Origin of the sequence: Enterococcus sp. NBRC 3427 (assembly GCF_007996925.1) — a bacterium.
GTDB classification, from domain to species: domain Bacteria; phylum Bacillota; class Bacilli; order Lactobacillales; family Enterococcaceae; genus Enterococcus_B; species Enterococcus_B lactis.
Window position 1 is genome coordinate 1 of the sequence record NZ_BJLL01000010.1, and the last position, 57,671, is coordinate 57,671.

The 57,671-nt window shown below is 37.5% G+C and carries 55 protein-coding genes, 1 tRNA gene and 3 pseudogenes; 44 read left to right on the top strand and 15 right to left on the bottom strand.

The window, feature by feature from the left end; translation table 11 throughout:
- Window positions 1–64: 64 nt before the first annotated feature.
- On the top strand, window positions 65–496 hold the full coding sequence (locus ESP02_RS03680; RefSeq protein WP_002308843.1) for a DUF4231 domain-containing protein: 432 nt from the start codon (window positions 65–67) through the stop codon (window positions 494–496).
- A 231-nt stretch (window positions 497–727) separates the two neighbouring features.
- On the opposite strand, the gene ESP02_RS03685 is transcribed toward ESP02_RS03680, so the two are convergent.
- On the bottom strand, window positions 728–985 hold the full coding sequence (locus ESP02_RS03685; protein WP_002295273.1) for a hypothetical protein: 258 nt from the start codon (window positions 983–985) through the stop codon (window positions 728–730).
- Between the two features lie 162 nt (window positions 986–1,147).
- On the opposite strand from ESP02_RS03685, the gene bsh reads away from it, so the two are divergent.
- On the top strand, window positions 1,148–2,122 hold the full coding sequence (bsh, locus tag ESP02_RS03690; protein WP_002287105.1) for a choloylglycine hydrolase: 975 nt from the start codon (window positions 1,148–1,150) through the stop codon (window positions 2,120–2,122).
- 537 nt (window positions 2,123–2,659) lie between these two features.
- Here bsh and ESP02_RS03695 read toward each other — a convergent pair.
- Entirely contained in the window at window positions 2,660–2,962 is a 303-nt protein-coding gene (locus ESP02_RS03695; RefSeq protein ID WP_038398716.1) for a DUF5960 family protein, read from the bottom strand.
- Between the two features lie 265 nt (window positions 2,963–3,227).
- Here ESP02_RS03695 and ESP02_RS03700 point away from each other — a divergent pair, with 265 nt between their 5' ends.
- Window positions 3,228–4,268 (top strand): Abi family protein, encoded by a 1,041-nt coding sequence (locus ESP02_RS03700; RefSeq protein WP_010728290.1) that lies wholly within the window; start codon window positions 3,228–3,230, stop codon window positions 4,266–4,268.
- A gap of 338 nt (window positions 4,269–4,606) precedes the next feature.
- Window positions 4,607–4,924, top strand: coding sequence for an SdpI family protein (locus ESP02_RS03705; RefSeq protein ID WP_002340789.1), 318 nt, complete (start codon window positions 4,607–4,609; stop codon window positions 4,922–4,924).
- A 521-nt stretch (window positions 4,925–5,445) separates the two neighbouring features.
- Here ESP02_RS03705 and ESP02_RS03710 read toward each other — a convergent pair.
- Window positions 5,446–5,832, bottom strand: a complete 387-nt coding sequence (locus ESP02_RS03710; RefSeq protein ID WP_038398718.1) for a YxeA family protein — start codon at window positions 5,830–5,832, stop codon at window positions 5,446–5,448.
- 270 nt (window positions 5,833–6,102) lie between these two features.
- Complete coding sequence (locus ESP02_RS13265) at window positions 6,103–6,252, bottom strand: hypothetical protein (RefSeq protein ID WP_002293931.1); 150 nt, start codon at window positions 6,250–6,252, stop codon at window positions 6,103–6,105.
- 457 nt (window positions 6,253–6,709) lie between these two features.
- Here ESP02_RS13265 and ESP02_RS03715 point away from each other — a divergent pair, with 457 nt between their 5' ends.
- Window positions 6,710–6,922, top strand: a complete 213-nt coding sequence (locus ESP02_RS03715) for a hypothetical protein (protein WP_038398720.1) — start codon at window positions 6,710–6,712, stop codon at window positions 6,920–6,922.
- Window positions 6,923–7,199: 277 nt separating this feature from the next.
- Here the strand turns inward: ESP02_RS03715 and ESP02_RS03720 are convergent, their stop codons facing one another.
- Together ESP02_RS03720 and ESP02_RS03725 are read right to left on the bottom strand one after the other, a co-directional pair.
- Window positions 7,200–8,999 (bottom strand): glycerophosphoryl diester phosphodiesterase membrane domain-containing protein, encoded by a 1,800-nt coding sequence (locus ESP02_RS03720; protein WP_038398723.1) that lies wholly within the window; start codon window positions 8,997–8,999, stop codon window positions 7,200–7,202.
- A 126-nt stretch (window positions 9,000–9,125) separates the two neighbouring features.
- A complete protein-coding gene (locus ESP02_RS03725; protein WP_002329369.1) occupies window positions 9,126–9,722 on the bottom strand; it encodes a TVP38/TMEM64 family protein in 597 nt (198 codons plus the stop codon).
- 370 nt (window positions 9,723–10,092) lie between these two features.
- On the opposite strand from ESP02_RS03725, the gene ESP02_RS03730 reads away from it, so the two are divergent.
- Both ESP02_RS03730 and ESP02_RS03735 read left to right on the top strand, forming a co-directional pair.
- Entirely contained in the window at window positions 10,093–10,437 is a 345-nt protein-coding gene (locus tag ESP02_RS03730) for a carboxymuconolactone decarboxylase family protein (RefSeq protein ID WP_010732334.1), read from the top strand.
- Window positions 10,438–10,857 carry a cupin domain-containing protein gene (locus ESP02_RS03735; protein ID WP_010732335.1) on the top strand — a complete coding sequence of 140 codons (420 nt, stop codon included), beginning with the start codon at window positions 10,438–10,440 and terminating at the stop codon, window positions 10,855–10,857. It begins immediately after the preceding gene.
- Between the two features lie 89 nt (window positions 10,858–10,946).
- On the opposite strand, the gene ESP02_RS03740 is transcribed toward ESP02_RS03735, so the two are convergent.
- Entirely contained in the window at window positions 10,947–11,300 is a 354-nt protein-coding gene (locus tag ESP02_RS03740) for a hypothetical protein (protein WP_002338851.1), read from the bottom strand.
- Window positions 11,266–12,597, bottom strand: coding sequence for a DUF1576 domain-containing protein (locus ESP02_RS03745; protein WP_002338850.1), 1,332 nt, complete (start codon window positions 12,595–12,597; stop codon window positions 11,266–11,268). The genes ESP02_RS03740 and ESP02_RS03745 overlap by 35 nt, the downstream gene beginning before the upstream one ends.
- Before the next feature lie 255 nt (window positions 12,598–12,852).
- Between ESP02_RS03745 and ESP02_RS03750 the strand changes: the two genes are divergently transcribed.
- From ESP02_RS03750 to asnB, 4 genes and pseudogenes are all read left to right on the top strand, one after another.
- Window positions 12,853–13,419 carry a TetR/AcrR family transcriptional regulator gene (locus tag ESP02_RS03750; RefSeq protein WP_002308856.1) on the top strand — a complete coding sequence of 189 codons (567 nt, stop codon included), beginning with the start codon at window positions 12,853–12,855 and terminating at the stop codon, window positions 13,417–13,419.
- A 143-nt stretch (window positions 13,420–13,562) separates the two neighbouring features.
- Window positions 13,563–13,650, top strand: a tRNA-Ser gene (locus tag ESP02_RS03755).
- A gap of 194 nt (window positions 13,651–13,844) precedes the next feature.
- Window positions 13,845–13,958, top strand: a pseudogene (locus ESP02_RS03760) (linear amide C-N hydrolase); the annotation flags it as partial.
- 343 nt (window positions 13,959–14,301) lie between these two features.
- Window positions 14,302–16,197, top strand: coding sequence for an asparagine synthase (glutamine-hydrolyzing) (gene asnB, locus ESP02_RS03765; RefSeq protein WP_002335776.1), 1,896 nt, complete (start codon window positions 14,302–14,304; stop codon window positions 16,195–16,197).
- 80 nt (window positions 16,198–16,277) lie between these two features.
- Here the strand turns inward: asnB and ESP02_RS03770 are convergent, their stop codons facing one another.
- Window positions 16,278–16,724, bottom strand: a complete 447-nt coding sequence (locus tag ESP02_RS03770; protein WP_002338848.1) for a DUF2188 domain-containing protein — start codon at window positions 16,722–16,724, stop codon at window positions 16,278–16,280.
- A 212-nt stretch (window positions 16,725–16,936) separates the two neighbouring features.
- Here ESP02_RS03770 and rpmG point away from each other — a divergent pair, with 212 nt between their 5' ends.
- Window positions 16,937–17,101, top strand: a complete 165-nt coding sequence (rpmG, locus tag ESP02_RS03775; RefSeq protein WP_002320810.1) for a 50S ribosomal protein L33 — start codon at window positions 16,937–16,939, stop codon at window positions 17,099–17,101.
- Between the two features lie 87 nt (window positions 17,102–17,188).
- Complete coding sequence (locus tag ESP02_RS03780; protein WP_038398727.1) at window positions 17,189–17,707, top strand: dihydrofolate reductase; 519 nt, start codon at window positions 17,189–17,191, stop codon at window positions 17,705–17,707.
- A 73-nt stretch (window positions 17,708–17,780) separates the two neighbouring features.
- Here the strand turns inward: ESP02_RS03780 and ESP02_RS03785 are convergent, their stop codons facing one another.
- Window positions 17,781–18,737 (bottom strand): ABC transporter substrate-binding protein, encoded by a 957-nt coding sequence (locus ESP02_RS03785; protein ID WP_010732392.1) that lies wholly within the window; start codon window positions 18,735–18,737, stop codon window positions 17,781–17,783.
- Window positions 18,738–18,902: 165 nt separating this feature from the next.
- Here ESP02_RS03785 and ESP02_RS03790 point away from each other — a divergent pair.
- The 10 genes and pseudogenes from ESP02_RS03790 (at window position 18,903) to ESP02_RS03835 (ending at window position 27,028) form a co-directional block, all read left to right on the top strand.
- Window positions 18,903–19,708, top strand: a pseudogene (locus tag ESP02_RS03790) (ABC transporter ATP-binding protein).
- A complete protein-coding gene (locus tag ESP02_RS03795) occupies window positions 19,705–20,694 on the top strand; it encodes an iron ABC transporter permease (RefSeq protein ID WP_002400389.1) in 990 nt (329 codons plus the stop codon). The pseudogene ESP02_RS03790 and the gene ESP02_RS03795 overlap by 4 nt, the downstream one beginning before the upstream one ends.
- Entirely contained in the window at window positions 20,691–21,695 is a 1,005-nt protein-coding gene (locus ESP02_RS03800) for an iron ABC transporter permease (protein ID WP_025478340.1), read from the top strand. Before ESP02_RS03795 ends, ESP02_RS03800 begins: the two co-directional genes overlap by 4 nt.
- Window positions 21,696–21,837: 142 nt before the next feature.
- Window positions 21,838–22,371 carry a 5-formyltetrahydrofolate cyclo-ligase gene (locus ESP02_RS03805; protein ID WP_002400387.1) on the top strand — a complete coding sequence of 178 codons (534 nt, stop codon included), beginning with the start codon at window positions 21,838–21,840 and terminating at the stop codon, window positions 22,369–22,371.
- A 19-nt stretch (window positions 22,372–22,390) separates the two neighbouring features.
- Window positions 22,391–23,089, top strand: coding sequence for a rhomboid family intramembrane serine protease (locus tag ESP02_RS03810; RefSeq protein ID WP_025478337.1), 699 nt, complete (start codon window positions 22,391–22,393; stop codon window positions 23,087–23,089).
- 20 nt (window positions 23,090–23,109) lie between these two features.
- Complete coding sequence (locus tag ESP02_RS03815) at window positions 23,110–23,322, top strand: YqgQ family protein (RefSeq protein ID WP_002293902.1); 213 nt, start codon at window positions 23,110–23,112, stop codon at window positions 23,320–23,322.
- Window positions 23,322–24,284: an ROK family glucokinase gene (locus ESP02_RS03820; RefSeq protein ID WP_002400383.1), complete on the top strand. Its 963-nt coding sequence runs from the start codon at window positions 23,322–23,324 to the stop codon at window positions 24,282–24,284. The genes ESP02_RS03815 and ESP02_RS03820 overlap by 1 nt, the downstream gene beginning before the upstream one ends.
- Before the next feature lie 17 nt (window positions 24,285–24,301).
- Window positions 24,302–24,697 carry a rhodanese-like domain-containing protein gene (locus ESP02_RS03825; RefSeq protein WP_002400381.1) on the top strand — a complete coding sequence of 132 codons (396 nt, stop codon included), beginning with the start codon at window positions 24,302–24,304 and terminating at the stop codon, window positions 24,695–24,697.
- Between the two features lie 157 nt (window positions 24,698–24,854).
- Window positions 24,855–25,220 carry a DUF488 domain-containing protein gene (locus tag ESP02_RS03830; protein ID WP_002400379.1) on the top strand — a complete coding sequence of 122 codons (366 nt, stop codon included), beginning with the start codon at window positions 24,855–24,857 and terminating at the stop codon, window positions 25,218–25,220.
- On the top strand, window positions 25,217–27,028 hold the full coding sequence (locus ESP02_RS03835) for an FAD/NAD(P)-binding domain-containing protein (RefSeq protein WP_002400377.1): 1,812 nt from the start codon (window positions 25,217–25,219) through the stop codon (window positions 27,026–27,028). The genes ESP02_RS03830 and ESP02_RS03835 overlap by 4 nt, the downstream gene beginning before the upstream one ends.
- A gap of 62 nt (window positions 27,029–27,090) precedes the next feature.
- Here the strand turns inward: ESP02_RS03835 and ESP02_RS03840 are convergent, their stop codons facing one another.
- Window positions 27,091–27,258, bottom strand: coding sequence for a DUF3042 family protein (locus tag ESP02_RS03840; RefSeq protein ID WP_002400375.1), 168 nt, complete (start codon window positions 27,256–27,258; stop codon window positions 27,091–27,093).
- A 247-nt stretch (window positions 27,259–27,505) separates the two neighbouring features.
- Here ESP02_RS03840 and galE point away from each other — a divergent pair, with 247 nt between their 5' ends.
- The 8 genes from galE to ESP02_RS03880 all read left to right on the top strand — a co-directional run bounded on the left by galE (window position 27,506) and on the right by ESP02_RS03880 (window position 34,989).
- Entirely contained in the window at window positions 27,506–28,495 is a 990-nt protein-coding gene (galE, locus tag ESP02_RS03845) for a UDP-glucose 4-epimerase GalE (protein ID WP_038398731.1), read from the top strand.
- A gap of 11 nt (window positions 28,496–28,506) precedes the next feature.
- Window positions 28,507–29,991: a UDP-glucose--hexose-1-phosphate uridylyltransferase gene (galT, locus tag ESP02_RS03850; RefSeq protein ID WP_002400371.1), complete on the top strand. Its 1,485-nt coding sequence runs from the start codon at window positions 28,507–28,509 to the stop codon at window positions 29,989–29,991.
- A 24-nt stretch (window positions 29,992–30,015) separates the two neighbouring features.
- Complete coding sequence (locus ESP02_RS03855; protein ID WP_002400368.1) at window positions 30,016–30,996, top strand: LacI family DNA-binding transcriptional regulator; 981 nt, start codon at window positions 30,016–30,018, stop codon at window positions 30,994–30,996.
- 193 nt (window positions 30,997–31,189) lie between these two features.
- Entirely contained in the window at window positions 31,190–31,912 is a 723-nt protein-coding gene (gene tsaB / locus ESP02_RS03860; RefSeq protein WP_033795683.1) for a tRNA (adenosine(37)-N6)-threonylcarbamoyltransferase complex dimerization subunit type 1 TsaB, read from the top strand.
- Window positions 31,896–32,438: a ribosomal protein S18-alanine N-acetyltransferase gene (rimI, locus tag ESP02_RS03865; protein ID WP_002400363.1), complete on the top strand. Its 543-nt coding sequence runs from the start codon at window positions 31,896–31,898 to the stop codon at window positions 32,436–32,438. Before tsaB ends, rimI (ESP02_RS03865) begins: the two co-directional genes overlap by 17 nt.
- Before the next feature lie 6 nt (window positions 32,439–32,444).
- Complete coding sequence (rimI, locus tag ESP02_RS03870; RefSeq protein WP_002400360.1) at window positions 32,445–32,909, top strand: ribosomal protein S18-alanine N-acetyltransferase; 465 nt, start codon at window positions 32,445–32,447, stop codon at window positions 32,907–32,909.
- Entirely contained in the window at window positions 32,906–33,922 is a 1,017-nt protein-coding gene (gene tsaD / locus ESP02_RS03875) for a tRNA (adenosine(37)-N6)-threonylcarbamoyltransferase complex transferase subunit TsaD (RefSeq protein WP_002400358.1), read from the top strand. The genes rimI (ESP02_RS03870) and tsaD overlap by 4 nt, the downstream gene beginning before the upstream one ends.
- Window positions 33,923–34,299: 377 nt before the next feature.
- Window positions 34,300–34,989 carry a CpsD/CapB family tyrosine-protein kinase gene (locus tag ESP02_RS03880; protein ID WP_025478335.1) on the top strand — a complete coding sequence of 230 codons (690 nt, stop codon included), beginning with the start codon at window positions 34,300–34,302 and terminating at the stop codon, window positions 34,987–34,989.
- 61 nt (window positions 34,990–35,050) lie between these two features.
- Here ESP02_RS03880 and ESP02_RS03885 read toward each other — a convergent pair whose 3' ends face one another.
- On the bottom strand, window positions 35,051–35,752 hold the full coding sequence (locus ESP02_RS03885; RefSeq protein ID WP_002400355.1) for a Crp/Fnr family transcriptional regulator: 702 nt from the start codon (window positions 35,750–35,752) through the stop codon (window positions 35,051–35,053).
- Window positions 35,753–36,212: 460 nt separating this feature from the next.
- On the opposite strand from ESP02_RS03885, the gene arcA reads away from it, so the two are divergent.
- The 4 genes from arcA (at window position 36,213) to argS (ending at window position 41,727) form a co-directional block, all read left to right on the top strand.
- Window positions 36,213–37,442 carry an arginine deiminase gene (arcA, locus tag ESP02_RS03890; protein WP_002400354.1) on the top strand — a complete coding sequence of 410 codons (1,230 nt, stop codon included), beginning with the start codon at window positions 36,213–36,215 and terminating at the stop codon, window positions 37,440–37,442.
- A gap of 90 nt (window positions 37,443–37,532) precedes the next feature.
- Window positions 37,533–38,552 (top strand): ornithine carbamoyltransferase, encoded by a 1,020-nt coding sequence (gene argF / locus ESP02_RS03895; RefSeq protein ID WP_002288437.1) that lies wholly within the window; start codon window positions 37,533–37,535, stop codon window positions 38,550–38,552.
- Window positions 38,553–38,666: 114 nt separating this feature from the next.
- Window positions 38,667–39,614, top strand: coding sequence for a carbamate kinase (arcC, locus tag ESP02_RS03900; protein WP_002313642.1), 948 nt, complete (start codon window positions 38,667–38,669; stop codon window positions 39,612–39,614).
- Window positions 39,615–40,035: 421 nt separating this feature from the next.
- Window positions 40,036–41,727, top strand: coding sequence for an arginine--tRNA ligase (gene argS / locus ESP02_RS03905; RefSeq protein ID WP_146925990.1), 1,692 nt, complete (start codon window positions 40,036–40,038; stop codon window positions 41,725–41,727).
- A 180-nt stretch (window positions 41,728–41,907) separates the two neighbouring features.
- Here the strand turns inward: argS and phnX are convergent, their stop codons facing one another.
- From phnX to ESP02_RS03925, 3 genes and pseudogenes are all read right to left on the bottom strand, one after another.
- Window positions 41,908–42,693, bottom strand: a complete 786-nt coding sequence (gene phnX, locus ESP02_RS03915; protein WP_002400352.1) for a phosphonoacetaldehyde hydrolase — start codon at window positions 42,691–42,693, stop codon at window positions 41,908–41,910.
- Window positions 42,686–43,777 (bottom strand): annotated as a pseudogene (gene phnW, locus ESP02_RS03920) (2-aminoethylphosphonate--pyruvate transaminase). The gene phnX and the pseudogene phnW overlap by 8 nt, the downstream one beginning before the upstream one ends.
- Window positions 43,778–43,996: 219 nt before the next feature.
- Window positions 43,997–44,476 carry an arginine repressor gene (locus ESP02_RS03925; protein ID WP_002400349.1) on the bottom strand — a complete coding sequence of 160 codons (480 nt, stop codon included), beginning with the start codon at window positions 44,474–44,476 and terminating at the stop codon, window positions 43,997–43,999.
- A 358-nt stretch (window positions 44,477–44,834) separates the two neighbouring features.
- Here ESP02_RS03925 and rpsB point away from each other — a divergent pair, with 358 nt between their 5' ends.
- The 9 genes from rpsB to ESP02_RS03970 all read left to right on the top strand — a co-directional run bounded on the left by rpsB (window position 44,835) and on the right by ESP02_RS03970 (window position 57,587).
- The gene (gene rpsB / locus ESP02_RS03930; protein ID WP_002293880.1) at window positions 44,835–45,617 is read left to right on the top strand and encodes a 30S ribosomal protein S2; all 783 of its coding nucleotides are present in this window, start codon (window positions 44,835–44,837) and stop codon (window positions 45,615–45,617) included.
- Window positions 45,618–45,712: 95 nt separating this feature from the next.
- Window positions 45,713–46,594: a translation elongation factor Ts gene (gene tsf / locus ESP02_RS03935; RefSeq protein ID WP_002293878.1), complete on the top strand. Its 882-nt coding sequence runs from the start codon at window positions 45,713–45,715 to the stop codon at window positions 46,592–46,594.
- A 136-nt stretch (window positions 46,595–46,730) separates the two neighbouring features.
- Complete coding sequence (gene pyrH, locus ESP02_RS03940) at window positions 46,731–47,453, top strand: UMP kinase (protein WP_002293877.1); 723 nt, start codon at window positions 46,731–46,733, stop codon at window positions 47,451–47,453.
- Between the two features lie 2 nt (window positions 47,454–47,455).
- Complete coding sequence (gene frr / locus ESP02_RS03945; protein ID WP_002293875.1) at window positions 47,456–48,013, top strand: ribosome recycling factor; 558 nt, start codon at window positions 47,456–47,458, stop codon at window positions 48,011–48,013.
- A 194-nt stretch (window positions 48,014–48,207) separates the two neighbouring features.
- Complete coding sequence (locus ESP02_RS03950) at window positions 48,208–49,020, top strand: isoprenyl transferase (RefSeq protein ID WP_002400345.1); 813 nt, start codon at window positions 48,208–48,210, stop codon at window positions 49,018–49,020.
- Entirely contained in the window at window positions 49,017–49,817 is an 801-nt protein-coding gene (locus tag ESP02_RS03955; RefSeq protein WP_002400343.1) for a phosphatidate cytidylyltransferase, read from the top strand. Before ESP02_RS03950 ends, ESP02_RS03955 begins: the two co-directional genes overlap by 4 nt.
- Window positions 49,818–49,977: 160 nt before the next feature.
- On the top strand, window positions 49,978–51,246 hold the full coding sequence (gene rseP, locus ESP02_RS03960; RefSeq protein WP_002338823.1) for an RIP metalloprotease RseP: 1,269 nt from the start codon (window positions 49,978–49,980) through the stop codon (window positions 51,244–51,246).
- Window positions 51,247–51,313: 67 nt separating this feature from the next.
- The gene (locus ESP02_RS03965; RefSeq protein ID WP_002314809.1) at window positions 51,314–53,023 is read left to right on the top strand and encodes a proline--tRNA ligase; all 1,710 of its coding nucleotides are present in this window, start codon (window positions 51,314–51,316) and stop codon (window positions 53,021–53,023) included.
- Window positions 53,024–53,234: 211 nt separating this feature from the next.
- Complete coding sequence (locus ESP02_RS03970; protein WP_038398735.1) at window positions 53,235–57,587, top strand: PolC-type DNA polymerase III; 4,353 nt, start codon at window positions 53,235–53,237, stop codon at window positions 57,585–57,587.
- Window positions 57,588–57,671 lie beyond the last annotated feature (84 nt).

Below are 57,671 nucleotides of genomic sequence, written 5' to 3' on the forward strand. Positions count from 1 at the left end.
ATGTGTGATTAGTTAGAACTTACTTAAATCCTATTATAATATTTTTGTTAATGATTTTAATAAAATGATTGGAGAGAAAATGATGGATCAAAAAGCGTTTATCGAATCTATTGATTCTACAATCGATAGATTAAAAAAAGAAATTCGATTTTATAATAGAGTAATTGGTATCGGAAATATTATAAAAATAGTCTTATCAGCTAGTATCCCAATATTAATTGATCAGGCTTCCGAACACAGGTCTTTACTATTGATTGTTTCAATTGCTTCAGCAATAATTACAATTATACAAAGTGGGATGTCTGCATTTAATTATCAAGATAAAGTACAGACTTCGACAGAGTTATTAATGAAAATTGAAAAAGAAAAGTTGTTATATATAACGAAAACATCCCCATATAATAAAACAGATGAAGAAAATTTCCATTTAATCGTTACAACCCTTCAAACTGAATTAATTGATATTATCTCTGATTTTAATCAAGTTAATAACTAAAAATTTATTTAATTAGAAAGTAGTGCAGATAATACTAATTGTACAATTAAGAAAAGAGATAAGACTTTACATTCCTAAAAAAATGTAAAGTCTTATCTCTTTTCTTAATGCTATAAATTCATAATAACATTATGGACAATAAATTTAAAATTTATTCAGACTGTAGACAAACTCCTAAATTTAGAGTGTTGTTTGCAGTCTGACGACTCAAAAATGAGTCGTATAAATCAATTATAGTAATAAGTCATTGATTTCTTTAAATTCTTTATCAAGTTCTTTTTCATCATATTTTTCATATTTATCAGCTTCATGAAGAACTTTTTTAATTTCATGAATAGCCTTTCGTTCAACTAACCATTTTTTTAGGTTATGTTTTTTTTCTGGATTTTCAGATAACGTATCAAGTTCGTCTAACTCTTTATCCAGTTTATTGACAACAGAAACAATTTTGTTTACAACTTTTTCTTCTTTGTTTTCTAAATTTGACATTTATCTTCACGTCCTTTTTATTTGATAATTTAAGTATAGAACTTTGATATAGTTTATACAAATAGAAACGCTTCTTCGTGTATTCTGTGATTTTCTTTTGAAATGAGGAAAACTTTGGAGTAAAATGAACGTGAACAGAACAATATTTAGGAGGAATAAACTATGTGTACGTCTATTACTTATGTAACAAGTGATCATTATTTTGGAAGGAATTTTGATTATGAAATATCTTACAATGAAGTAGTCACTGTTACTCCAAGAAATTATAAGTTGAATTTTCGAAAGGTAAATGATTTGGATACTCATTATGCAATGATTGGTATTGCCGCTGGTATAGCTGACTACCCTCTTTATTACGATGCGACAAATGAAAAAGGATTGAGTATGGCTGGGCTAAATTTTTCTGGGTATGCTGATTATAAAGAAATACAAGAAGGGAAAGACAATGTATCTCCTTTTGAATTTATTCCTTGGATTTTAGGACAATGCTCAACAGTAGGAGAAGCTAAAAAATTGTTAAAAAATATCAATTTAGCAAATATAAATTATAGTGACGAACTTCCTTTATCCCCTTTACATTGGCTATTAGCTGATAAAGAAAAATCAATTGTCATTGAAAGTATGAAAGATGGACTTCATATATATGATAACCCTGTGGGCGTTCTTACCAATAATCCTTCATTTGACTATCAATTATTTAATTTAAACAATTATCGTGTCTTATCGAGTGAAACTCCTAAAAATAATTTTTCAAATCAAATAAGTTTGAATGCCTATAGCCGCGGTATGGGAGGGATAGGCTTGCCTGGAGATTTATCCTCAGTATCTCGTTTTGTTAAAGCGACTTTTACGAAGCTGAATTCTGTATCTGGAGATTCAGAGTCAGAAAGTATTAGTCAATTTTTCCATATCTTAGGTTCAGTAGAACAACAAAAAGGTTTGTGTGATGTTGGTGATGGAAAATATGAATATACAATTTATTCTTCTTGTTGCAATGTTGATAAAGGAATCTATTATTATCGAACATATGAAGACAGTCAAATTACTGCAATTGATATGAATAAAGAAGACTTAGATAGTCATAAGTTAATTAGTTATCCAATTATAGAAAAACAACAAATTAAATATATAAATTAGTTAGTGTGTTGTGATTGATTATTTAATATAGATATAATACAAAAAGGCAAAGATATTTTCAAAACATTTTTTCTTGATGTGATATCCTTGTCTTTTTTGTAATGTTTTTAACTTATTGCTTTTGCAAAATTTATTTACCTGTTTTCTGGATCAACGATAGTGTATATTATGCTATCCTTGTTTGGATTTTAGGACGTTTAAAGAGGCACTTTTTTACATAACTTAATCCATAGACCTTTTAAGCCTGCTGTGAGATAATAATAAAGAAGAGTTTAAAGCGCACCCCAAACCACTTCCCCATAAGTGTATTACGCTTTAAACTCTTTTATATTTGAATTCACTAAGAAGCATACCATATATTTGAAAAAAAGTGAGAAAAAAGGCTTATAATTAGGATTTAGAGTAATTAATTAGATGTTTATTTTATAGGACTGATACTATAGATTACAAATAGTATCGTATTTCGCAATCTTAAATTATCTTCTTACTATAAATAAGATAATAAAATTTGTATTTGTCCTTTTTAGGTAACTTATTTTAATCTATATACCTTTCTGGATCAACGAAAGTATACTTTATATAGTCATAACGCCGATGATCGCTCCGTGCGTCTGGCACATCAGTCACGATATCAAACAAAAAATATACGTCTTTCTTCATTCTAGTTTTCGCAGCAGGGATTTTAAAGTAGTTCTTATTAGAATAGTAGAGATTGATTAATAAGCTATCTTCGATTGCTAAAAAGAAAACCTCTGAATCCCACACCTTATAAAAATCTTTGACAAATCTATTCGAAGGATCAAATTTAAACCATAATTGTGTTTTTCCTTCCATTAACATATAAAGTTCACCTCAAAAAGAGTATACGAACAAGAGTTCCTTTTGTAAACCTTGAACTAGATTTTCCTGAATATATATTGACGGTTCCGGAACGATAAAAAATAGCCTCTCTTTGAGGGGCTATACATAACATTTTATATAAATAATTATTAGTTATAAAAATAATTTTGCTTGCAGTTAGTTTCTCTTGTTATTGTAAGAACCATTAGAGTAGTGGTATAATTTTTTGTAATGACATGTACGAAGTAAAGGTGGGAATTAACACTTGAAAAAATATGGTTCTAAACAAGAATATGTGAAGAGACCAAAAAGTATCATTAATAACAGATTTCCTAGTAAATTAAAGAAAAAAATTCGCCCAAATCAATATTTTTACAGTAGAGTCAGGTGTCAAATTATTCCAAAGGTACAAGCTAAACAAAAGCTTACTATTGAAGAACAAATAGATTATATGAAATATAAAGGCATTACATTTAATATCATAAAAGAATCTGAAGCCAAAAAAATATTATCTGAGACAAATTATTATTATAAAATTTCTGTTGTTAGAAAACTATTTAAAAAAAATTATAGTAACAAATACATGTTTTTAGATTTTTCTCATCTAGTCGATTTATCTTCTATTGATATGGGAGTTAGATATTTTTTGCTACAAATGGTCTTAGATGTAGAGCATTCAATTAAAGTTCAAATAATTAATGATCTTACTAATAATCCTAATGTGGATCCATATCTTATTGTTAGGCAATTCAAAAATAAAAATAGTTTTTTCTATAAAAATACAATTGAACGATTTGAAAGGACTGCATATCGGAAAGATATGTATTCAAAACGAGGTAAGAACATACCCTTTTGGGTATTGTTAGAAATAATGGATATGGGAGGGCTAATTACTTTTTTAAAATTTTATGGAGGAAAATTCAAAGTTACTTCTGATTTAAATACGACATCTGATGTTGCTATGTATGCGAAGAATATTAGAAATTGTTGTGCTCATAGTGGATCATTTATTTATAATATTTATGATCCATCGACTCGTATTCCATCAAATCCAAGAATAATTACTTATGGAACAATAATGGGAATTGAAAGTAATGATGTACGTTTTAGAAAGGTAAACGATTTAGTTTCTTTGTTTTATCTGCATAAAATTTTTTGTACAAACAAATTAAATGAAAGACGATTTGATGAAGGAAAAAAATTGCTAGAAAGATGCGAAAAAAATAAAATATATTACCTTTCAAATGAACAATTAAAAAAAGAAAGAAAAACTTTTATCAAATTACTTGATTATTTGAAGAAATAAATGTATGATTTAGACAAGATGAAACAACAGGTAATGCTGTTGGCTTACTGACCAGTGCTACTGATCAGGAGTTACTAGTGTGATACTCTTAATATTTTTATATTTCGGGTAGCCTTTTTCCCTATATGGGAAAAAGGTTTTTTTGTTAATCTTTATATTTTTCTGGATAGACAAAAGTATATTTTACATAGTCATAACGCCGATGGTAACTATGCACTGTAACGATAATGCTTCTAAAATATATTTTTACGAAAAACATCACAAGGAAAAACTTAACTATGGTATTATCTAAACATAATTTTTTCGGTATTTAATTCTTTTAATTAAGAGGGAAGTCTTTGCTTTTTTATAGTAATTTTATCTTAATAGTAGCGATATTATTACTTCTGAATATATGGATTTTTGATAGAAGTAGAAATGCAGGTATAGGTTTTAGAACTAAACGAAGTCTGTCTTCTAAAAAAAATTGGGTATACTCACAAACTATTTTTTATGGAGGGATTGTTTTAATTAGTTTAATTTCTTCAACACTTTATTCTTTGAATGTTATAGATGTTTCCGCTTCAAATTCAATATCTATTATTGGAATCATTATTGCTGCAATTATTACACAACTGTTTCTAGTGTTTGGAGAGAAGAAAAGAAGTAAAAAATAGAAAAACTAGTGATAGTTTTGGTGATAGTGATATTAAAAATGAGAAAAAATAGAAAAAGCAGAAGATAGATAAAATGCTGATATTTCGGCGTTTTTTAACGGTATAAAAGAGAAAAAAAGTAATAAATGTATACATGATACAAGAAAAACATGTTCGCACTTCTAGGCAAACCAGGCTTTGAAGACCTTGCGAAAGAATTGAACGAACGCCTTTAAAATAAGGGGTTTTCGCTAGATTTAAAAAATCAGTGATAGAAACATGTTCGCTTCAAAATGAAAACTGGTACCCATTTAGGTACTTAACACATATTAGCACCGTTTATTCGGAAAAAAGGGGGCTGTGACAAGAATTTTGTCACAGCCCCTTGTTTGTATGGGAATCGATTCATTGCCTTGTTCTTTGGTTAAGGACTGGAAGAACAGGAAAGTGACTTCGAAGACCAATTCTATTTTTTTGTTTTCTAAAATCGACAAACAAAAAAGCACTTAAATCGAGTGCTTTTTTACGATAGTTTCTTAATCTTAAGATAGCCCTAATTTGTCTTTTACAGATGAAGGTACTTTATCGCTAGTGATTACTTTTTTCTCTATAATTCGCTTTTCGCTTGCTTTCAACTGCAAAATCGTTCCTTCAGGATAAGCAGAACCATTAGCAGAGTCGCCAGAAGTAATGACATCAAAATCCAATTGTCTTTTTTCACCGTTTTCAGCATACGCATCTACGTTATATTTAAACCCTTTTCCAATTACTTCTCCATTATCTGCTTTAATATCAGTTTCTGCAGGCATTGGTGCTTTGATTACTGCATAATAATCTTTTCCTACATAAGTAGACTGATAGTAGTCCCAGCCTTTCCAGCCTACAAAAGCGATTAATACGATAACGATCAACCCTAAAATTTTTTTCATGAAAATTCTCCTTTTTTATTTTTATTCTATAGAATATTATACAGAGCATAACAAAATATCATCATCGAAACAGCTAACAATATTGTCATAAAAAGCGACGATAATTGATATTAAAACTTATATTTTTATTTAGGTCAAGAGGCAAGGACAGATATAATGACCAAATGTATGTAAAAAATACAAAAAGACGTCTGTCGCGGATCACCGTTACAAACGTCTTTTATTGATTTTCCGAGATCTCATCAGTCGCCATTTGGAATGGGTCACTCCTTATCTAGATTCATTTAATGCTCGGACTGCTTGTTCAATTGTAATACCAAACGCAACGTTATTTTCGTTTTGTGCATCAATCGCCATAAAACGGTTAGAAGTTGTATCAAAGGCTACGCGGTATTGCATATTTGTTTTTGTAAACGTCATAAAATTCATCTCCTTTGTAATGTAATTCAGTTCTTGAAAGTTTCCTTTAAACTTTCGAACCTATAACAAGTTTAGCATCGTCCGTTTTTTCATGCAATTAAAAAGTATTTATCACTTTTCTTGTTTACTTTTTCTTAAACCAATCAGCTGTTTTCTTTCAAGCCAATAAGTAGCCCAACCATCAACGTTACAAAGACTATTGCTTGGATATAGATCATATGCTCACCCCCTGTAAATAATTTAGCAGGATAATGAAAAGAACACACGAACAACATAGGAATATAAACAAACGTTTTTGTCACAACATCTAGAATTATGATAAGAAAATAGTTATCTAAAAAGTAAAAAATAAATCAAATAAAAATAAAAAAATAAAATAAAATAAAATAAAACGTTTTCAGATGGAGGGAGATTTGTTATTATAAAATAAAGAAAAACAAAGAAAAGAGGGAATGAAATGGTAAAAGCAGAAGTAGGAAGAACTTATATATGCACACCGATTGGCGTATCTCACGAACTAATCGGCTGTATTGAACGTACATATAACAACACGGCTGTCGTGTATGTTGAAAGTTATGACCAACGAGACCATCCAATCATCCATGAAAGCAAGTACCGCATGCTCGTAAAATTCTGTGATATTAGTGCACCTGCTGAATTGGTTTCTTAAACAGTATTTTTGAGAATTCGCAAGAACTCCCTTATAATATAAATAAAGACAGAAGGGAGCGAGAAGATATGCCAAAAAGAAAAAGTTCAGGGAAAATGGGAATTATTCTTGCAGTGATCTCTGCAATTCCTGCTATTTTAGCTATTGTTCGTGCGATGAAGGAATCAAGAGAAAGTTAAGGACACGTTATGAATGTCAAACAAAAAACGCATATACCTGCGATAGCAGGTCATGCGTTTTTTGTTGTATAAAGGCTTATTTCATCAACTATTTTTGATTAGCCAACACCCAAAACAAAATTTAGTAGCTTGTCTGAATAAGTGATTTCTTCATCTGTTTGTTTCACACTTTCATTTAGTAGTCCCATCTCATCGGTTATGATACCATCCACACCATAAAACATCATGCGACTCATAGCATCTGAATCGTTGATTGTCCATACATATACTTTTTTTCCATCTTGATGGGCAGAATTAATGAAGTTACGATTGATCGTACTATACTCCATTGTCAAAAAATCAGCAGGCGTCACAGGAGGTCCAACGATATTGAAAGGCAAGATATAGCCCACATAAAAGTTTGGTTCTGCTTCTTTTAAATCAGAAACAGTTTGGTACGTCAAACTTTGCAAAATATGATGATTCTCTAAGATCGCTTTGCGGTATTTCTGAACAAATCGTTCGACCAGGTCATCCGAATCTTTTTTAGAGGTCTTGATCTCAATAAGTAATTTTTGGTTCAATTCATGCGCTTTTTCTAAATAAGAATCAAAAGAACACACAGGGGCTTGGAACCCATTTTCAGTAACCGTAAGATTTGTCAATTCTTTCAATGTCAAATCCTGTGGTGTTCGATTTACCCCTGTTAAGTGACGAAGATTTGCATCATGCATCACTACGAAACGGCCATCTTTTGTTTCCTGCACATCCATCTCTATATAATCAGGATGATAGTCTCTGCTTGTTTTTTCAAGTGCTTCTAAAGTATTTTGCGCCCCATTTTGCGTACTTACACCTCTGTGAGATACAGTCACTGGTTTTGTCTGAACTGCCGAAGTCAGATAATCCATATTGTAAAGACAAACGCCAATACCGAAAAAAACTGCAAAAAGGGTCAAACCAGTGTTTTTCAGCGCAGATAAACGCACGTTGGGTGTTTGCGGCGTAAACCACTTGGGAATCTCTGGTAAGAAACCTTCGTCATCCATGAAATCAACGATGATATAAAAAATTCCTACAGTAGACATCACGATATTGAATAATAAAATTCCTTGTAAAAGCGTCATCGCAAATACAGCGCTGATCAATGCGTAATTCGGGAAAAATTCTTCAACAACACTTTGTGCCAAAATAACAACGATATATCCTAAAGAAGAAAGAAGTAAAATTGTACCGCCAATCACGATAAATTGCCCCATGATGGCAAAAAGACGTGATTTGGTCAGCAACCAGCTTTCTCGAATGGATGCTCGAAAAGGTCGATCTCGTAAAATCATTTCAGGTAAAGCGAAAATCAAACGAATCCCAATATAGCCAAGAAAAATGTAAACGAGTAAAAAGGAACTGACGACGATCCAGCGGTTAGCAAAAATAAAATCCATGATAAAAGCAGGGATTTTTATTTTTGACAGTAAATCAGAATTGAAACTTAACCCACTGATCGGTAGAATCAATAAAAAATAAGCAAGAAAAAACAAAAAAGTAATAGGTCTCACTTTCTTCAGTTGAAGTATCGTCAAGTGCAAGAGCTGCTTTAAAGAAACCGGTTCTTTCTTTTTAATAAAAAAGACGCTCATCAAAAGAAATGCAAATTCGAAATAAACCAATAGTAAAATCGTCAGTAAAACGGCGATTAACGACAGCAGAACTCCAGGATGCTGAGAGAAAATCAAAGGAATATTGTCATAAGACAAATAGTCAATCGCTCCTCGGTGCAAAATAAAACGAGTCGTACTGCTCAATAAGGGTAAACAAATAAATAAAATAAAGCCATGCATCAGCAAGACATCACGGAAATAAGCTTGTGTTCCTTTCAAAAAATCCCACGCGTTGCCTAAGCTACGTTTCAAATAATTCATCCTATCACCTACTTTCACATTGTAGCGCAAATCCAATGAAAAAGGAAAGGGCGCAATGTATCTTGCAGACCCTTTCCCAGAATTAACATTGGTAATCAATCAATAACTGATTTTGCAAAATAAATATTAACCAAGAAGACCACTTAGATATTGTCCTCCATAAATCAAAGCCATACTATATAAGAAAATCGATAGTGGTTTAGCAATCAAAATAATCAGTGTATATCGCTTCACTGAAATGTTTGTCAATCCAGCCATCAAACATAACGCATCGTCCGGAGCAACCGGAAGAAAAATAGCTAGAGCAAACAGCTTCTCAAAGCGGTTTTGATTGTCTAACCAGCCAATATATTTGTTATAGGTCTTATCGCTGATCATGGAAAGAATGAATGGTTTTCCGTAACGTCTTCCTAGAAGAAAAATAATAATCGAACCAATACAGATTCCAACATAGTTGTAAATAAAGCCAGCATAAGGACCAAATATCAGGACACCCGCTGCAGTACTGATTCCTCCAGGAATGATTGGAATAACCACTTGCAAGATTTGGATGAAGATAAAAATGACCGGACCTAAAATAATTGAATCACCTACTAATCCTCTTAAAGCATTCAAATCTTTGAAAACACCTAAATTAATAAAATAAATCGTCAGTGCGATTGATAGACCTAATCCGATAATAGAAATGAAATTTATCAGTTTTCGAGAGGCAGCAATATTCATTATTCATCAACTCCTTAGAGGTTCTTTGATATCTATACTTTACTAGAAAAGCAACTGTCTGCGCCACTTTTTAAGATGACAGAAAACAAACAATTTTGTAAGTTCATCATACGTTCATTATAAGTATAAAAGAATAATCTCAAAAAAACATCCAACTAAAGACTTATTTAATATCTTGTTTTTTCAAAAATAGAAAAAAGATAGAAAACGTTAACAATTATGCTTGGAAAGCATACTGATGGAATAAACTAAGCATTGGACAGGTTAAAAAATGGGGCTTAAAATGAAATGTGAAGAAACAATAGATAATGATGTTATTTAAGAACAGTGTTTGAATCACCTAGCAATCACGAACGGAGGAAATAAAAAAATGGCAGAAAAACAAACCGCAGGAAGAGATCAATTGGGGGAGTTTGCACCAAAATTTGCAGAATTGAATGACGATGTTTTATTTGGACAAGTATGGTCAAGAGAAGAATTATCTCCTCATCAGCGTAGTATCATCACCCTATCTGCATTGATCTCAGGAGGGAATTTTGAACAATTGCCGGCCCATCTGAAGATTGGCAAGCAAAATGGCATTACTAGTGAAGAAATAGCAGAAATCATTACCCATTTAGCTTTTTATGTAGGGTGGCCAAAAGCTTGGTCGGCTTTTAGTTTAGCAAAAGAAATCTATCTAGAAGAAAATAGCGAAGATAAGAAAGAGGCGTAAATGATGACAAAACACGAAGAAATACAAAAAGGCGTGATTTTTCCAGCAGGTGAAAAAAACGAAGCATACGCTCAAGTATTTACCGGGCAAAGCTATCTGAATATGTTAGTAAACGATCCCGAAGTTTCTGTTGGTGTAGGTAATGTAACTTTCGAACCAGGCTGTCGCAATCACTGGCATGTCCATACAGACGGCTATCAAATCTTACTTGTGACCGGAGGAGAAGGCTGGTATCAGGAAGAAGGAAAGCCAGCAAGACGATTAATGGCTGGAGATGTCGTCGTAACGCACAAAGGGATTAAACATTGGCATGGTGCGACAAAAGATAGTTGGTTTGAACATTTGGCGATCACTGCTGGTAATTCAGAGTTTTTAGAACCTGTAACAGATGAACTATACGAAGGATTGGAAAATCAATAATATCAAGCTTAGAACAGCTCCTAAAAGTAGATTTTTAATCGAACTTTCAGGAGCTGTTTTAGGTGGATGAAGCTGTTTTGTAAAATAGGCTAATAATAGGGGCGAGGAGAAGCACGCCGGAAAATCTTGATATTGATAATCGGCTGGGCATACATGATTTCTACATCGTCTATCAAACTACCTAGCAGATGATAATCTTCCCGATCATGTCGAGGATTACCTAATAGCTCCTGATAGTAGATTTCCATGCTTGGGTCTCGAGGATTGTTCAGCAAATCAGCAAGTACATCTAGATCTTCTGGCTGAGTTTCTGTTGTGCCCTGTATTTCTATGAAAAGTCCCTCCTCAGCAAATTCTACGCCAATACGTATTTCAGTTATTTCGTGGGAATATAGATAGGTAAGAAGCTCATCGATGATTCTTTTTGATAATTCTTTTTCCAAGTGTCTTTTTTTCCTTTCTGACAGCAGTAAAGTTATCTAGTATCGGTACAAGGATACCTGCAACGAATCCAGTTGAAAAACCACTGTTATATAAATTGAGTCCTCCGTGCAAAGTGCTGACGTTATGGACAAGAGCAATATGTAACATACCAGCTATTACACCGTAAAAACTGCCGTAAAAACCGCTTATGGGCGCGAGACCTGTCCCAAACACAGCGGCAACGAGCATGCCGGTGCTGGTGATCTCATGAAACGTCCCAAACAAAGAAGCAAGAAAGATTCCGACTAGTATCGGAAAACTGTTTTTTAAATGACAACCAAAAGCACTGAAACCAACCGCAGATAAAATCGCACCGATGACAGGACCATTTAACTTACCACCAACCAGCAATACATAAGAAGAAAGCATTAGACCAACTAGCCCCATGTTGATCAAAGTAGCACCGATACCAGAATTAGCAATGAAATCAGTTGTCAGTTTTCCAGATGAATCGAAAATCTCTCGAATACCCGAAAGTCGAAAGGAATTATAATAGAAACCAAAACCGACTGTCAGCAAAAAAAAGCCGAAAATAATCCAGACGAGAGGGGAATGGTATTCATTGGAAACCAATGTATTCTCGACGATCGAGTAGCTGAACAATCGCAAAACAGCAGTAAAAGCCATGGCAATCAAGCCTGAGGTAAATCCAATATTATAAAGCGTGAACCCGCGATGGAAAACTAAAGTTTGAGCAGCTAATGGCGGAAGAAGAAGACCAATTGCTATACCGGCCAAATTGCCCAGTAGTACACCTACTAGCAAAGGAAAACGCATACCAAAAGTAATGTAACTAACGACCGGCGACAATGCGCTGCCGAACAGTCCTATCATAATATACTGAGAAAAAGGTTTATTGACAAATACAGCATACAGGTATACACCTAAAATGATCGAGATCGAATTATAAAGGTTTTTGCCAAAAAAAGAAAAACCGGTAACTGTTAAAATCGAAGCGAATAAGGGGCCATTTAAAATCACCTTTTGCCGGTAAGCCAAAAGCACAGAAAGTAAGGTCAAGATCCCAACGTTTATAAATGCGCTTCCAAAACCACCCAAAGCAAAATAATCTGTCAGAAGATTGCTTGGCGAGGTAAGAATAGTCAGTAGTCCACTCCAATTAGCAGCAGGTGTACCAGAAACTAAGCCAATAAAAAGAAAAAAAGCACCTGTAAAACTAAGATAAAAATATTTTCTTTTCTGTGAAACGATTCTTTTTTGAGGATGAATATAAATAACGTCAGTTTCGTTTTCCATTACACACCTTCTTTTTCGTTTTCTTTAACTATAACTTGAAATGAAAGATTTGGTCAACTATCATTTAGGTTAAAACTAAAAATGTAAGGGAACCCAGTGAATTTAACCAAATTTTTTTAATTTTGCAAAAAAAGTTAAAGAAGACTGAGAAAAAAATTTAAAATATAACGTTTTGAGTAAAATGTTTGCAAAAAATACTAAAAATAGGGTACAATAAAACAACATATACTGCAGTAAAGAAGTGGGGGAGTTTTAATGAGAAGAAAAGTCTATACCAAGGATCAAATTCTAAAAGCTGCTTATGATGTTGTTGCAAAGGAAGGGTTTAAAGGATTTACTGCGAGAAACATTGCGAAAAAGATGGGGATTTCGACTCAGCCAATTTATCTGGAATTCAAAAACATGGAAGATTTGAAAAATACGTTATTGGATTCAATCTTTGAACAACTAAAAGAAGATGTTTTCCCTATTGAGCGCACGGGTGATAAAATCATTGATCTCGGTTTGAACTATATCTACTTTGCAAAGAAACATCATAGTCTTTACATGGCATTGTACATTGATGAACATGGGGACGGAAAGAAAATGCATGATTTTTCTTACAACTATTTCCGTGAAATAGTCAAAGAAGATGAAAGATACAATCAATTATCGGATGATTATATCGATGCCTTGCATACTGGTACATGGGTAGCGGTGACTGGCTTAGCATCATTGATGTCATCAAACATCATGCATCCAACAGAAGAACAAATCATCGCACTGATCAAACGGACAATTGACTCGATTTTAGCACTAGATAATCCTGAAACAATCAGATAGTGTTCTATCATTATGAATTTGATCGGTAAGTCCGTTGGCTGTAAACTGTCAATGGACTTTTTTTGTAAAAAAACGGTTTCTGTTATTTATCTGTTAGAAATAGGCTTGACATTTCGTGGAAAAAGTTTAAAAATAGTACTTACGGAAGGTTGGCAGAGTGGTAATGCACCGGACTCGAAATCCGGCGAGCCGCAGTAATGCGGTGCACGGGTTCAAATCCCGTACCTTCCTTATATATCAACGATTAGACACGATTTCGATCGTGTCTTTTTTGTTGTATTTTCAGCCCAAAATATTTGTTGACTCCCTCTGAGTACGATCTTTCATACATGCTAGGAAATAAAGCTCCTTGGACTTTTCTTTTGATATAAAAATACCAGATGTAAGATAAAAGTGTAAAAACGATTTGGTTTAGGGGAAAAGCGATGTGCATCGCGATCACTTATGCAACGAAAGACCATTATTTTGGAAGGAATTTTGATTATGAGTTTTCTTATAATGAAGTAGTTACTATCATTCCAAGAAATTATAATTTCAATTCAACTATGTCAATGAGCGAATGAAGAGCTCTCTTTGGCTGCGTATTTTCTTATATAGTCATAATTAGACACGATCTTTCGGTCGTGTCTTTTTGTCTGGAGGCTATTTTTTGAACAGTATCCACTAATATTTTTTTAACACGAAGAGAATAAGATAGCCTCAAAAAAGAAAACATGGTAAATTAGATATTGGGACTTTATTTTCTGTAAAAACAGAAACTTTCATCTTTTGTTTTCACGTGACGAAACTGTAAGAGAGAAAATATTCGTCCGCTATTTATTCTATGATAAGATGCATATGGATGAAATAAACAGTAATTTTATATTAGGATGTGAAAGTTAAATGTGCGGTATTGTAGGTTTTGTTAACGACAAGGACAACAAAAAAACAATTATTAATACAATGATGGATCGAATCGTTCACCGTGGACCTAATAGTTCAGGTGAATATATCGATAAACACGTTGCTTTAGGATTCAGAAGATTAAGTATTATTGACTTAGAGGGCGGTACTCAGCCTATTTACAATGAAGATCGAACAAAGATCATTATTTTTAATGGCGAAATCTATAATTATCAGCCTTTGAGAGAAGAATTGATTGCAGCTGGTCACGTTTTTCAAACACATGCAGATACAGAAGTCCTTTTGCATGGTTACGAAGAATGGGGAACAGAATTATTGCAAAAAATCCGCGGAATGTTTGCTTTTGCTATTTGGGATAATGAAAAAAATGAGTTATTCGGCGCGAGAGACCATTTTGGGATCAAACCATACTATTATGCAGAAATGAACGGAACATTTATGTTTGGTTCAGAAATCAAAAGTTTTTTGCCTCATCCTGATTTTAATAAAGAATTGAATAAAGAAGCATTGAAACCTTATATGACTTTCCAATATTCTCCATTAAACGGTGAAACCTTTTTCAAAGGTGTCTATCGTTTGCCTGAAGGCCATTATTATACGTATAAAGACGGAAAACTGGACATTCAACAATATTGGGATGCTGATTTTGAAACAAAAGAAACGCATTCTCGACAAGAATGGATCGAAAAAATCGACGAAACTGTCCAAGCTTCTATTGAAGCACATACAATCAGCGATGTAGAAGTTGGTTCTTTCTTATCCAGCGGGGTCGATTCCAGTTATGTAACCTCTGTATTGAAACCAGATCATTCTTTCTCAATCGGGTTTGATGATAAAACCTATAATGAAGCGATTGAAGCTAGAAAACTAACAGAATTATTGGACTTAGACAATACGGCAGCAGTGATTGACGGAGACATGTCTTTTAAAGCATTCCCATTGATCCAGTATCACTTAGATGAACCAGACTCAAATCCTTCTTGCGTGCCGTTGTACTTTTTAGCAAATCTCGCTTCACAAAGTGTACGGGTGGTTCAATCAGGAGAAGGGGCAGATGAACTATTTGCGGGATACCAAACGTATGGATTCCACACGAATTCAAAATTTATCCGTGTGATTGCGCAAGGATTGAAAAAATTGCCAAAAGGGACACGCTATAATTTAGGACGTAAAATCGGAAAAATGAAAAATTTCCATGGACGTATCCATTTATATGAATCACTTGCGCCTGCAAAAGAATATTTTATCGGGCATGCTCGAGTATTCGAAGAATCAGAAGCATCAGAAGTGTTGACGCCAAAATATCAAACAGCGCCATCTGTGAATGAAATCATGACTGTTCATTACGAGAAAACAGAAGGAATCAAAGATGAAGTCAATAAGATGCAATACGTCGATCTTCATCAATGGATGCCAAAAGATATTTTGTTGAAGGCAGATAAACTTTCTATGGCAAGTTCTCTAGAAGTCCGAGTACCTTTACTGGATATCGAAGTCATGAAATTGGCTCAACAAATACCAAGTAAGTTCTTGTTGAATCAAAACAATACAAAAGATATTTTCAGACAAGCTGCGAACAAACATCTTCCAGAAGAGTGGTCGAATCGGGTGAAATTAGGATTCCCCGTGCCAATCAAAGCTTGGTTGAAAGAAGAACACGGCTACGAACAAGTCAAAGCATTATTCGAAGCAGATTTTGCAAAAGAATTTTTTGATCAAGAAAAAATCATGAAGTTGCTAGATGACCATCACGAAGGGCGTAAAGAAGAACAACGTAAAATCTGGACGATCTTCAGTTTCTTGACATGGTATAAAGTTTACTTTGTCGATGAAACGATTCCGCAAGCAGAAGCAATCGACTATGTGACTGTTTGATAAAAAAGAAACAACAATATGAGAAGAAGCATAGAAACATGTGAGATGATCTCCTTGTTTCTATGCTTCTTTTTAAGTGCTCAGTAACTGATTTCTTTTTCTTTTGTCCCATCTTTTTTATAGATGATCAAAGTTGATTGTTTGTTTTGAGCTACTTGCTTTCCTTTTTCGATTGCTTCTTTTTTTGTATCAAAATGGTTGCTTGCCTTTTTTGCCCCTTTAGATTTCACGATCCATTGTTCTTCCTCATATTCTACGATCACATCTGAATCAAGAAGTTTTCCGGCACGAGGATTCGTATCGTGTTCATCCGTCTTGCTTGGATTTTTTTCTTTTTCGAAGGTTCGTTTTTCTGATTCACTAGCATCTTCATACCATTTTTTTGCTTGATCAATGGCAATTGGGATCGCACGGCTATCAGGGTACCCTTCATCTAATAATGCATTTGCGATGTCGATTGCTTTTTTTCTTGTCAATTTATCTAAGTTTTTCATTGATGCAGGAAAGTCCTTCATGTTCCATGGCATATTAGTATCCCCCTTTATTAAAAAACATAATCTATATAAACAAGTGTAAGGGTATTTATACAAAAAGAAAAAGATTTTGTTTGAGAAGTAAAACCGTTGTATTTATCGTCAAGTAGTTTTACTTAACAAAATCGTGAAAAACACTAGCAATCTAGAAAAAATCATGGTAAGATAATCAAGTCTGAGAGTCATCTTAGAGGATTCTTGTAAAAATGGGAGGGAAAAACATGCGCGTAAACATCACTTTAGAGTGTACTTCTTGTAAAGAACGTAACTACCTAACAAGCAAAAACAAACGTAACAATCCTGATCGTTTGGAAAAACAAAAATATTGCCCACGCGAACGCAAAGTTACTTTGCACCGTGAAACAAAATAATGTTTTTAAAGTTCTCAATTCCTTGCTGGTCAAAGAATTGAGACTTTTTTTATCTCAAACCATCTAAAATCATAAGGAGCGGATGATATGTTTATTTCAATGTGGGCACAAGATAGAAATGGTCTGATCGGCAAAAATGGATTGCTACCGTGGCGATTGCCAAATGACATGCGTTTTTTTCGTGAACATACAATGGATCGAATCTTAGTGATGGGAAGAAAGACCTATGAAGGAATGGGCGATCTCTCACTTCCTTATCGCCATATCATCGTATTGACAACGCAACCGAACTTTCGCACGAAAGAAAATGCAGAAGTGATGCATTCAATCGATGAACTTTTGGCGTATAGTCAAACAATCTCAGAAGATATCTATGTTTCGGGTGGCAGTCGGATTTTTCAAGAACTTCTTCCTTACACCGGTCGAATCTGGCGGACATTGATTGATAGCACGTTTGAAGGAGATACGTATATTGGGGATATCGATTTTTCAGACTTCGCTCTTATAGAGGAATACGAGGGAATAACGGATCAGGAAAATTTATATGCCCATCGTTTTCAAAAATGGGAAAGAGTAAGAAATAGGGTTGTTTCAAAAGAAGAATAATATCCGGTATTCAGTTTTTAATAATAAAAAAGCATCTCGCGAATGAACGTGAAGATGCTTTTTTTAGTTAAAATCAGTTTAACTTTTCTTTGATATCATTGACCATTTCCTGACTGGCAATAGGTCCGTTATATAGCCAGCTAGATTCAGGTCCGAATTGCAGTACGTGATCGTCCTTCACTGCTTTGAGATTCTTCCAACTTGGTTCATTGAACATAGCAGCATCTTTATCACTGTTCACAAGAATGATGTAATCAGCATCTAATTCAGCTAGTTTTTCCGAAGAAACAGCAGACCAGTCAGAAGTGGCTTCTTTGGACACTTCTTCTACTAAATCAGGCACACCAAATTTTAGATCGTCATATACGATTCTACCGCTTGACCGATTTTTGCTGACCATGAAGGCGGAGTTGTTGGTCACCCATAACACTGCAGCTGTCTTGTTCTCAATTTTATCTGCTAATTCTTCGCGAGTGCTCTTGACGGATTTTTGATAATCGGAAATGACTTTTTCCGCTTCTTTTTCTTTTGCTAAAGCCTTGCCGACATCTTTTAGTTGTTCTTCCCATGTGACATCTGTTCCGTTTTTTACGACATAAGTTGGCGCGATTTTACTATATTGCTCGTATTTCCCACCTTCGACAGTAGCGGAAGAAGAAATCAACAGCAAGTCAGGTTCGAAGCTTAATACTTTCTCGTAAGGAAGATCATAAGAAATAGTTGGAACATCTTTCAAATCATCTTGCAGATAATCTTGGATAGAACCACTGCCCACTGTCCATTGGGCGATAGGTTTTTCTCCTAGGGAAATCAGATAGTCTTCTAAGTAACTACCGATGATCCGTTTAGGTGCGTTTGGAATGTCGACTTTATGTCCAAGCGTATCTGTGACTGTATGCGTGCTGGTAGATGAGGTCGTCGAATTGGCAGGTGTAGCTGCTTCTTTATCTGAAGAGGGAGAGCAAGCGCTCAATACCCCAGCCAACAGCAACATGCTAGATAATGTGAATACTTTTGTTTTTAAGTTCATTTCTTTCCTCCTGACATAATTGAGAATCTTTCTCATTGGTTATTATTCCTGATATTTCGAATGCTGTCAACCGCTTCATTTAGCTATAGATATGAAAGTAGCGCTTGACGAAATAGTGAAACAGCGTCATAATTGAGAATGATTTTCAGCGAAAGGATGGGTGAAATGACGAGACTAAGGGCAGCTGATATTGCAGCCGGCTACGAAAATAAAAAAATTATTGAAAACATGTCTGTTACGATTCCTGAAGGGAAAATCACGAGCTTGATTGGGCCAAACGGAAGTGGAAAATCTACTTTATTGAAAAGCTTTACCCGTATACTACCTGTGAAATCAGGAAAGATCATTGTCAATGACTCTGATATATCTACATACAGTTCAAAAGAACTTGCAAAAAAAATTGCTTTATTAGCACAAACTAGTGAACATCCTATAGGTATGACAGTAGAAGAAGTAGTGTCTTACGGACGATATCCCTATCAAAAACTGTTTAGCGGTTGGATGCACAAGATCATGAAGCAATCGAGTGGGCTTTGGATGCAACAGGTTTGTCTGGATATCGCACACGAGATATCGCAACGTTGTCTGGTGGACAAACTCAGCGTGTCTGGATCGCTATGGCACTTGCTCAGGAAACAGATATCTTGATCTTGGACGAGCCGACGACGTTTTTAGATCCGTCACACCAATTAGAGATCCTACAGTTATTGACTCAAATCAATCAAATAAAACAAACAACGATCTTGATGTCGATCCATGACATTAATCTTGCTTCACGTTTTTCCGATTATTTACTAGGAATGAAAAACGGTGAATTGATTACGGAAGGTACACCTGAAGAAGTGATCACAAAAGAGTGTATGAAAAAAATATTTGAGATTGATGCAACGATTGTCACACTACCAAAAACGAATAAACCAGTTTTTCTAACGTATGATCTGTTGCCAAAAGAGCAGGAGGAGCAATTATGAAGGCTAGAAAAAAAAACAAACTCTTGCTTTTGATCTGTTTTGTTCTTTTGATCATTTTTTTTATTGCTCTTTCAAATGGCGCAGCGAGTGTGGGAAAAATAGCCTTTTGGCAGGCGTTGGTTGATTTTGATGGATCAAAACAAAGTCATCAAATCATAAGAAACATTCGCTTGCCTCGGGTCGCAGGGGCATTTCTCGTAGGGAGTTGTTTTGCATTGAGCGGTGCATTGATGCAAGGAGTGACAAGAAATCCGTTAGCAGATTCAGGTTTACTAGGAATCAACGCTGGTGCTTCATTGGCAATGGCTCTTAGTTTTGCTTTTTGGCCCAAAGCTTCTGGCTTTTCTGTGTTTCTGGTGTCATTGGCAGGTTCTTTTGCTGTGACTTTGCTCGTATTTGGCTTTTTGCAGTTTTCGAAAATAGGCATGAATCCTTTACAGCTGATTTTAGCTGGCGTAGCTATTAGTTCTTTTTTTACTGCAATCAGTCAAGCACTTACCCAATTTTTTAATCTACAGCAGGATCTTGCTTTTTGGTTTGTAGGTGGAGCTGCCAATATCACATGGAAACAATTAACAGTGTTGTTCCCTGTATATGTACTTGCTGTCTTGGTTTCTTTTTCATTAGGAAAAGCGATATCCTTGATTAGTTTGAGTGAAACCCATGCATTAGCTCTTGGAGGTCATCCTAAACGAACACGGTTGATTGTTTTCTGTCTAGTTGCAGTGTTAGCAGCCATTGCCGTTTCGTTAGTCGGACCTGTTTCATTTATTGGGCTGTTGGTTCCGCCGATTGTTCGCGGAATGGTTGGGACAGACTATCGTTATGTCCTACCTCTCTCTTTTTTAGTTGGAGGCGGACTGGTCATGTTGGCGGATTTTGCAGCAAGGATGATCAATCCACCTTTTGAAACACCTTTTGGATTAGTCATCGCATTGATTGGCGTTCCGTTTTTACTGATACAAGTAAGGAGGGAACAACGGTGAAAAGAATATATTGGACGTTGTATTTCTTGCTTTTTCTACTTATCGTCTTGTCTGTAGGTAGTTTGATGATTGGCACGCCTTTTGTTTATCTTGATCAGCTTTTTGACACGTTCATAGGGAAAGGCTCCTCTTCTTTGGCGCTGATTGTTGGAGAGTTTCGAGTTCCTCGATTACTGATCAGTTTATTAGCAGGTGCTTGTCTTGGCGTTTCTGGCTATATCTTGCAAGGAGTGACGAGAAATGAATTGGCAGATTCTAGCATATTGGGGATTAATGCGGGAGCTGGATTTCTAGTGATGCTTTATTTAGGTTTCTTTTCACAATATTCTCTGCCGTTTCTGTTGCTAGTCGTAGCCTTTATAGGAGGTATTCTCGCTGCTTGCTGTGTGTATCTTGCAGCCTATGATCGAAATGGATTTTTAGGGATGAATCGTATCTTATTGTCTGGTATTGCCGTGAATGTTGGTCTTTCTGCATTAACGTTGTTGTGCACCATCCAATTGTCAAAGGAAAATTATGGATTTGTCAATGCATGGTTGGCGGGATCGATTTGGGGTGCGAGCTGGTCCTATGTTTGGGCGCTTCTTCCATGGGCGATTATCTTGATTCCGCTAGGAGGATTTTATGCGCAGCGGATTGGCTTGCTATCATTTGGTCAAGAACGCGCGCAAGGATTAGGGCTAAATGTGGCTAAAAGTCAAAAAATCCTTTTGTTGTTAGCTGTTGCTTTAGCAAGCGGTAGCGTAGCGGTGACAGGGAGTTTATCCTTTGTAGGACTACTAGCTCCTCATGCTGCGAAGCTAGTCGTACGTAAAGAAAATCACTGGACCTTTATTCTAAGCAGTTTGTTTGGTTCCGTTTTTGTACTTAGCGCAGATATTGTTGCACGAGTGATTCTGCCAAGTGGGGAGATACCGACAGGAATTTTGATTGCCTTTTTTGGTGCGCCATATTTTCTGTATGTATTGTTTATCAGACAAAAACACGTGCTGAGCAGTTGAAGTTCATTAAAAGGCAAGAAGGCCAATCATTGTTAGGTCTTCTTTTTCTTTTATTTATACATTTATTTGAAAGTTCGATTGCTATTTTTCTTTTTTTCCTATACCATTTTATGAGAGAAGGAAGGGTGATTTTTTGGAGCAAATGAAAGAAAAATTACGCCGGCAAGGAATTGAAAAGCTGAAAAATCTGGCCAAAAGCGGCAAGAAAAAGGACAAAGAACAGCGAATCTGTGAACAGCTATTCGCAAGCAAGTACTGGAAGTCGGCACAAGTGATAGGGACGACTTTATCAAATGAATTTGAGCTGGATACACAGCCGATTATCCAACGGGCGAAAAAAGAACAAAAGAAGATAGTTGTTCCTAAAACTTTACCAAAACGACAGATGGCGTTTTATGAAATGGATGAACACACCATTTTTGAACGTTCGAGTTTTGGCGTTCTCGAGCCACAATCAGAGAAGCTTTATTTGCCGGAAATGATCGACCTCCTCATTGTACCAGGGATTATCTACAATAGAGCCGGTTATCGAATTGGTTTTGGCGGTGGTTATTACGATCGGTATTTAAAAAATTTCCATCGAAAAACATGCAGCCTTGTTTTTCGAGAACAATTGAATGAACAATGGCAACCGGAGAGTTTTGATCAGAAGATCCAACAATTATTTATTGACTAAAATGAAATGGGAGGTTTTCATGAATTATCAACAGCAAATAAAAATGCGTGCATGGTTGAGGCGACCGTTATGGACCTATGTTTTTTTGGGGATACAGACAATAGTCTTCATTATAATGGAGTTGTTTCCGCGTCTTGAAATTCCTTATTATACTGGAATGTATGGTCCTTATCTTGTTCACTTCAATGAATGGTGGCGCTTAGTGACACCAATCTTCATCCATTTTGGAGTGATGCATTTCGTCATGAACTCACTGATATTGTATTTTATGGGGCAGCAAATCGAGGCAATATACGGTCACTGGCGGTTTTTCCTGATCTATATGTTCAGCGGGATAATGGGAAATACAGCAAGTTTTGCTTTCAACGAAGCGAATGTTTTGTCTGGTGGTGCAAGCACTTCGATATTCGGATTGTTTGGTGCGTTGTTTATTTTAGGATTTCATTTTAAATATAATACGGCGATCCAACAACTAGTCAGACATTTTCTTTTATTTATTGCGATGACATTTGTTTTTGGTCTTCTTGACACCTCTGTAGATGTTTGGGGACATGTCGGCGGACTGGTGGGCGGATTAGTATTAGGGAATATTTTAGGGCTACCGAAACAGCAGACAAGCTATTCGATACACCAGAAGATTCTTTCTACACTAGTTTTTGGATTTCTTTTTGTAATATGTATTTTACTGGGTTTAAAAAAATATGGTTTACTTGTATAATATGAAGGAAGTGCTTAAAGATGGAGAGCTTATATGATGTACAGCAGCTGTTCAAAAAATTTGGCATCTTTATCTATGTGGGTGCACGCATCTATGATATTGAATTGATGACTATTGAATTGCGGAATCTGTATGATAGCCGTTTGATCGATCATGATACATACATGACAGCGTGGCGCATATTAAAAAGAGAGCACCGAATTGAAGAAAGCCGAAAGAAAGGAAATTTGTAATGGACAAGAAAATTATTGGGATTGATTTAGGTGGAACAACAGCAAAATTTGCAATTTTAACACCAGAAGGAGAGATTCAACAAAAATGGAGCATCGATACCAATATTTTGGATGATGGCAAACATATCGTTCCTGAAATCATCGAATCAATCAACCATCGATTGAATTTATATAATATGAAAGCCGAAGACTTTATTGGAATCGGTATGGGTACTCCAGGAAGCGTGGACAGTGAAGCTGGAACGGTTATTGGCGCATATAACTTGAACTGGACAGAAGTACAATTTGTGAAAAAATTGATTGAAGCAGGGACAGGAATCAAATTCGCTATAGATAATGATGCGAATGTGGCTGCTTTAGGTGAACGATGGAAAGGTGCTGGAGAAAACGATCCAGACGTTGTATTCGTTACTCTAGGAACAGGTGTTGGCGGTGGTATCGTTGCTGGCGGGAATTTGATCCATGGCGTGAGCGGAGCAGGCGGAGAAATCGGCCATATCACTGTGGATCCTGAAGGGTTCGAATGTACTTGCGGTAAACGCGGATGTTTAGAAACTGTATCTAGCGCTACTGGTGTGGTACGTCTAGGTCGTTACTTGGCAGAAGAATACGCAGGAGATTCAAAACTGAAAGCAATGTTAGATAACGGTGAAGAAGTAACAAGTAAAGATATCTTTGAAATGGCTCAAGAAGACGATCCGTTTGCATTGATGGTTGTTGATCGCGTATGCTTCTATTTAGGTTTAGCTTGCGGAAACTTGGGGAATACATTGAATCCGTCAAGTATTGTGTTAGGCGGCGGAGTATCGGCAGCAGGAGAATTTTTACGCAGCCGTGTAGAGAAATATTTTAAAGAATTCACTTTCCCACAAGTAAGAGAATCAACAAAAATCAAATTAGCAGAGCTTGGAAATGAAGCTGGTGTCATTGGCGCTGCCTCATTAGCCTTGAAATTTGCTTAAAAAGACGGAGGCATCACATGGTTTTATGGGTAATTAATATCATTTTGCTATTGATTGTGTTTGCAATCATCTTTTGGGAAGTCTATCTACGAGTAATGGCCAAGCGTTCAGCAACGACTTTGACAGAAGAAGAGTTTCGAGAAGGAATGAGAAAAGCACAAGTAATCGATGTTCGCGAAAAAGATGTGTTTGATGCAGGGCATATCTTAGGTGCAAGAAACATCCCTTACACTGTTTTGAAAGATTCACTAGGATCGATTCGAAAAGACCAACCTGTCTATATCTACGATCAAAAGAAAAGCTTGAGTATCCGTACGGCAAATAAATTACGTAAAGCAGGTTATAAAGAGATTTATTTGCTTAAGGGTGGTTATGACGGCTGGTCTGGAAAAATCAAAAGCAAAAAAGTATAAAGCATATATTTTTATGACAGCTTTGGAAAAGCTAGATCAATAATCAGGTATTGACTAAGAAAAAATGAACGACGCGAGGGATAGTTGTGTCGTTCATTTTTTATTTTGTGCTATTATCTACATATAAAAGCAAAAAGGCAGAAAGAAGGAAACAACTATGATCAAATTAAAGCGTGTTTATCTTGATGCTGAAGAAGAGGATGGCTTTCGGATACTCGTGGATAGGCTCTGGCCACGAGGAATTTCAAAAGAAAAAGCACACTTGGATCTATGGTTGAAAGAAATTGCGCCTAGTAATGAAGCACGCAAAGCATTTGATCATGTACCAGAACGTTTTGCTTCATTTGCAAAGAAATATCAGCAAGAATTATCTTTTGAAGAAGAAAAGACACGAGCTGTTTCCGAACTCACCCAACTTATGAAAGAACATCCAGTCATTACTTTCGTTTATGGTGCAAAAAACGAGCACCAGAACCATGCCGTTGTGTTAAAAGAATTTATCGAAAAGGAGGTGTACAAATGAAAATAGGGATCATTGGTGCCGGACCTAGAGGATTAAGTGTAGCAGAAAGGATTCTCCATAATAATCAGGGCAGACATTCTCTTGAACTTATTCTTTTTGATCCAGAAGGTCCAGGCGGTCGAGTTTGGCGGTTGGATCAGCCACCAGAATTATTAATGAACTCTGTTTCTCAACAAGTGACGCTTTTTACAGACGAAACGTTGTCCAGTGGGGGAACGGTAATGCCGGGACCTAATTTGTTTCAATGGAGTAAAGGACCTGCTACAGATTATATCGAACAGACGGTAACCAAAAATAAGCAACTATTTATAGAAGAAATTAACCGTCTGGAAAAAGATCATCAATCTACTCGTTGCCTATACGGACTTTATCAACGCTGGTTTTTCTCAAAGTTGCAAGAAGAATTTCCAGCTTCTACTCAGCTTGTCTATTCTTTAGTGAAAAAGGTCAGCAAAGAAAAAGACGGTTTCCTTTTACAGACAGATCAGCAAAGCTATCCTGTCGATCAGCTCATTTTAGCGAGTGGTCATTGGGAAAATGATCAGACAGAAGAGGAAAGAGCCTGGGTAGACTATGCAAAGAAAAATGATTTACTGTATCAGCTTCCTTCTAATCCGGCAGATGTCGATCTTTCAAGGATACCGCCAAAAGAAAATGTTTTTCTAAGAGGGCTTGGTTTAAGCTTTTTTGATTATGTCGGATTGTTTACGGTCTCAAGAGGTGGACGCTTCGAAAACAAAAAGGGAAAACTAGTCTATCATCCATCTGGCAAGGAACCGATTGTATACAGCGGGTCAAGAAGAGGTCTTCCTTATTATCCTCGGGGGAGAAATCAAAAGCAAGGCGGAGCAATGGCATGGCCACGGCTACTTACAAAAGAGAACCTTGAGCAATGGCATCGATTGGGACTTTTGACTGGCGAAACATTTTTTGACTATCTGAAAAAAGATGCTGAGTTGTTTTATTATAAGAAAATCATCGAAGAACATCACTTGCCGATTTCAAGGAAAGCTTTTGAGCATGATTTTCTTTCCCTCTCTTCAGAAGAGTGTCTTGGAAAGTATCCAACATTACTTCCTTACAAATGGTCTTGGTCGTGTCTAGAAACTCCTCTTACCTATCAGGATGAGTCCTTTGCTGAAGCTAGCCGAGCATTTATTGATGGGCAGATAAAAGAAGCGGAAAAAGGCAATTGCACAGGGGCATTGACTTCGACATTTGATGCATTGAAAGACTGGCGTGATCCAATCCGGCAGGCTATTGAATGGCACGTTTTTTCTGCTAAGGAATACAAAGAAATACTGTGGGGATGGTTTACTCATTTAAACAGCTTTTTAACGATTGGTCCGCCAGTTATTCGGACGAAAGAGTTAGCAGCACTGATAGATGCGGGTATTTTTCATTTGATCGAACCGCCACTTGATATTCAGCAAAAGCAAAACCGCTATGTTATTTCTCTACAAGATAAAGAAATCAGCAGTCGCTATTTGATCGAAGCTCGTTTGCCACAAACAAGCTTTTCTCGTTCAAGTAATCCTGTCATAAAAAATTTGAAGGAAAATAAACTTGTTCGCCCTTTTTCGTTTTCAGATAATACAGGAAGTTATCATTCAGAAGCTATAGATGTTGAGCGAGGTACGAATCGCGTGATTGATGCTTCCGGGAAAATCCAGTCTGGCTTTTATTGCTATGGAATACCAGTTGAAGGTGTAGATTGGTTAACTGCAGCAGCAGCTAGACCTTATACAGATCCATGGAATTTGAGACAGGCAGATAAAATAGCACAACTTATATTGACTGACAAATAAAAATACGCATGATGACTTATCTGTTCTTTCACAAGTCTTCATGCGTATTTTTTAAATAATTATTAACGAGAAACGCGTTTGCGCATTGCTTTTTTACGATTTTCTTCGATCATTGCCTCTTTTTTGTCAATCGGATCGATCACTGTTTTTTTCACAGAAGCGACCAAACCAGCAACGGCAGCGGCTGTTGCCAAGCTACCTACTAATATTCCAGATACAAATTTTTTCATTGAATCCACCTCATTTATTATTTGTTATGTCTATTATGGAACAAAAGAGAAAAAAAGGCTAGTTTTACGTTTGTTTGTAAACCTTTGCAAAAAATCCTTGAAAATGTTTACTAAATGTTTTATTATAAATTTACCAGATATATTTACGAAATTTTACTTTCTTCTTTTCCACCATAAAAGTAGACTTCGTTTTTTAAATTATATAGAATCAACAAACACAATTTCACTAATCAAAGGAGTGTTTTTTATGACAATTTTAGTACTAGGCGGAGCCGGCTATATCGGTTCGCACGCTGTAGACCAGCTAGTTCAAAAGGGGTATCAAGTCGCTGTGGTAGATAATTTACTCACAGGTCACAAACAAGCAGTACATCCAGATGCTCATTTTTATGAAGGTGATATTCGGGATAAAGAATTTCTACGTTCCGTATTTGAAAAGGAACAGATTGAAGGAGTAATCCATTTTGCTGCAAGCTCTTTAGTAGGAGAATCTGTCGAAAAACCATTGATGTATTTTAACAACAACGTATATGGTATGCAAATCTTACTTGAAGTTATGCATGAGTTCAACGTGAATAAAATCGTATTCTCTTCTACTGCAGCAACTTATGGAGAGCCGAAAGAGTCTCCAATCACGGAAAATACACCAACTAATCCTAAAAATCCGTATGGTGAAAGCAAATTGATGATGGAAAAAATGATGAAGTGGTGTGACCAAGCGTATGGCATGCGCTATGTCGCTTTGCGCTACTTCAATGTAGCCGGAGCAAAAGCAGATGCATATATCGGAGAAGATCATACACCAGAAACGCATCTTGTCCCAATCATTTTACAAGTAGCTCTTGGTCAAAGAAAAGCATTGGCTGTTTATGGAGACGATTACGATACACCAGACGGAACATGTATTAGAGATTATGTTCAAGTAGAAGACTTGATTGCCGCACATATTTTAGCTTTGGAATACTTGAAAGAAGGAAACGAAAGCAACTTCTTCAATTTAGGCAGTAATAAAGGGTACTCGGTCAAAGAAATGTTAGAAGCAGCTAGAGAAGTGACAGGGAAAGAAATCCCAGCAGAAATAGCACCAAGAAGAGCTGGAGATCCTAGCCGATTAGTCGCTTCAAGTGAAAAAGCGAGAGAGATTCTGGGCTGGAAACCTGAATACACAGATATCAAAGCAATTATCAAAACAGCATGGGATTGGCATGTCAGCCATCCAAATGGTTATGAAGAATAGGGGAATGAGATATGTCAATCAGTCAAACGATTTGTGATTTTGCCACACTTGCGATCGAAGCTGGCGGATGGATGGAAATGGACCGCTTATATTTACAGAATCGTCTTTTAGGGATGGTAGGAGAAGACGCTCTAGAAAGCGTCGAAGTAAGACCAGTTAAGGAAGAATCAGTAGACTTATTGGACCAGCTTGTCGCTAAGGCAAGAGAAAATGGTGTTCTTTCAGAATTACCAGCAGAACAAGAGATTTTTGAGGCACAATTGATGGATTTTCTTACACCGCCGCCTTCCGTTGTCAATGCATTCTTTGCACAGCATTATTCGAAAAGTCCAGAGGAAGCAACTGATTATTTCTTTGATTTAAGTAAGAAAAATGATTACATCAAAACAAGAGCCATCGCTAAAAATATCAAATTTCCAGCAGAGTCAGCATATGGTGAATTGGAAATCACGATCAATTTATCTAAACCAGAAAAAGATCCAAAACAAATTGCGGCAGAACGCGAGGCAGCCAAAGTAGATTATCCTACATGTATGCTGTGTATGGAAAATGAAGGATATAGAGGACGCTTGAATTATCCAGCCCGCACCAATCATCGAATCATTCGAATGAATCTAGACGGTGAAAGCTGGGGATTCCAATATTCTCCTTATGCTTATTACAATGAGCATTCGATCATTTTATCGGAGCAGCACCGCCCAATGAAAATTTCAAAGGAAACATTTGTTAGACTGCTTCGGATTACTGAAGTCTTGCCTCATTACTTTGTTGGTTCAAATGCTGACTTGCCGATTGTTGGAGGATCGATTCTTTCTCATGATCATTATCAGGCAGGACGTCATGAATTTCCTATGGCAAAAGCACCAATAGAAAAACTCATCAAATTAGCAGATTATCCGCAAGTCATCGCAGGAGTTGTGAAATGGCCGATGTCTGTGATCCGTTTGCAATCAACAGATAAAGAGTTGCTGATTGAAGCAGCCAATTCAGTGTTGGAAAAGTGGAAAGAATATTCGGATGAAACAGTAGAAATCCAGGCTTTTTCAGCAGATGGTACACCACACCACACGATTACGCCAATTGCACGAAGAAGGGACAATTATTTTGAACTGGACCTTGTCCTTCGAGACAATAATGTTTCAGATGAACATCCTGATGGTATTTTTCATCCGCATAAAGATGTCCAACATATCAAGAAAGAGAACATTGGATTGATCGAAGTAATGGGGCTTGCTGTTTTACCACCTCGTTTGAAACCGGAACTAGCAGAAGTAGAGCGGTTCTTATTGGGAGAAGAAAACCAGATGGCTGAATACCATCGTCCATGGGCAGAACAGTTAAAAAAAGAGCATCCTGATTTGACGAAAGACGCGGTCACTGATATTGTACAAAAAGCTGTAGGTCAGGTTTTTGCTCGTGTCTTGGAAGATGCTGGAGTATTCAAGCGAGATGAAAAAGGTCAAGCAGCGTTTGAGCGGTTTACTGCGATTTTATAAACGGAAAAAAAGGAGGAGAGACAAATGGCAACAATTAAAGATATCGCTCAGTTGGCAGGAGTTTCTCCTGCTACTGTTTCAAGAGTGCTCAACTACGATCCTGAACTTTCCGTCGGCTTAGCCACAAAGCAAAAAATTTTTGAAGCAGCGGAACGCTTGAATTATACGAAGCACCGCAAAAATGCAGCAAATGCTAAGCAAACCCTTCGTCTGATCCAATGGTACGATGATACAGAAGAACTTGAAGATCTTTATTATTTGTCTATTCGTTTAGGAATCGAAAAAAAGGCAGAAGAAGCAAACGTTACTTTGTTGAAAGAAACGTGGGATTCCATTAGTGAGCTTCCAGCGGATGGAACGATCGCATTAGGGAAATTCGATGAAGCTCAGCTGTTGGATTTGAAACAATCTCAACAAGCCCTGCTTCTGGTAGATTCTGATGGCACTTCTCAAGGAATCGATTCTATAGTTGTCGATTTTAAGTCGAGTGTTCAAAAAGTCATTGAGCACTTTGTTTCCCAGGATGCACAACATATCGCGATGCTTGCTGGAACAGAATATACAAAGAAAAACCATCAGCGACTAAGGGATCCTAGAATCATGGCATTCCAACAAGTTTTAGCAGAAAAAGGCTACGACGAAGGTTCAATTATCGAAGCAGATTTTTCTGTCGAGTCAGGCTATCAAGCGGTTAAAAAATATTTAAAAACAAATGAGCAGATTCCTGATGCACTTTTTGCGGCTAATGATGCATTAGCGATTGGCGCGCTGAAAGCGATTCAAGAAACAGGTTTAGCGGTGCCAAAAGATATTTCCGTGATGGGTTTCAACGATGTCAGTGTAGCGAAATATGTAACACCCTCTCTTTCTACTGTGAAAGTTTATACGGAATGGATGGGAGAGCTAGCAGTGGAGACGATCCTTCAACTAAGTAATTCCAAAGCACCAGTTTCAAGAAAAATCATTGTGGAAACAGAGTTGATTGTTCGAGAGTCGACGAAATAAAAAAAGAAAAAGTTGTGGTAAAGTGTCGTGATACCGCAGCTTTTTTTGTGTATGTAAAGAAGAAACTAGATTTGCCGGTCAGCAGATAATCATGTATCATTGTACTAGTTTTGCCTTTGATATTTTCATCATTGGAATAAAAAAGTATGCTACAATGGAAGGCAAGAATGTTATAGCAGAAAGGATCAAATATATGATTACATTAGGAATAGATACTGCAAATCAAACTTTGGCGATCGGTGTGGTGGAAGATAAACAAATTCTTGGGCAAATACAGACAAATATCAAACGCAACCACAGTGTGACGCTGATGCCTGCCATTGACCAATTGTTTGCAGATCTTCAAATGAGTCCCCAAAACATTGACCGAATCGCGGTTTCTGATGGTCCCGGTTCTTATACCGGACTTCGTATAGGTGTAACGACAGCGAAAACGATTGCTTATACACTAGATAAAGAGCTAATAGGAGTATCTAGCCTAAAAGCCATCGCGGCTAATTGTGTCGGGGTGAATAAAATGATTGTGCCCATGTTTGATGCTCGAAGAAAAAATGTCTATGCTGGGGCATACCGCTGGAAAGAAAATAGATTAGAAACTGTACTTGAAGATGTACATATTGCTGCTTCTGATTTGTTTGCACAACTACAAGAGCTGAATGAAGCTATTTATTTCGTTGGGAGTGATTGTCATAAATTCATCTCTGAAATAAAAGAAATGCTGCCTGATGCGATGATTAATACAGTTCCAGCATGGGATATCCCAAGTGGTGTGACTGTGGCTCAATTAGGTGCGTTGGATGAACCAGTTGCAGATAAACAAGCTTTTCTCCCTCGTTATTTAAAACGAGTAGAAGCTGAAGAGAAATGGTTAGAGACGCACACGCCTGGAGACGAAAGCTATGTTGAAAAAATTTAAAGCATATGCTAGAAGTCTTTTTCAAGATAAAATGATCTATACAGAAAAAACAATCGAACAAATCGATCGTCACTATATACTAAGAGAATTGACTACAGAAGATATCAAAGAGCTGTTGGATGTTGAACGAGAAGTCTATAATGGCGAGTTGCCATGGACAAAAAGTGCTTTTATGTCAGAGTTGAAGTCACCGCTCCCTCATCTATATTTAGGGATCTTTGATAGTGGAAGAATGATCGGTTTTGTCGGTTCAAGGGCGTTCGGTTTAGATTGTCATATCACGAATATTGCTGTTCGACCGGCATATCAGCGTAAACGAATCGGTTCGCTGCTTATTGACGAAATCGAGAACTTTGCTATAATGAATCGCTGTGAGACGATGTCGTTGGAAGTGCGCATGAGTAATCAGGATGCGCAAAGACTTTATCGGAAATTAGGGTTTCAAGCAACGACGATCAAAAAAAGATATTACACTGAAACAAAAGAAGATGCGTTGGATATGATAAAAATTTTAGAAAATGAGTGAGATTAGTTGATTTGCAGAAAAAAAGATTTTGATGAAGCATATTTGGCAGAATGCGTATGGGCAATTAGCGAAAATGCTTATCCATATGGCTCACCTTGGACGAAGATGCAGTTTTTGACAGATATCCAACAGCCCCACACGGATTATTTGCTTTTAGTTGAAGATAACCAGATCTGTGGTTTTGTCGGGTATTCGAAAGTAATGGATGAAGTCGAAATCACAAATATCGCTGTTGCAGTTTCAGAACAAGGAAAAGGCTATGCACGGCATTTGCTACATCTGCTGATTGCGGAACAAATAAAAGATTCGCTGCATGTTTTTTTAGAAGTACGTCTGTCTAATGAAGCAGCAAGAAAACTTTATGAATCAGAAAAGTTCCGTATATTAGGTAAACGGAAATCATATTATCGCAATCCGACAGAAGATGCGATCATTATGAGCAGAAAGTTAAAAACGGAGACGATAAAATGAATGAAGAATTGATTCTGGCAATTGAATCAAGTTGTGATGAAACGAGTGTAGCGGTCGTTAGAAATGGAACAGAGATCTTATCTAACATCGTTGCTTCCCAAATAAACAGTCATAAACGTTTTGGCGGAGTGGTGCCTGAAGTAGCTAGCCGCCATCATGTAGAACAAATAACCTTATGCTTGGAAGATGCACTGGTAGAAGCTGGTGTATCGGCAAAAGATTTATCGGCAGTCGCTGTCACTTATGGGCCTGGACTCGTCGGCTCTTTGTTGATTGGTATTTCTGCAGCTAAGGCTTTTGCTTGGGCACACCAATTGCCGCTGATTCCTGTGAACCATATGGCAGGTCATATTTATGCCGCACGTCTGGTCAAACCATTCCAGTTTCCATTGATGGCACTTCTTGTTAGCGGAGGACATACAGAATTAGTCTATATGCAAGAAGATGGATCATATGAAATCATTGGGGAGACAAGAGATGACGCAGCAGGAGAAGCTTATGACAAAGTTGGAAGAGTCTTAGGTCTTTCATATCCAAGCGGAAAAGAAATCGATCAGCTAGCTCATCAAGGAAAAGATAATTATCATTTTCCACGAGCGATGATCCATGAAGATAATTATGATTTCAGTTTTAGTGGATTAAAAAGTGCATTTATCAATTTGGTGCATAATGCACAACAGCGTGGAGAAGATCTAGACAAAAATGATTTAGCAGCTAGCTTTCAAGCAAGTGTGATCGATGTATTGATTACTAAAACACTTCGAGCGTGTCAAAATTATCCAGTCAAGCAACTGGTTGTAGCTGGAGGTGTAGCGGCCAATCAAGGATTGCGTGAAGGATTGCAAGCTGCTCTGTCAGCTAAACTCCCTGAAGTAGAATTAGTGATTCCACCTCTGAGACTTTGTGGAGATAATGCTGCAATGATTGGAGCAGCAGCACATGTGGAAATGCAAAAAAGAAATTTTGCCAGCTATCAGTTGAATGCTGATCCAAGCTTGGTTTTATCTGAATAAATGAAAGAGAGTGCGAAAAAGCTGCCTTGCATCAAGTTATAAGAACAGCAAAGAAAAAAACAGCTTCACATGTTTTTGATTTGGTTGAATTTATTACCGTAGATGCAAGCTTTTGAACACTATTTATTGTAATAAGGGTTGTGACAGATTTTTGTCACAACCCTATTTTTTTGTCTACTTTTAATAGTATGTGTTATTTAAATTTATATTAGAGTTTATTTTCAAAACGTTTTATGCTATTTTATATAATAAAAAATAGTTATTATATAAATTGTGTTCGTTTTTTTCCTGTGCTATGATTAATTCAATAAATCATAGGATTTATTCGTGTACATAGAAAGTCTGAATACAAAATGAAAAAAGAAAGTAGAGAGAATATGAAAAAAAAGAAAATAGCTGCCTCTCCGGTTCCTTTAGTTGCACTAGCTGATCAATCGATTACTGCCGAGAAATATCGAACGATCCGGTCCAACATCCAGTTTGCAGCGATTGATCGGGAATTGAATACATTGGTCATCACTTCTTCCGGCCCAGATGAAGGGAAATCTATTACTGCCGCTAATCTAGCAGTAGCTTTTGCAAATAGTGGAAAACAGGTCTTACTTGTAGATGCGGATTTGAGGAAACCAACTGTAGCATTGTCTTTTCAATTGCCACATAATGAAGGATTGAGTAATTTACTTAGTGAGCGTGAACGGATAGCGGACGATTACATAACTGAAACACATATAGAAAATCTTTGGGTCTTGCCCAGTGGTCCAAAGCCGCCGAATCCTTCGGAAGTTTTAGGGACGAAAAGAATGGAAGAGATAATAGAGGAACTGATACTTGACTTTGATCTGGTCATCTTTGATATGCCTCCGGTAGCAACTGTAACGGATGCTCAAATCCTTGCAGCAAAAACGGATGGAACGCTACTTGTTGTCAGAGAAAGAAAGACAAAGAAACAAGAGTTGTTAAAAGCGAAAGAACTGTTGCAGATTGCAAAAGCAAATATATTAGGTGTAGTTTACAATGGAACAAAAAAAGAGAGTGATCTCACTTATTATTACCAATCACTTGAATAGACGAAACAAAAATAAACAGCGACTCCGATAAATATCAGGATCGCTGTTTATTTTTGTCGCGTTATTCTCTCATAGCTGGAGTAGTAGCGGTCTTACAGAAAGTAAAATGCTTTTTGTGATAATCTAACAATCCTGAATCACGTAGTTGTTTGATTACTTGTCCAGCAGTTTCACGTGTCGTGCCGCTATTCACTGCTAATTCTTTTAAGGTAATTGGATAAGGAATGGTGATATGGCCGTCTTCTGTTGGTACGCCAAGTTCTTCTTTCAAAATGAATAGATTTTGTTTCACTCGGTCAAAAGCACTGGAGGTTAATCCAATTTGGATACGTAACTCATGTATTTCGACTACTTTAGAAATTTTTTGGATCATATAGATCAGTTGTTCAGGATTTTTTCGTGCTAATTTTTCATAGTAGGAAACAGGAAGATAGAAAGTTTCGATATCAGTCATCGCTTGAGCTGTATAAGTGTAGGTTTCTTCTCCAAACATTCCTGACATAGGAAAAAGGTTATTGGTAGTCACGTAATCATAATAATAATAGGTGGCACTTTCATCGTAACGTTCTAAACGAACAAGTCCTTTGGTCAAGATATATAACCGTTGTCTAGGGTCTCCATCATCAAAAAGGATTTGTCCTTTCTTATAGGAACGAAGAACAGTATGTTCCTTGATCTGTTGGAACTCTTCATCCGAGAAATGTTCAAAATCAGGTTGATATCTGAGTTTTGAAAAGTGAAAATCGATTTTATTAACACGCATTAAAAAGTCCTCTCCTTATTGTTCACTATATTTATTGTTACTTTTTTTAAAGAATTTGTAAAGTTTTAACATATCTGGATTAAACATAAGTTTTAATACTTTACAAATTTAATTTGTTATTATGTAAAAAATATACATTCACATTGAATAATTTATTTTGAAGATAAGTATTTGTGTATAAAAAACAATAATAATACATATAGCAAACGCTAACAATGTTAGTATAGTTTATTTTTTCAATTTATTCAAAAAAATTTTTTAGATGAATAAATATTTTTTTGGAAGTGTATACAGAATAAAAAATGAATAAATTACGCTTAAAATTAGAAAAACGTTTAATTATTTAATTATCGAATATTAATGTGAGGGATGTCTCATTTTGAATGAGACAAAATTATGAAAGTGATTACAAAAGGAGGCTATCCTATACATGTAATCAAAAAGAAGGAGGCAACACAACATGGATAAACCTATTCACGTTTTCTCTGAAATAGGGAAATTAAAGACAGTTTTACTGAAACGGCCTGGACAAGAAGTGGAAAATTTGACACCAGATATCATGGATCGTCTGTTGTTTGATGATATTCCATATCTTCCGATTGCTCAAGAAGAACATGACAACTTTGCAAAGACCTTGCAAAACGAAGGCGTCGAAACTCTTTACTTGGAAAAATTAGCAGCAGAAGCGATTGACGCAGGCAACGTCAAAGAACAATTCTTGAATAAAATGTTGGATGAATCTCATATCGTATCGAATGCAGTAAGAGATGGTCTTCATGAGTTCCTTCTATCAATGGAAACACAAGAAATGGTAGATAAAATCATGGCTGGGGTACGTACAAAAGATATCGAGGTACGTTCTAGCAGCTTGTATGATCTTTCAGCAGACGACGACTATCCATTTTACATGGACCCAATGCCAAACTTGTACTTTACACGCGATCCTTCCGCATCAATGGGAAATGGGATGACCGTCAATAAGATGACTTTTGAAGCACGTCGTCGTGAATCGATGTTTACAGAATATATTTTGAAACATCATCCAAGATTTGCCAATAAAGGGATCGAAGTATGGTTGGATCGTGAAAATCCAGATCATATCGAAGGTGGAGACGAATTAATCTTAAGCGATAAAGTAGTAGCAGTTGGGATTTCTCAACGAACAAATGCAAAAGCTTTAGAAAAATTAGCACGCCATCTATTCGCAAAAAATTCAGGATTTGAAAAAGTATTAGCAATCAAAATCCCGAACAACCGTGCAATGATGCATTTAGACACCGTATTCACAATGGTAGACCATGACAAATTCACTATCCATCCAGCAATCCAAAGTAAAGACGGTAAGATGGATGTCTTTACGATCGAACCAGATGGTGAGGATATCAAGATCACTCATTCAGATAACTTACACGAAACGATGAAAGCTGCTCTTGGATTAGATGATCTTGTATTGATTCCAACTGGTAATGGGGATGAGATCGTTGCCCCTAGAGAACAATGGAATGACGGATCCAATACATTGGCAATCGCTCCAGGTGTCGTAGTCACTTACAATCGGAATTACGTATCGAACGAATTGCTTCGTAGCTATGGTATCAAAGTGTTGGAAATCAATTCAAGTGAATTGTCACGAGGTCGTGGCGGTCCACGTTGCATGAGTCAACCACTTGTCCGTGAAGACTTGAAGTAGTTTATAACCTGACGGCAGTCTTACTGTCAGCTGACGTCAGGATTTCCTCTTTAATCTTAAATAAAAACAATCTAAAGGAGAATGTTTAATATGAAAGAATCAGTATTTCAAGGAAGAAGTTTATTAGCAGAAAAAGATTTTACAAAAGAAGAGTTACAATATTTGATCGATTTTTCAGAACACTTGAAAGACTTGAAAAAACGTGGGATCCCACATCACTATCTAGAAGGAAAAAATATCGCACTTTTATTTGAAAAAACATCTACACGTACTCGTTCTGCATTTACCACTGCAGCAATCGATCTAGGCGCACATCCTGAATACCTAGGTGCGAATGACATCCAATTAGGTAAAAAAGAATCAACAGAAGATACAGCTAAAGTGTTAGGTCGTATGTTTGACGGAATCGAATTCCGTGGATTCAGTCAAAAAATGGTAGAGGAACTAGCAGAATTCTCTGGCGTTCCAGTTTGGAATGGCTTGACTGACGAATGGCATCCAACACAAATGATCGCTGACTTTTTAACTATCCAGGAAAACTTTGGAACTGTAGAAGGTATCACTGTTGCATACTGTGGAGATGGTCGAAACAATATGGCTAACTCTTTATTAGTAACAGGTGCAATTTTGGGAGCAAACATGCGTATCGTTGCACCAAAAGAATTACAACCTGAAGAAGAAATCGTCAAAATGGCAGAAGGTTTTGCTGAAAAATCAGGGGCACAATTGATGATTACCGACGATGTTGATAAAGGTGTAGACGGAGCAGACGTGCTTTATTCTGATGTATGGGTATCAATGGGTGAAGAAGATAAATTTGAAGAACGGATCAAATTGTTGAAACCTTACCAAATCAATATGGAAATGGTAGAAAAAACACACAATACAGATCGTTTGATCTTCTTGCACTGCTTACCAGCTTTCCATGATACAAACACTGTTTACGGTGAACAAATGAAAGAACGCTTTGGCATCACTGAAATGGAAGTAACAGATGAAGTCTTCCGTAGCAAATATGCTCGTCAATTTGACCAAGCAGAAAATCGTATGCATTCAATCAAAGCGATCATGGCAGCAACATTAGGTAACTTGTTTATCCCTCGCGTTTAAGCATAACCACATTCATCTCACGAAAAAACGAGTCAGCATTGAGGGAAAATCACAAAACGCTGGCTCGTTTTGTTATCTAGAAAATTCAGGAGAACTGAAGAAAGGACGAATGAAATGGCCAAACGAAAAGTAGTTGTCGCTTTAGGAGGCAATGCCATCTTGTCTACGGATGCAAGTGCAAAAGCCCAACAAGAAGCGTTAATGGAAACAGCAAAGTATTTAGTGAAATTTATCGAACAAGGAGATGAATTAATCATCTCTCACGGAAATGGTCCGCAAGTCGGCAACCTATTGATTCAGCAGCAAGCTGCTGATTCTGAGAAAACACCAGCAATGCCTTTAGATACATGTGTCGCAATGACGGAAGGGTCAATCGGCTACTGGCTCCAAAACGCGATGGGTGAAGTACTGAAGGAAAAAGGAATCGATAAAGATGTAGTTTCTTTAGTCACTCAAGTCATTGTGGATGAAAATGATCCTTCCTTCAAAAATCCAAGTAAACCAGTCGGCCCATTCTACACGGAAGAAGAAGCGAAAGAACAAATGAATGCTGATTCTACTGTGACATTCAAAGAAGACGCTGGACGTGGATGGAGAAAAGTAGTCGCTTCCCCTAAACCAATCTCGATTAAAGAAGCACGTGTCATCGAAACGCTAGTCGAACAAGGAGTTATCACGGTGTCTGTCGGCGGTGGCGGGATTCCTGTTGTAGAAACAGCGACCGGATTAGAAGGGCGAGAAGCCGTGATCGATAAAGATTTTGCTTCAGAAAAATTAGCCGAAATCATCGATGCGGATTTGCTGATCGTATTGACAGGTGTAGACAATGTGTATGTCAATTACCAAAAACCGGATCAAAAGAAACTAGAAACTGTTACTGTTTCAGAAATGAAACAATACATTGATGAAAAACAGTTCGCTCCAGGAAGCATGCTTCCGAAAGTAGAAGCAGCTATTGCATTTGTTGAAGCAAAACCGAACGCTAAGGCAATCATCACTTCTTTAGAAAACATTGAAAATCTTTTAGCTTCTGAAGAAGGAACGATTATCGTAGCTGATTAATTTGTTAAGTCTTTCGTATTTACGAAATGATTTATAACTATCCAGGTGGTATTTCTTCTCCTTTAGGCCATCTGGATTGTTTTTTTATTAGAAACGACTAGCCTTTCGTTTTTTTTTCTGATATAATTCAAGAAAGTTTAATAAGATTAAGATTTGTTGAACAAGAGAGTACTTGTATCATTCTTGGCTAGCGAATTCGGAAGTGGTGGAAGCCGAATGAAGGAGATACAACGAAGCGCACTTGGAGAATTCTGTTTTAAACAGACGGTCGTCTACCGATATCAGATGGAGCTGGTCCTTTTTTAGGACAATTGGAGTGGTACCGCGGGAAATCTCGTCTCTAATGATGGCATACTAAGTATGTCGTCATTAGAGATTTTTTTTGTTGAACAAATAAGAGAGTATTTTAGGAGGAATAAAGATGAATAATAAAGATCTTGTCGCAAAAGCCGTCTATGACGTTGTCAAAGACGATTTGACACTTGAACAAGTCGAACAATTACTAGAAAATCCAAAATCAGCCGAACACGGGGATGTGGCATTTCCAGCCTTTTCATTAGCAAAAGTTTACCGAAAAGCGCCACAGCAAATCGCTGCAGATTTAGCAGAAAAAATCGACTCTGCCAACTTTGAAAAAATCGAAGTGGTTGGACCTTACTTGAACTTTTTCATGAATAAAGAACTTATCAGCAAAAAAGTTTTGCAAACAGTAGTGAAAGAAAAAGAACATTATGGGGACAGCAATATCGGGAATCAAGGAACCGTACCGATCGATATGTCTTCTCCAAATATTGCAAAACCAATCTCAATGGGACATTTACGTTCGACAGTTATCGGTAATTCGATTGGCTTCATTATGGAAAAAATCGGATACCAGCCAATCCGCATCAATCATTTAGGTGACTGGGGCACGCAATTCGGAAAACTGATTGTTGCTTACAAAAAATGGGGTTCAGAAGAAGCGGTCAAAGCAGAGCCAATCAATGAACTGCTTCGTTTGTATGTCCAATTCCATGAAGTAGCTGAAACAGAACCAGAATTAAATGAAGAAGCTCGTGCTTGGTTCAAACGTCTAGAAGAAGGCGATGAAGAAGCTATCCAATTGTGGCAATGGTTCCGTGATGAATCGATGAAAGAATTCAACAAAATCTATGATCTACTGGAAGTACAGTTTGATTCATTGAACGGTGAAGCTTTCTATAATGACAAAATGGATGAAATCGTCGAACTTTTAGAAGAAAAACATTTGCTGAACGAAGATAAAGGTGCGGAGATCGTTGACCTTTCTGCTTACGATTTGAATCCAGCATTAATCAAGAAATCAGATGGCGCGACACTATACATCACACGTGACTTAGCTGCCGCATTGTATCGTAAACGTACCTATGACTTCAAACAATCTCTATATGTAGTAGGGAATGAACAAAGTTATCATTTCAAACAATTGAAAGCTGTCTTGAAGGAAATGGGCTTTGACTGGTCTGACGATATGCACCATATCCCATTTGGTTTGATCACACAAGGTGGTAAAAAATTATCAACTCGTAAAGGAAAAATCGTCTTACTAGAAGAAGTATTGAATGAAGCAATCCAATCTGCTAAAGAACAGATCAGCGAGAAAAACCCTGATTTAGAAAACAAAGATGTTGTAGCTAAACAAGTAGGGGTTGGGGCAGTCATCTTCCATGATTTGAAAAACGATCGTCTCAATACATTTGACTTCAACTTGGAAGAAGTGGTTCGTTTTGAAGGAGAAACTGGACCTTATGTGCAATATACACATGCTCGTGCAGTCAGTCTGTTGGAAAAAGCAGGATTCGTCCCTTCAGAAACAGCAGACTATGCGTTGAATGACGATATCAGCTGGGAAGTAGTCAAATTGGTTCAAAAATATCCTGAAACAGTCTTATCCGCTGGGGAAAAATATGAACCTTCAGTGATTGCGAAACATGTAATCAAATTAGCACAGGCATTCAACAAATACTATGCTCATACGAAGATTTTAGCTGACGATGAACAAAAAGAAGCACGCTTAGCTTTAGTGTATGCAGTGACTGTATTATTGAAAGAAGATCTTCGTTTGCTAGGACTTCATGCACCAGATAAGATGTAAGAAAAAAAGAATGTGAAATCAGTGTTCAGCTCCGAGTCACAAGGAACAATTTCAAAAAACAGCTTCTCATGTTTGTTGGACATTGTGACTTGTGACCGAGGAGTTGGCAGGAGAACACCGTTTATTCGCAAATAAGGGCTGTGACAATATTTTTGTCACAGCTTTTATTTTGTATAAAAGTCATTCTGGATTCTTGTCAGCGTACAAAATGTACTCTGTTAACTCCTTCAAGTTATTTACGCAAAGATCAGCACCAGCTTGTTGGAACCTAAGTGCAACAGACTGTTTTAAGCGATCTTTTTCCTCCGTCTCTATTTGTTGGTATGCATCATAAGAAAGTCCCATCAGCGAACTACCTTCAATCACACCTACTGTAAACACCCCTGCATTTTTCCCTTCTTGGATATCTGAGACCGTATCTCCGACTTTGATTACTTCATCAACCGACTTGTTTTTGAAATATTGTATGTTTTTATGAATCATATAAGGAAATGGTCGTCCATATCCTTCGACGTCTTCAGAAGTTGCCATGAAGTCTGGTGAATACCCTTCTTTTTTTGCGGTTTCTGCTACGATTGCCATCATAGGAGCAGTAAATCCAGTCGTGGAACCAATATTGATTCCAGCGCTTCTTAACCGTTCGATCGTTTCCAATGTGTCGGGTTTCAAGGTAGAATGCTGGGCCAAATCTTTAAACAGATAATGTTCAAATTGCTGATACAATTCCTCCACCTCTTTTTCCTGAGGTAGTTGTCCGTGAATCGCTATCCATTGTTCTTTGACAGAAGGGAGGGAAAGAAGCTGTTGGATATGATCCCATTTTAATTTTCCCATCGGTTCGCGGATCTCTTTGTCAGTCAGTTGGATCCCTTTTTCTAGAAAAGCATTTCTAAAAGCATGGACAGGAGCCATACAGCCAAAGTCCACAGTTGTTCCTGCCCAATCAAAAATTACAGTTTTAATCATTAATGTTCTCCTTATAGTCTTTGATAATTGCTGTTAGTTCTAAAATGTCTTCTGGATAAATCTCGCCAATATTACCGATACGAAAACAATCATGATCGCTGATTTTCCCAGGATAGATCACAAATCCGTTTTGTTTTAAATGCTGGTAGAAATGATTGAAATCAAATCGCCAGTCTTTAGGGTAAAGAAAAGAGGTAATGAATGGCCCCTGATACTCTTGGATGAAAGGCTGGAACCCCATCTCTGTTATTTTTTGTCGTAGCACATGATTATTGGCGAGATAACGTGAATATCGAGTTTCGATCCCTCCTTCTAGCTCTAGTTCCTTCAATGCCTGTTGAAAAGCCAAAACCGTATGAGTAGGGGAAGTGAAACGCCATTTGCCATTCTCGTTTTCCATCACGCGGTACTGGTCATACAGATCAAGTGACAAACTTCGACTGATATTTTTTCGCTTTTCTAGTTCCGCTTTATTAGCAAATACAAAAGAAAAACCCGGAACACCTTGAATACATTTGTTTGAGCTGGAAATCAAAAAATCGATCCCTAGTTCCGCTACATGAATCGGTATCCCACCAAAGCTGGACATCGCATCCACTATAAACAAAAGATCTTTTTCCTGTGTGACAGCAGCAATTTCTTCCAAATCATTCAAAATACCGGAAGTAGTCTCGCTATGGACCATTGCAAGTGCGGAGATAGACGGATTCTATTCAATCAACTGTGTAATCATATGTGCTTGGGGGATTTGGTGTTCAGGTACTTCATAAACTGCATAGTTTAGTTGCAGACATTTGCACATGGCAATCATTCGTTGACCGTATGCGCCATTTGAACAAATCAGCAAAGTATCTTCTGGTCTGATCACAGAACTTAAAACAGATTCTACCCCAAAGGAGCCGCTACCTTGCATCAAGACCGTTGTGTATAGTTCTTCCGGTACTTGAGCAAGTTGCAGCAATTTTTTTCTTATCCATTGTGTCATCTCTTTGTATTCTTGATCCCAGGTACAATGATCGGTCAGCATAGATTTTTTCACTGTTTCAGAAGTCGTTAATGGTCCAGGCGTTAATAATTTATACATGCGATTTCCTTTCATTTCTTTTTTATTGACATACACAAAGAGCAAGACTCTGCTCTTGCTAACATCCAATATAAATGATGAGTATTGTGATTTAATCAAAGTTATGAAAAGTTTAAATAAAAACTGATGTATTTTTGTAAAGAGTGTAAAGGTTTATTTAACAAGGAAAATATTGAAAATAAAAAAACACGCATTCCTTATTAGGAATACGTGCTCTGATTAAAAAAGTGATACTTCAGTCGGATGGTGAAGAAATTCTTCTACTTGTTTTGCATCATCCTCATTTTCTGAGATGATCATAATCGTATCAAATCCAGCGATCGTACTGACGATAGGAGGAGGCTTGATCTCATCTAAAACAGATGCAAATAAATGAGCATTGTCTGGCAAGGTATTAACGATTGTCAAAAAGTGGACTCGTTCGACTTTCAACACAATGTCTTCGATCATTTGAATCAGCCGATCCTCTTCTTCAGTCCTAGTATCAGGAGTACCTTTTTCGCGAAACAACACAAAACGGGAAATACCGTTTTCATCAGGCGCCTTCACGATTTTCAGATCACGGATATCTCGAGAAATCGTTGCTTGCGTTGCGGTAACGCCATAATGCCCAAGTTTGTTTAATAGTTCTTCTTGCGTACGGATCGGGAATTCTTCAATGACTTGTTTAATCAGCAAATGTCTTTGAGCTTTGCGCATTTTCTTTCTCCTTTACGAAAGATTTCACATGTATCATAACAAAAAAAAGAAGGATTGCCCAATAATATTCGTCTTTTACACCTAAAATTATTTTATGGAAAAAAGAGAATAAAGAAACAAAGAGAAATCTACTGTTTTTCTTGAATTCTTTTTGTCTTTCAGGTAAACTATTGAATGTTGAGCAGAAAAGTACATTTGCTCTTGCGATACGGATCTTTTGTCTGTATAATAGCTGAGGGTGCTTTATGCATCAGCAAATCCACATTCTTATTGGATTGTCGGTAGGTGCTTGAAAAAGTTTGCCGGCAAGGTAGAAGATAAGAAGAGGGAAAATAAAACCAAATCGGAGGAAACAAACATGGCAGTAATTTCTATGAAACAATTACTAGAAGCCGGCGTACACTTTGGTCACCAAACTCGTCGCTGGAACCCAAAAATGAAGAAATATATCTTCACAGAAAGAAACGGAATCTACATTATTGACTTACAAAAAACAGTTAAATTAGTAGATGCAGCTTATGATTACATGAAGAGCGTTGCTGAAGAAGGCGGCGTAGCATTATTCGTAGGTACAAAAAAACAAGCACAAGAAGCAATCAAAGAAGAAGCAACTCGTGCAGGACAATACTTCGTTAACCATCGTTGGTTAGGCGGAACATTGACAAACTGGGATACTATCCAAAAACGTATCAGCCGTTTGAAACAAATCAATGCAATGGAAGAAGATGGAACTTTTGAAGTTCTACCTAAAAAAGAAGTTGCTGGTTTGAACAAAGAACGCGAACGTCTTGAAAAATTCTTAGGCGGTATCGCTGATATGCCAAGAATCCCAGATGTAATGTACATCGTTGACCCACGTAAAGAACGTATTGCTGTTCAAGAAGCACACAAATTAAATATCCCAATCGTAGCTATGGTTGATACAAACTGCGATCCAGATGAAATCGACGTAGTAATCCCTTCAAACGACGACGCAATTCGTGCCGTTAAATTGATTACTTCAAAAATGGCTGATGCTTTCATCGAAGGAAACCAAGGTGAAGATCAAGTAGTTGAAGAAGATTTCACAGAAGAAAACACAGCAACATCAATCGAAGAAATCGTAGATGTTGTTGAAGGCGACAATTCTTCAGCAGAATAATTTTGAATGATGGAGCTGTTTCAAAGGCTGGGCGACAAGCCTCACTCTCCTTTGAAGCAGCTTTTTTTAAAAAGAACACACAGGAGGAGTTAAACATGGCAGACGTTACAGCTAAAATGGTAAAAGAACTACGCGAAATGACTGGCGTAGGAATGATGGATGCGAAAAAAGCATTAGTTGAAGTAGAAGGCGATATGGAAAAAGCAGTTGATCTTTTACGTGAAAAAGGAATGGCAAAGGCTGCAAAGAAAAATGACCGCATTGCCGCTGAAGGATTAGCTTCAGTTGCTGTGAAAGGTAACACTGCAGCAATCGTTGAAGTAAACTCAGAAACAGACTTTGTATCTAAAAATGAAATGTTCCAAGACTTAGTAAAAGAAATCGCAGAACTTGTTGCTGAAAACAAACCAGCAGACATGGAAGCTGCAATGAAAATCAAAACAGATAAAGGAACGATTGAATCTGACTTGATCGAAGCAACTCAAGTTATCGGAGAAAAAATCAGCTTCCGTCGCTTTGAAGTTGTAGAAAAAGACGACAATGCTGCATTTGGCGGATACTTGCATATGGGCGGACGTATTGCTGTATTGACTGTTCTAGACGGAACAACAGATGAAACAGTTGCAAGAGACGTAGCTATGCACGTAGCAGCTATCAATCCTCGCTATGTAAACGAATCACAAATTCCAGAAGCTGAATTAGAACATGAAAAAACTGTTCTTACAGAACAAGCATTGAACGAAGGCAAACCAGCGAATATCGTTGAAAAAATGGTAGAAGGACGCTTGAAGAAATTCAAAGCAGAAATCGCTTTGGTTGACCAACCATTCGTTAAAGATCCTGATATGACTGTTGAAAAATACGTTGCTTCAAAAGGCGCAACTGTTAAAACATTCGTACGTTTCGAAGTTGGCGAAGGTATCGAAAAACGCGAAGATAACTTTGTAGAAGAAGTTATGAGCCAAGTGAAAAAATAATTCTGTTGAATGACAGACGGGAACGCACGCTTTGTGCGCTCCCTTTTTTTAAGCAAAACAAGAAAAAACCAGGCTTAGCGTGTCGAAATCATCTAAGTATGGTAAAATGGCAATAGAAAATATTGGAGGAATGAACATGGTCACACCGAAATATCAGCGTGTAGTCTTAAAATTGAGTGGAGAAGCTTTAGCTGGGGATGCAGGATTTGGAATCAAACCACCAGTAATCAAAGAAATCATCCAAGAAATCAAAGAAGTTCATGAACTGGGCGTTGAAATGGCAATCGTTGTGGGCGGCGGAAATATCTGGCGCGGACAAATCGGAGCACAAATGGGCATGGAACGCGCTCAAGCTGATTACATGGGTATGTTAGCTACAGTTATGAATGCCTTAGCTTTACAGGATACGTTGGAAAACGTGGGTGTACCGACACGCGTGCAAACTTCGATTGAAATGCGTCAAATCGCAGAGCCATACATTCGCCGTAAAGCAGAACGTCATTTAGAAAAAGGACGGATTGTTATTTTTGCGGGCGGTACCGGCAACCCGTACTTCTCGACAGATACAACAGCAGCATTACGCGCAGCAGAAATCGGCGCAGATGTTATCCTGATGGCTAAAAACAATGTAGACGGTGTTTATTCTGCTGATCCGAAAGTAGATGCAAATGCAGTAAAATTTGAAGAACTGACTCATCTGGAAGTTATTGCTAAAGGACTACAAGTCATGGATTCAACTGCAAGTTCACTAAGCATGGATAATGACATTCCATTGCTTGTCTTCAATTTAAATGAACACGGAAATATTCGCCGGGCAATCTTAGGCGAAAATATCGGAACGACTGTAAGGGGGAAATAAAAATGGCAGATGCAATTATGACAGAAGCAAAAGAAAAAATGAAAAAAGCAGCACAAAATCTTCAACGTGAACTTGGGCAAATCCGCGCAGGCCGCGCGAATGCTAGCCTTTTGGATCGAATCACTGTGAATTACTACGGTGCACCAACTCCATTGAACCAAATGGCGTCAATCCAAATCCCAGAAGCACGTGTTTTAATGATCACGCCTTTTGATAAGAGCATTCTTCAAGATGTTGAAAAAGCTATTATGGCAAGTGATATCGGAATCAGTCCTACCAATGATGGAAATGTTATTCGTTTGGTTATCCCGCAACTGACAGAAGAACGCAGAAAAGAATTAGCTAAAGATGTGAAAAAAGAAGCAGAAAATGCAAAAATCGCGATTCGTAACATCCGTCGTGATGCGATCGATGAATATAAGAAACAACAAAAAAATGGTGACATTACCGAAGATGATTTGCGCGGACTAGAAAAAGACGTACAAACATTGACAGATAACAGCATTAAAGAAGTAGATAAGATCGCTGCTGATAAAGAAAAAGAATTATTGGAAGTTTAATAAAACCATAAAAACAGAGGGGCGGATCATTCCGCTTCCTCTGTTTTTATTTATGTTTCTTTTATTTAAAGATTAAAAAAAGAAAAAATTATTCAGTTTTTAAATAAAAAAACAATGATTTCATAGGAAAAACGTTTAGATATTGCTATAATACTTAAGATAGTGGGAATCTTTTAAGTATAGGAGGAAAAAGAATGTTACGTTTTTTTCCGCAAAAAAACAAATATATTCAAGAAAAAAGCGAATTTCAATTTAATGCCGATGGACCAATTCCTCAACACGTTGCCATCATCATGGACGGCAATGGTCGTTGGGCGCAAAACCGGCGTTTGCCGAGAGTCGCTGGCCATAAAGAAGGTATGGAAACAGTAAAGAAAGTCACAAAGAAAGCATCAAGGCTTGGAGTGAAAGTATTGACGCTTTATGCTTTTTCGACTGAAAACTGGAAGCGTCCAAAAGATGAAGTAAGTTTTCTCATGCAACTACCTGTCGACTTTTTTGATACGTTCGTACCAGAATTGATCAAAGAAAACGTCAAAGTCCATGTCATGGGGTATGAGAACGTGTTACCAGAACATACGCAAGACGCTGTAAAACGTGCAATTGAGCAAACAAAAGACAATACCGGAATGGTGTTAAACTTTGCTTTGAATTACGGAAGCAGAGCAGAAATCGTCACTGCAGTCCAAAACATTGCTGAAGAAGCAGCAAAGGGAGAAATACAGGCAGAAGAAATCGATGATGAATTGATTGCCAACCATCTAATGACAGGTTTCTTGCCCAAAGAATTACAAGATCCTGAGTTGATGATCCGTACAAGCGGAGAAGAGCGGATCAGTAATTTTCTGTTATGGCAGATTGCATATAGTGAATTGTATTTTACAAAAGCACTTTGGCCTGATTTTGACGGTGCACATCTTGAAGAAGCAATTGCCTCTTATCAAAATCGAGATCGTCGATTCGGCGGTGTAAAAAAAACAGAAAATGAGAAAGGGGATCAGTCATGAAACAACGTGTAATCACAGCAGCCGTGGCGCTTGTCTTGTTTATTCCGATTATATGGATTGGGGGAATAGCGGTTGAGCTTACCGCAGCAGTCTTAGCTGTGGTAGGAGTTTATGAGCTTTTCCGAATGAAAGGATTGACTCTCCTAAGTTTTGAAGGAGTTTTATCCGCTATTGGTGCAGTGCTCCTTGTCTTGCCAAAAGAAAGATGGTTCTTCTTTCTCCCAGAGAACGTCAGTACATTTATGCTATTTTATCTTATCGTTATGATCCTGTTGGGGACGTCAGTTATTTCTAAAAATACGTATACGATTGATGAAGCAGGTTTCCCAGTGCTTGTCAGTTTGTATGTAGGAATAGGCTTCCAGAATTTCGTCAATGCACGAACAGAAAGTTTAGCTGTTTTGATTTTTGGTCTGTTTATCGTTTGGGCAACTGATATTGGTGCTTATATGGTTGGACGTCGTTATGGACAACACAAGTTAAGTCCGGATATTTCACCGAACAAAACGATTGAAGGCGCGCTAGGCGGGATTGGAAGTGCTGTTGTAGTCGCATTTCTTTATCTATTGTTGTATCCAGCAAAAGAACTATTCAATCATGGTATGTTTGTCATGCTTCTGATGACGATTATTTTTTCGGCAGTCGGACAATTTGGCGATTTGGTCGAATCAGCAATCAAACGCCATTATGATGTGAAAGACTCAGGAAAAATCTTACCGGGCCACGGAGGAATCTTAGACCGTTTCGATAGCTTGCTGTTTGTATTCCCTATCATGCATTTATTTGGCATTATTTAGTAAGTATACCTGCGTTTCTTTGTGATTTTCATAAAAGACGCAGGTTTTTGTTTCTCATTTTATTGATACTATTGGTGTCTTAGGTATACTATGGTAAAATTATAGTGTTTTAACGTTGTTTAAAAAAACACACAAAAAACAAGTAAAGGAGAAAAAAGCTATGAAAACGATACTAACATTTATCATTGTTTTTGGTATATTAGTGATTGTTCATGAGTTTGGTCATTTCTTCTTTGCGAAACGATCAGGAATCCTCGTTCGCGAATTTGCTATCGGTATGGGTCCGAAGATTTATGGGCATCAAGCAAAAGACGGGACAACATATACGCTTCGCCTATTACCTATTGGCGGTTATGTTCGAATGGCAGGCAATGGGGATGATGAAACAGAAATGGCACCAGGTATGCCTCTTTCTCTTTTACTAAATTCTGACGGCATCGTAGAGAAGATAAATTTAAGTAAGAAAATCCAATTGACAAATGCTATCCCAATGGAATTGAGCCGTTATGATTTAGAAGATGAGCTGACTATCACTGGTTATGTGAATGGGGATGAAACAGAAGTAGTGACCTATCCTGTTGATCACGATGCGACGATTATTGAAACCGACGGAACAGAAATCAGAATTGCACCAAAAGATGTACAGTTCCAATCGGCTAAACTGTGGCAGCGTATGCTGACCAATTTTGCCGGTCCGATGAATAACTTTATCTTGGCAATCGTGTTATTCATTATTCTTGCATTCATGCAAGGCGGTGTTCAAGTGACAAATACTAATCGTGTAGGAGAGATTATCCCTAATGGTGCTGCGGCAGAAGCAGGCTTAAAAGAAAATGATAAGGTAGTTAGTGTGGACGGTAAAGAAATCCACTCTTGGAACGATTTGACAACAGTCATCACGAAAAATCCAGGTAAAACATTAGATTTTGAGATCGAACGAGAAGGTAAGATGCAATCTGTCGACGTGACACCGAAATCTGTAGAGTCAAATGGCGAAAAAGTTGGCCAACTTGGCATACAAGCCCCAATGAATACAGGTTTTATGGATAAGATCATCGGCGGAACACGTCAAGCTTTTAGCGGTTCATTGGAAATTTTCAAAGCCTTAGGATCACTGTTTACAGGTTTTAGTTTAGATAAATTAGGCGGACCTGTTATGATGTACCAATTGTCTTCAGAAGCAGCAAACCAAGGTGTAACAACTGTTATTGGTTTGATGGCGCTTCTTTCAATGAACCTTGGAATCGTCAATTTGCTTCCGATCCCTGCCTTAGATGGTGGAAAATTAGTCTTGAATATTTTTGAAGGGATTCGTGGGAAACCATTAAGTCAAGAAAAAGAAGGAATATTGACATTAGCTGGCTTTGGATTTTTGATGTTGTTGATGGTGCTAGTTACATGGAACGATATTCAACGATTCTTTTTCTAGAAAAAGTTGACAAATAGGGTATAATAACAAACGATAACTATTTTGAGGAAATAAAGGAGTATATAGAATGAGACAATCAAAAATGTTGATTCCAACATTACGTGAAGTTCCAAATGATGCAGAAGTATTAAGTCATCAAATCTTGCTAAGAGCTGGATATATCCGCCAAGTATCAGCGGGTATCTATTCTTATCTGCCATTAGCAAATCGTGTATTAGAAAAGCTGAAACGTATCATGCGGGAAGAATTTGAAAAAATCGGTGCGGTAGAGATGCTGATGCCTGCTATCTTGCCAGCAGAGCTTTGGGAAGAGTCAGGACGTTATGAAACATATGGCCCAAACTTGTATCGTTTCAAGGACCGTAATGATCGAAAAATGATTCTTGGACCAACTCACGAAGAAACTTTCACTGATTTGATGCGTAATGAAATCAATTCGTATAAGAAATTACCTTTGAATCTTTATCAAATCCAACCTAAGTATCGTGACGAAAAACGTCCTCGCTTTGGTTTGCTTCGCGGACGTGAGTTTATCATGAAAGATGCGTATTCTTTCCATGCAACGGAAGAAAGTTTAGACGAAACATATAAAGATTATGAAAAAGCCTATACCGAAGTTTTCAAGCGTTGCGGTTTGGAATTTCGTTCAATCATCGGAGACGGTGGCGCAATGGGTGGGAAAGACTCAAAGGAATTCATGGCAATCTCAGAGATCGGGGAGGATACGATCTGTTATTCGACTGAAAGTGACTATGCTGCAAACTTGGAGATGGCTACAAGCTACTATGTATCAAAAAAATCACATGAAACACAGCTTGAATTAGAGAAAGTAGCTACACCTAACGTAAAATCAATTGATGAAGTAGCAGATTTCTTTTCTGTTGAACCTCAAAAAATCATCAAGTCTGTATTGTTCATTGCGGATGAACAACCTGTCCTTGTTTTGGTACGCGGAGACCATGAAGTCAATGACGTAAAACTGAAAAACTATCTATCTGCTGACTTTTTAGAAGAAGCGACGGAAGAAGAAGCACAAAAATATCTAGGTGCTGAGTTTGGTTCTGTCGGACCAATCGGTGTTTCAGATGACGTAAAAGTATATGCAGACCGTTATGTCCAAGATTTAGCGAATGCCATTACTGGAGCGAACGAAACAGGATTCCACTATAAAAATGTGAATCCAGAACGCGATTTCACTGTGCTTTCTTATGAAGATCTTCGTTTTGTACAAGAAGGAGATCCTTCACCAGACAACAACGGTGTTCTTGCCTTTACTCGAGGAATCGAAATCGGACATATCTTCAAAATTGGCACTCGTTACAGTGAATCTATGGGAGCAACCGTTCTAGACGAAAACGGACGGGAAAAATTTGTGATTATGGGCTGTTATGGTATCGGTGTGAGCCGGTTATTATCAGCAATCGTAGAACAACATTCAGATGAACAAGGAATCAATTGGCCAAAAGGAATTGCGCCATTTGATCTGCATATCGTCCAAATGAATCTAAAAGACGAATACCAAACAAACTTGACGAATGAACTAGAAGAAGCGATGACAAAAGCTGGTTATGAAGTACTGGTTGATGACAGAAATGAACGCGCAGGAGTGAAATTCGCAGATTCTGATTTGATTGGCTGTCCAATCAGAATTACTGTCGGTAAAAAAGCAGTGGATGGAATCGTAGAAGTGAAAATCAAGAAAACTGGCGAAATGGTTGAAGTACGTAAAGAAGAATTGGCGAATACTTTACCAATCCTCTTGAACCAAGGCGAATAATAAGCGTTAAAACACAGAAAAGTAAAACAGCTGAATCAGCTGTTTTTGACAACCTGATGTTTCGCTTTTAAAATTGGAACTGTGATGTGAATCACAGTTCCAATTTTTTAATGTAAAACTCAGAAAAAACGAGTATACTAAAAGGTACTGAAAAAGAAGAGGATACGATGTAATCAATTGCATAGTTTCTCATCAGAAAGGGCGTATATTTTTGTCAGAAAAACGAGATTTATTTGAAAAACTGTTGGAACAAATCCAACTAGAGGAAGCAGAAAAAAATCATCCACTGCTTACTGCTGGTGAAATGGATAGTGTAGTGGTCCATCGTAAATCGCGTTTATGGGAATTTACGCTGCATTTTTCTAAAATTTTGCCTATTATGCTGTATCGGTCATTGGCTCAGCATCTGACTGTCGCTTTTAAAGAGATTGCACAAGTCAAATTGAACATCTTAGCAGATGACCAGACATTCGATGAACAGCTCTTGCAAGATTACTGGGCCCAAGCTTTGGAAAATCAGCAATGCGATACACCACTAGCACAGCAAGTATTAAAAACGCAAGTACCTGTGATAAAAGATCGTAAAGTTATCTTGCCAATCGACAGTACAGGGGCTATTTCATATTTGAAACAGCAATACTTACCATTAGTAGAAGAGTTGTTCGTCAGTTACGGATTCCCAAAATTTCGTATCGAACCAGAAGTGGATGAGCAGCAAGCGAAACGTGTATTGAAACTTTTTGAAGAACGTAAACAAGAACAGGCAGAAGCCTTTATGAAGCAAGCAGCTGAAAGTCTAGTTGTTCATGAACAAAAGAAAAAAGAAAGAAAAGAACAGTCGCCATCTCTTGAAGGACCCATCCAACTAGGACGAAATATTCCAGCAGATGAGCCCACAACACCAATGATCAATATCGTCGAAGAAGAACGGCGAGTCACTCTTGAAGGGTATGTGTTCGATAAAGAAGTCAGAGAACTACGCTCAAAACGCAAGATCTTGACTTTGAAAATCACAGATTATACTTCATCATTTATTGTCAAAAAATTCTCAAATGGCGAAAAAGATGAACAGATATTTGATGCGATCAGTGTCGGCAGCTGGTTAAAGGTACGTGGAAGTATTCAGGAAGATACGTTTGTCCGTGATTTGGTCATGAATGCCCAAGATATCGTTGAAGTCAAACATACCCCTCGTAAAGATTATGCTCCTGAAGGGGAAAAACGGGTAGAACTTCATGTTCACAGCAATATGAGTACGATGGATGCAACGAATAGCATTTCTGATCTTGTGGCACAAGCAGGAAAATGGGGACACCGTGCCATCGCCATTACAGACCATGGTGGCGCACAAGCCTTTCCAGAAGCTCATAGTGCCGGAAAAAAAGCAGGCGTGAAAATCTTATACGGTGTGGAAGCAAATGTCGTAGATGACGGTGTACCTATTGCTTATAATGATGCACATGAAGCACTGAACGAAGCCACATATGTCGTATTTGACGTGGAAACGACAGGATTGTCTGCGGTATACGATACCATTATCGAGCTCGCTGCAGTCAAAATGTACAAAGGAAATGTGATCGAAAGCTTTGATGAATTTATCGATCCAGGACACCCTTTATCACGAACAACGGTGGATCTGACTGGTATTACGGATGAAATGGTTCGAGGATCGAAGTCAGAAGAAGAAGTCCTGCGGATGTTTCTTGAATTTTCAAAAGATACAATTCTGGTAGCCCACAACGCGGCTTTTGATATGGGGTTCTTGAATACTAGCTACGCAAGATATGGCATTCCTGAAGCAACTAATCCAGTTATTGATACCTTAGAATTAGCCAGATATCTGTATCCGCAATTCAAACGTTTCGGATTAGGTGTGTTATCCAAAAAATTTGGTGTCAGCTTGGAACAGCATCACCGAGCAATCTATGATGCTGAAGCAACAGGTCACTTAGCTTGGATTTTTGTCAAAGAAGCAATGGACAATCATCACATGCTTTATCATGATCAGCTAAATGAGCATATCGGAGAAGGAGATTCTTACAAACGAGCCCGACCTTTCCATGTAACGATTTTAGCAAAGAATCAGGCAGGACTGAAAGATCTGTTCAAACTGATTTCAATGTCGAATGTCGAATACTTCGAACGTGTCCCGCGAATACCACGCTCCCAATTGAAAAAGATGCGTGAAAATCTATTGATCGGCTCAGCTTGTGATAAGGGAGAAATCTTCGAAGCCATGATGCAAAAAGGGGTAGAAGAGGCAAGAAACCGAGCAAAATTCTACGATTATATTGAAGTTATGCCAAAAGCGGTCTATGCACCTTTGATCGAGCAAGAATTGGTAAAAAATGAACATGATTTGGAAGAAATTATCCAAAACTTAGTAGAAATCGGAAAAAGTTTGGATAAAATCGTTGTTGCAACAGGCAACGTTCATTATCTCAACGAAGAAGATGCCATTTACCGAAAAATTTTGATCAATTCTATGGGCGGAGCGAATCCGTTGAATCGTCATAGTTTGCCAGATGTCCATTTCCGAACAACCGATGAGATGCTCACCGCTTTTCACTTTTTAGGGGAAGAAACAGCAAAAGAGATCGTAGTGGATAATACGAATAAAATCGCAGATATCTGCGAAGAAGTGATTCCAGTCAAAGATGAACTTTATACACCGAAGATTCCAGGTTCAGAAGATGAGATATCAGAATTGAGTTACACAAAAGCAAAACAAATGTACGGAGATCCGTTACCTGAAATTATCCAAAAACGATTAGAAAAAGAGTTGAATTCTATTAATGGTAATGGTTTCTCGGTTATTTATCTGATCGCCCAAAAGCTTGTGCATAAAAGTAATGAAGATGGCTATCTAGTAGGTTCACGTGGCTCTGTTGGCTCTAGCTTTGTTGCAACGATGACTGGGATCACTGAAGTGAATCCTTTAGCTCCCCATTATTACTGTCCAGAGTGCCAATATTCCGAGTTCTTTGAAGATGGCACGTACGGTTCTGGATTTGATATGCCAGAAAAACAATGTCCAAAATGTGGTGCACGCTTAAATAAAGATGGTCATGATATCCCATTTGAGACATTTTTAGGTTTCCATGGAGACAAAGTGCCCGATATTGATTTGAACTTCTCAGGTGATTATCAAGCAGAAGCACATAACTATACGAAAGTATTGTTTGGTGAAGACTATGTTTACCGTGCCGGAACGATTGGTACAGTCGCCGACAAAACAGCATATGGCTATGTAAAAGGTTATGAAAGGGACAATAATCTGCAGTTTCGAAGTGCAGAAGTCGACAGATTGGCAAAGGGTGCAACAGGAGTCAAACGGACAACTGGTCAGCATCCTGGGGGGATCATCGTTATTCCAGATTATATGGATGTTTACGACTTTACGCCGATCCAATATCCAGCAGACGATCAAAATTCGGAATGGAAAACGACCCACTTTGATTTCCACTCAATTCACGATAATGTATTGAAATTGGATATTCTAGGACACGATGACCCAACTGTTATACGGATGCTTCAAGATTTATCAGGGATTGATCCACAAACGATTCCTACAGATGACCCGGAAGTGATGCGGATATTTGCTGGTCCTGAAGTACTAGGGGTAACCCAGGAACAGATTTATTCTAAAACAGGAACATTAGGTATTCCAGAATTCGGCACTCGTTTTGTTCGAGGAATGCTAGAAGAAACACATCCTACAACTTTTGCAGAACTACTTCAAATATCCGGACTATCTCATGGTACAGATGTATGGTTAGGAAATGCCGAAGAATTGATTCGACGTGGGGATGCGACATTGGCGGAAGTAATCGGCTGTCGTGATGATATCATGGTTTATTTGATTCATGCTGGATTAGACAGCGGGATGGCATTTAAGATCATGGAAACTGTTCGTAAAGGGCAATGGAACAAGATTCCTGATGAATTGAGAGAAACCTATCTATCCGCGATGAAAGAAAATAATGTGCCTGATTGGTATATCGATTCTTGTTCAAAGATCAAGTATATGTTTCCGAAAGCCCATGCTGCAGCTTATGTATTGATGGCTCTTCGTGTTGCTTATTTTAAAGTTTATTTCCCTATTTTGTATTACTGTGCATACTTTTCTGTACGTGCGGATGATTTTGATCTAGTTTCCATGTGCAAAGGAAAAGATGCTGTGAAACAAGCAATGAAAGAAATCACGGACAAAGGGCTAGATGCTTCCGTAAAAGAAAAAAATCAGCTGACCGTGCTAGAATTAGCCAATGAAATGTTAGAACGAGGATTCAAATTTGGGATGATCGATCTGTACAAATCGGATGCTGTTAATTTTGTTATCGAAGGAGATACGTTGATTGCGCCATTTAGAGCTGTCCCTAGTTTGGGAACCAATGTAGCAAAACAAATCGTTGAGGCAAGAAAAGATGGTCCATTTTTATCTAAAGAAGATCTTGCTACTCGCGGGAAAGTTTCAAAAACATTGATCGAATATATGAACGATAATGGTGTATTGAAAGATTTACCAGACGAAAACCAATTATCGTTATTCGATATGTTATAAGCATCTGTTATCTTGTCTGCTTGTAATTTTAAGCAGAGTATGGTATAGTTTTTATAGGTAATGATACTAACTGTGAGTGAGCGG

Coding starts and splice junctions, on each gene's coding strand:
- ESP02_RS03680 (WP_002308843.1), top strand. CDS start 65: ATGATTGGAGAGAAAATGATGGATCAAAAAGCGTTTATCGAATCTATT.
- ESP02_RS03685 (WP_002295273.1), bottom strand. CDS start 985: ATGTCAAATTTAGAAAACAAAGAAGAAAAAGTTGTAAACAAAATTGTT.
- bsh (WP_002287105.1), top strand. CDS start 1,148: ATGTGTACGTCTATTACTTATGTAACAAGTGATCATTATTTTGGAAGG.
- ESP02_RS03695 (WP_038398716.1), bottom strand. CDS start 2,962: ATGTTAATGGAAGGAAAAACACAATTATGGTTTAAATTTGATCCTTCG.
- ESP02_RS03710 (WP_038398718.1), bottom strand. CDS start 5,832: ATGAAAAAAATTTTAGGGTTGATCGTTATCGTATTAATCGCTTTTGTA.
- ESP02_RS13265 (WP_002293931.1), bottom strand. CDS start 6,252: ATGACGTTTACAAAAACAAATATGCAATACCGCGTAGCCTTTGATACA.
- ESP02_RS03715 (WP_038398720.1), top strand. CDS start 6,710: ATGGTAAAAGCAGAAGTAGGAAGAACTTATATATGCACACCGATTGGC.
- ESP02_RS03720 (WP_038398723.1), bottom strand. CDS start 8,999: ATGAATTATTTGAAACGTAGCTTAGGCAACGCGTGGGATTTTTTGAAA.
- ESP02_RS03725 (WP_002329369.1), bottom strand. CDS start 9,722: ATGAATATTGCTGCCTCTCGAAAACTGATAAATTTCATTTCTATTATC.
- ESP02_RS03730 (WP_010732334.1), top strand. CDS start 10,093: ATGGCAGAAAAACAAACCGCAGGAAGAGATCAATTGGGGGAGTTTGCA.
- ESP02_RS03735 (WP_010732335.1), top strand. CDS start 10,438: ATGATGACAAAACACGAAGAAATACAAAAAGGCGTGATTTTTCCAGCA.
- ESP02_RS03745 (WP_002338850.1), bottom strand. CDS start 12,597: ATGGAAAACGAAACTGACGTTATTTATATTCATCCTCAAAAAAGAATC.
- ESP02_RS03750 (WP_002308856.1), top strand. CDS start 12,853: ATGAGAAGAAAAGTCTATACCAAGGATCAAATTCTAAAAGCTGCTTAT.
- asnB (WP_002335776.1), top strand. CDS start 14,302: ATGTGCGGTATTGTAGGTTTTGTTAACGACAAGGACAACAAAAAAACA.
- ESP02_RS03770 (WP_002338848.1), bottom strand. CDS start 16,724: ATGCCATGGAACATGAAGGACTTTCCTGCATCAATGAAAAACTTAGAT.
- rpmG (WP_002320810.1), top strand. CDS start 16,937: ATGGGAGGGAAAAACATGCGCGTAAACATCACTTTAGAGTGTACTTCT.
- ESP02_RS03780 (WP_038398727.1), top strand. CDS start 17,189: ATGTTTATTTCAATGTGGGCACAAGATAGAAATGGTCTGATCGGCAAA.
- ESP02_RS03785 (WP_010732392.1), bottom strand. CDS start 18,737: ATGAACTTAAAAACAAAAGTATTCACATTATCTAGCATGTTGCTGTTG.
- ESP02_RS03795 (WP_002400389.1), top strand. CDS start 19,705: ATGAAGGCTAGAAAAAAAAACAAACTCTTGCTTTTGATCTGTTTTGTT.
- ESP02_RS03805 (WP_002400387.1), top strand. CDS start 21,838: ATGAAAGAAAAATTACGCCGGCAAGGAATTGAAAAGCTGAAAAATCTG.
- ESP02_RS03810 (WP_025478337.1), top strand. CDS start 22,391: ATGAATTATCAACAGCAAATAAAAATGCGTGCATGGTTGAGGCGACCG.
- ESP02_RS03815 (WP_002293902.1), top strand. CDS start 23,110: ATGGAGAGCTTATATGATGTACAGCAGCTGTTCAAAAAATTTGGCATC.
- ESP02_RS03820 (WP_002400383.1), top strand. CDS start 23,322: ATGGACAAGAAAATTATTGGGATTGATTTAGGTGGAACAACAGCAAAA.
- ESP02_RS03825 (WP_002400381.1), top strand. CDS start 24,302: ATGGTTTTATGGGTAATTAATATCATTTTGCTATTGATTGTGTTTGCA.
- ESP02_RS03830 (WP_002400379.1), top strand. CDS start 24,855: ATGATCAAATTAAAGCGTGTTTATCTTGATGCTGAAGAAGAGGATGGC.
- ESP02_RS03835 (WP_002400377.1), top strand. CDS start 25,217: ATGAAAATAGGGATCATTGGTGCCGGACCTAGAGGATTAAGTGTAGCA.
- ESP02_RS03840 (WP_002400375.1), bottom strand. CDS start 27,258: ATGAAAAAATTTGTATCTGGAATATTAGTAGGTAGCTTGGCAACAGCC.
- galE (WP_038398731.1), top strand. CDS start 27,506: ATGACAATTTTAGTACTAGGCGGAGCCGGCTATATCGGTTCGCACGCT.
- galT (WP_002400371.1), top strand. CDS start 28,507: ATGTCAATCAGTCAAACGATTTGTGATTTTGCCACACTTGCGATCGAA.
- ESP02_RS03855 (WP_002400368.1), top strand. CDS start 30,016: ATGGCAACAATTAAAGATATCGCTCAGTTGGCAGGAGTTTCTCCTGCT.
- tsaB (WP_033795683.1), top strand. CDS start 31,190: ATGATTACATTAGGAATAGATACTGCAAATCAAACTTTGGCGATCGGT.
- rimI (WP_002400363.1), top strand. CDS start 31,896: ATGTTGAAAAAATTTAAAGCATATGCTAGAAGTCTTTTTCAAGATAAA.
- tsaD (WP_002400358.1), top strand. CDS start 32,906: ATGAATGAAGAATTGATTCTGGCAATTGAATCAAGTTGTGATGAAACG.
- ESP02_RS03880 (WP_025478335.1), top strand. CDS start 34,300: ATGAAAAAAAAGAAAATAGCTGCCTCTCCGGTTCCTTTAGTTGCACTA.
- ESP02_RS03885 (WP_002400355.1), bottom strand. CDS start 35,752: ATGCGTGTTAATAAAATCGATTTTCACTTTTCAAAACTCAGATATCAA.
- arcA (WP_002400354.1), top strand. CDS start 36,213: ATGGATAAACCTATTCACGTTTTCTCTGAAATAGGGAAATTAAAGACA.
- argF (WP_002288437.1), top strand. CDS start 37,533: ATGAAAGAATCAGTATTTCAAGGAAGAAGTTTATTAGCAGAAAAAGAT.
- arcC (WP_002313642.1), top strand. CDS start 38,667: ATGGCCAAACGAAAAGTAGTTGTCGCTTTAGGAGGCAATGCCATCTTG.
- argS (WP_146925990.1), top strand. CDS start 40,036: ATGAATAATAAAGATCTTGTCGCAAAAGCCGTCTATGACGTTGTCAAA.
- phnX (WP_002400352.1), bottom strand. CDS start 42,693: ATGATTAAAACTGTAATTTTTGATTGGGCAGGAACAACTGTGGACTTT.
- ESP02_RS03925 (WP_002400349.1), bottom strand. CDS start 44,476: ATGCGCAAAGCTCAAAGACATTTGCTGATTAAACAAGTCATTGAAGAA.
- rpsB (WP_002293880.1), top strand. CDS start 44,835: ATGGCAGTAATTTCTATGAAACAATTACTAGAAGCCGGCGTACACTTT.
- tsf (WP_002293878.1), top strand. CDS start 45,713: ATGGCAGACGTTACAGCTAAAATGGTAAAAGAACTACGCGAAATGACT.
- pyrH (WP_002293877.1), top strand. CDS start 46,731: ATGGTCACACCGAAATATCAGCGTGTAGTCTTAAAATTGAGTGGAGAA.
- frr (WP_002293875.1), top strand. CDS start 47,456: ATGGCAGATGCAATTATGACAGAAGCAAAAGAAAAAATGAAAAAAGCA.
- ESP02_RS03950 (WP_002400345.1), top strand. CDS start 48,208: ATGTTACGTTTTTTTCCGCAAAAAAACAAATATATTCAAGAAAAAAGC.
- ESP02_RS03955 (WP_002400343.1), top strand. CDS start 49,017: ATGAAACAACGTGTAATCACAGCAGCCGTGGCGCTTGTCTTGTTTATT.
- rseP (WP_002338823.1), top strand. CDS start 49,978: ATGAAAACGATACTAACATTTATCATTGTTTTTGGTATATTAGTGATT.
- ESP02_RS03965 (WP_002314809.1), top strand. CDS start 51,314: ATGAGACAATCAAAAATGTTGATTCCAACATTACGTGAAGTTCCAAAT.